The organism is Streptococcus sp. SGI.013, from assembly GCF_050315295.1.
In the GTDB taxonomy this organism is placed as follows: Bacteria; Bacillota; Bacilli; order Lactobacillales; family Streptococcaceae; genus Streptococcus; species Streptococcus porcorum.
Map to the genome: position 1 here is coordinate 1 of NZ_JBNPOS010000010.1, position 57,671 is coordinate 57,671.

Here is a 57,671-nt window from a genome sequence, read left to right on the forward strand (position 1 = left end):
TATTTTTTTAAGTTTCTAACACTCTCTCTTTTTTTCAATGTAAAAGGAACAATAACCTTTTCATTTTCATCTTTACTCACATCTAGTTTATCTAATAGACGTGCTAAACTCGCCTTACCCAGTTGAGGAATATTGATATCAAAAGTGGTTAAGTAAGGATGAATAATTTTTGCATAAGATGAATTGTTAAAAGAAACAATCGACACGTCATGTGGGACGTTAATATCATAAAAAGATAAAAATTGAATCACACGGACAGACAACATATCATCGACAACCACCAAAGCAGTTGCCTCAGTCTTATCTAATAGAGACTTAAAGGCATCTAAGCTAAGAGCATCTTCCTTATCAAATAAGATTGGATATTCTGCTACCAGTCCTCTTTTAGTCATTTCAATCTGATAACCTAAATAACGCTCTGAAAAGACTTGACCATTTAAATCATCTGTGACAAATAAAATCTTATCATGTCCGTTTTCTATCAAAACATCAACAGCTGTTCTCCCCATTAACTGGTTATCATTATCAATATATGTGATTTCATTTCCCAGCTCTTCTGGCTCACCCACCACAACAAACGGAATATTCTGCGCTGTCAGATACTCGCGAACAGGATCATCTTTTTGAGAGTATAAAACAATGAAGCCATCAACACGTCGTTGCTTGTACATTAACTCAACATGCTCAGTTAATTCTTCCACTGTGCTGGCAGTGGCAATAGAAACAGTAAAGGAGCGTTTTTTAGCTTCATTATTGATGACCGTTAAAATCTCCATGAAAAAAGGCTGAGCAACACGGTCTTTTGTTAGAGGAGGCAAAATCACACCAACAGAGCGCGTCAAGCCTGATGCTAACATCTTTGCGGCTACATTTGGAACATAGCCAAGTTCATCCATGGCTTTTTTCACTCTATCTTTGGTTTTTTGAGAGATGGCAGAGCTATCCTTTAAAGCACGACTGACAGTCGAGGGGTTCACTCCTGCTCTTTCTGCTACATCTTTTATCGTAACCATTTCTATCCTCCTTTCATTTTACCTCATTATATTTTGACATATCAAGTTAAGAAGTTCAAGGATAAACTCTATTAAAAATCATTAATAAGACTTTCCAACTCTTTATTAACCTCAATATAATTTTCAAGAAGCTTGAAGGCTAACTTAATGCCTACTTTAGTAGAATTGGCAAAAATCTCATCCACCACAGCAGCTTCTGCAGGAAAATGCTTTTCAAATCGACGAGCAGGATTTGCCCAGTCAATGGACTCTTTATGCAGACTTTCTTGACTAAGGGTAATCCCTGTCATGATATCATCTACAGCATGATCCAAGTAATAGTGAGCTGAAATCACCTCACCACGAAGAACACGCATTTTGGCAACATATAAATTGGTAATTGCTTCGTTAAAATACCAGTCAGGATTAGTTCGCACAGGGTCATGCTTACCTTTTAAACTAATCTCTTCTCGACTCCATAAGACCTTATCACAAGCCAGAGGAACCTCCTGATACTCTTTTTCAGTAAAAACAGCAAACTCAACATAGATGCCATCTGAATAAAGAACTTTATAGCCATCTGGCGTATTTTTAAATGAAAAAACCAAGCTAGCCGTTGGGGTCTCCAACCAATCCAGCTGATCTAACAAGTCTGGTTTTTCATCTTTCTCAGCTATGACAAAAAAATCAAGATCGGAATAATCATCCATTCTCTCTCTATCACTGCCTGTGGTTCCAATTCCAATAAGGGCTTGTGCACCCTTGATAGATTTGATATTTGCTATAATTTCGTCTAATCTCTCCAATTGTTCCATAACTCACCTCTTTATTTTTTCATATTTGATAAACAGCATAAAAATATGCTGGTAATGACAGGCTTTTTTTAAGCTCCAGCCCCTCTTTTTCAGACGACAATACTAGTCGCCAATTTTTATCTCTTATCACTTTAGGCATAGAAATTGAGACTTTCTCAGCTGTTAAATTCACTAAGATTAAACACGATTCTGTTTGACTTTGCCGCTGATAGACAAATACAGCCTCATGTCCTACTGAGATACGCTGATAGTTTCCGACTGCTATTGCCTGAGAATGATGACGTAGGTTGATCAAATTCTTATAGAGATAAAATACAGATTGCTCATCCTTTTGGGCTAAAGCGATATTTTTTTCTCTATATTGACTATTCACTCTTAGCCACGGTTTTACTGTAGAAAAACCAGCATAGCAACTAGCATCCCATTGCATCGGTGTTCTAGCATTGTCCTTACTCCAAGCTTTAGCCCGCTCAAAAGCCTCTTTATCTGCTAAAAGTTGACGATAACTTTCATAACGTCGCTTCATTTTAGGTTCATTGAACTCTTCTAAGCTTTTAAAATCACCATTTGTCATACCAATTTCTTGTCCTTGGTAGATAAAAGGTGTCCCCCTTAAACAAAAGTAAGCTACCGCAAAGGCTTTTGCAGAATCCTCACTCCCGTCACCAAAGGTATCAATAATTCTAGGAAGGTCATGATTTTCTAAGTATAAGCCCAACCACCCCTGCTCTTGCATATCTACTTGCCAACGGTCTAAAATCTCAATAAATTTGACAACATCTCCTTTACCTGTTTCAAAACGGTAATTATGCTCCCATTCAAACAGCATGCTCATATAACCATTAGGACCAGTCCATTTAGGAGCCTCTTGACTGGAGACACCACTTGCCTCACCAACTGTCAAGACATCATACTCTTCATAAATCGCCTTCATATCAGAGAGATAGGCTTCAATCCCTGAAACATTCATAAAGGGTTGATAAGCTCCATCTCCCTTTGAATCTTGAAGTTTTACATCCCAATCTGCCTTTTGAATATGGCTAATAGCATCTATTCTAAAGCCATCAATCCCTAACTCCAACCAAAATCGTATCATATTATAAATCGCTTGTCTTAGTTTCGGATTTTTCCAATTCAAATCAGGTTGCTTCTGATCAAATAAATGAAAATAATATTCATCAGTTAACGCATCGTAGGTCCAAGTCGATAAACCTGAAAATCCTATCCAATCATTAGGAGGACGATTATCTTTTCCCTTTTTCCAATGGTAAAAATCTCGGTAAGGACTGGTTTTTGAGGATTTAGCATCCCGAAACCAAGGATGTTGATCTGATGTATGATTGACCACTAAATCAAACAATACCTTTATCCCCATTTCATGAGCTTGTTGAATCAAGTCCTTGACATCTTCTAAAGTTCCATACTCAGGATTGATAGCATAGTAATCCGAGATATCATAACCATTATCGACATTGGGGGAGGCATACATCGGTGTTATCCATATAAAATCAATCCCTAGATCTTTTAAGTAAGCTAGCTTTGAAATGATACCCTTGATATCACCGATTCCATCACCATTACTATCACAAAAACTTCTTGGATAAATTTCATATCCAACTGCTGATTGGTACCAATCCTGTTTCATCTACTCTACCTCTACACAAAAAGCATCCCAAGGTTCTAAATCAACTTTTTTTAAGGTTTTAGGGTAAGGTCTATTAGCAATCACCTCTGACACCATATCATATCTAGATGAGAAGCTTTGGCTTTCATCTGATAGATTGACCACAACCAAATAAGTCTTCTCCTCATTTTTTCTTAAATAAGCAAAAACTTTATCTGCTGTTGTCAGAATCTCATAATCTGCTTCTACCAACCAATCTTGTGTTTTTCTCAAATTAACCAAAGCTTTATAGGTATAAAAAATAGATGATTTATCCGCTAGAGCTTTGGCGACATTGATAGTTTTATAATTAGGGTTAACGGCTAACCAAGGTTTTCCATTTGAAAAACCAGCATTCTCAGTATTATCCCACTGCATCGGGGTCCTTGCATTGTCTCGCCCTACAACTCGAATAGCATCCAAAATAGCTTCTTGGCTAACTCCCTTTGTGCTCGCTTCCTTGGCAAAATGAAGAGATTCTAAATCATTTATTTGATCTAAGTTTTCAAAGGGATAATTGGTCATCCCTATTTCTTCTCCTTGATAAATATAAGGCGTCCCTCTCATCAAGTGTAACAAGATAGCCAAGGCTTTCGCAGACTTTTCTCGGTAAACGCCACTATTGCCCCAAATAGACAACACCCTAGGCAAATCATGGTTATTCCAAAAAAGTGAATTCCAACCCTCTGTCACACCTAAATCCGTCTGCCACTTGCTTAAAATAGATTTTAGACGAGGAACATCAAGATCTGTGTACGACCACTTGTCTTTGCCTTCTTCATGTTGTAAGCCAATATGTTCAAATTGAAATACCATTGACAACTCATGATTTTCTTGTCTAGAATATTGTTTTGCGATATCAGGTGTCGCTCCCCAGGTTTCACCAACAGTTAACAAATCTTTCCCACAAAGCGTCTGTGAATGCATCTCCTTTAGGTAATCATGAAGTTTTGGACCATTATTAGCTATCAAGCGGTCAGGGATTTTACCGATCATATCAATCACATCCATCCGAAAACCTGCAATTCCCTTATCAATCCAAAAATTCATCATATCATATATTTTTTGACGAAGAACTGGATTTTCCCAATTTAAATCAGGCTGTTTTTTACCAAAAAAATGAAGATAGTATTGGCCCGAAGCATCATCATATTCCCAAGCAGAGCCTCCAAAGATAGAATCCAAAGCATTAGGCTCATCTCTCCAAATATAATATTCTCTTTCTGAACTAGACGGATTGGCCTTAGCTTCTATAAACCAAGCGTGCTCATCTGAGGTATGGTTGACCACTAAATCCATAATAATACGAATACCGCGACGTCTTGCTTCTGTTAGTAGCATCTCCATGTCGGCCATAGAACCAAATTCGTGTGCAATAGCTTCATAGTCAGAAATATCATAGCCGTTATCATCCATTGGACTCTGATAAACTGGGGATAACCAGATAGCAGTAATCCCTAAATAGTCCAAATAATCTAACTTACTAATAATCCCTTGAAGATCTCCGATACCATCGCCATTGGTATCTCTAAAACTCTTAGGATAGATTTGATAAATTACAGCTTGATGCCACCATTTCTTTTGCATAAATATCTCCTTTATTCTTTCAATTCATTTTTCATTCTACACCTTTTTTATAAAAAATCAATAATTTTATGCAAACGCTTGTTCTTTGTTTGCATACTATGTAAGACATTTTAGTGGTGAATTAACCCTATTTTTAAAAAAAATAAAAAAATATTGCAAAAGTACTTGACTTTTTTTGCAAACGATTGCATAATAGTCTTGTAAATAATTTATATCCCATTTTGGAGGAGAAAAGTATGAAATCTTGGAAAAAAGTGCTTATAAGCACAGCTGTTCTTTCACTTGCTGCTGGTGCAGCTCTTGTTGCCAATGCTCCTAAAGCTGAAGCTGCAGATACGACTACTATCAAACTTTGGGTTCCAACTGGAGCTAAAAAATCTTATCAAGATACTGTTAAGCAGTTTGAAAAAGAAAATAAAGGAATCAAAGTTAAGATTATCGAATCAAATGATTCCAAAGCACAAGAAAATGTGAAAAAAGATCCTTCTAAAGCTGCTGATGTTTTCTCACTACCACACGATCAACTTGGACAACTCGTTGAATCTGGTGTTATCCAAGAAATCCCAGAACAATACGCTGCAGCTATCGAGAAAAATGATACAGAACAAGCCCTTCTTGGTGCTCAATACAAAGGAAAAACTTATGCGTTCCCATTTGGTGTTGAATCACAAGTTCTCTTCTACAACAAAACAAAACTTTCTGAAGAAGATGTGAAGTCATACGAAACCATTACATCTAAAGCGACATTTGGTGCAACCTTTAAACAAATGAATGCCTATGTCACAGGCCCACTCTTCATGTCTGTAGGCGATACTCTATTTGGTGAATCTGGTGAAGATCCAAAAGGAACAAACTGGGGTAATGAAGCAGGTGTTTCTGTTCTCAAATGGATTGCTGCTCAAAAAGATAATTCTGGTTTTGTTAACCTTGATGCTAACAACGTGATGTCTAAATTTGGCGATGGATCTGTTGCTGCTATCGAATCAGGTCCATGGGATTATGATGCTGCTGTCAAAGCCGTTGGTGCTGAAAACCTCGGTGTTGCTGTTTATCCAAAAATTACTATCGGTGATAAAGAAGTCCAACAAAAAGCCTTCCTTGGTGTGAAACTATACGCTGTTAACCAAGCACCTGCTGGAACAGACACAAAACGTATCGCAGCTAGCTATAAACTTGCCGCAGCCTTAACAAGTGCAGAAAGCCAAAAAAATCAGTTTGAAACACGTAACATTGTCCCTTCAAACAAAGAAGTACAAGAATCAAGTGATGTTCAAAACAATATCCTAGCTCAAGCTGTGACACAAATGGCATCATCTTCAGACTACACAGTTGTTATGCCTAAACTTAGTCAAATGTCAACATTCTGGACAGAAAGTGCAGCTATCCTAAGCGATACTTACAATGGTAAAATTAAAGAAAGCAACTACCTCGATAAACTTAAACAATTCGATGAAGATATTGCTAATACAAAATAATCTTGTAAGTTGGTGAGGGGAGTGATCTCCTCACCGATTTTATTTATTAGTTAGTAGCCAATGTCTTCTAAGGTTCTCACTATTTGATGATTTTAGAAGACATTAACTACTAATTATCATTTGGAGGCATAAATGAATAATAATTATCTATTTGATTCTGTTTCTGTCAAAGAAGCCTTTCAAAAAGGTGGACTAGAAACCAAGTTATCTTTTCTTGTGATGGGATTTGCTAACTTTGCTAATAAGCAAATTGTGAAAGGAAGTTTATTCTTATCTACCCAAATCTTGTTTCTTATCGCTTTCTTTAGCCAAATTATTCCAAGTATCAAAGGTCTGATCACCCTTGGTACAAAATCTCAAGGAATGGTCACAAAAGAAATCGATGGGATTAAAATGCAAGTTGCCGTAGAAGGTGACAACTCCATGCTCCTTCTCATTTTTGGGCTGGCATCACTCATCTTTTGTGCAATATTTGCTTACATTTACTGGTGTAACTTAAAGAGTGCGCGTAATCTCTATGTCTTAAAACGCGAAGGAGAGCCTGCACCAAGCTTCAAAGAGGATTTTAAAACGTTAGCCAATGGACGTTTCCATATGACCTTAATGGCTATTCCTCTTTTAGGGGTCTTGCTCTTTACCATCCTCCCTCTTATTTATATGGTCACTCTTGCCTTTACCAATTATGACCACAATCACCTCCCACCTAAATCACTTTTTGATTGGGTCGGATTAACCAATTTCGGAAATATCTTTACTGGTCGTATGGCTGGAACCTTCTTCCCAGTTTTATCTTGGACTTTAATTTGGGCAGTATTTGCTACCGTTACTAACTTCTTTTTTGGTATCGTTTTAGCTCTTCTTATTAACACCAAAGGGCTAAAAGGGAAAAAAGTATGGCGAACCATTTTTGTCATCACCATGGCAGTGCCCCAATTCATCTCACTATTAATCATGCGTAACCTTCTTAACGATGAAGGACCACTTAATGCACTATTGATGAATATGGGCTTGATTAAACACGCGCTTCCGTTTCTCTCAGACCCAATCTGGGCTAAATTCTCTATCATTTTTGTCAATATGTGGGTCGGAATCCCAGTCACTATGTTAGTTGCTACGGGGATCATCATGAACCTTCCTAGCGAACAAATTGAAGCTGCTGAAATTGATGGGGCAAGCAAATTCCAAATCTTTAAATCCATCACTTTCCCTCAAATTCTGTTGATCATGACACCAACCCTTATCCAACAATTTATCGGAAACATCAACAACTTCAACGTCATCTACCTTCTTACACAAGGTGGACCAACTAACTCTGAATACTACCAAGCAGGTTCAACTGATCTTTTGGTAACTTGGTTGTATAACCTGACCGTCACTGCTGCTGATTACAACATCGCCTCAGTTGTCGGAATCCTCATCTTTGTTCTATCTGCTATCTTCAGTCTTTTAGCTTATACTAGAACAGCATCTTACAAAGAAGGAGTAGCCAAATAATGCAAAATAAAAAACGATTAAATTTAGCTTTTGTTTATACACTTCTAACAGTCTTATCCATCATTTGGCTTTTTCCGATTGTATGGGTAGTTTTGACCAGTTTTCGTGGTGAAGGAACAGCCTATGTCCCTTACTTCATCCCTAAAACCTTTACTTTAGATAATTACGTTCAACTCTTTACAAATAGCTCTTTTCCTTTTGGACGTTGGTTCTTAAATACCTTTATCGTTGCCTTAGCTAGTTGTGTTATTTCAACATTTATTACTGTTGCTATGGCCTACTCTCTTAGCCGAATCAAATTTAAACACAGAAATGGCTTTTTAAAGCTAGCTCTTGTACTTAATATGTTCCCTGGCTTTATGAGTATGATTGCTGTTTATTATATTTTAAAAGCTCTTAACCTTGACCAAACTTTAACAGCCTTAGTTCTTGTTTACTCTTCAGGAGCAGCTTTAGGCTTCTATATTGCAAAAGGTTTCTTTGACACCATCCCCTACTCACTGGATGAGTCAGCAATGATCGATGGGGCAACACGTCTTGACATTTTCTTCAAGATTACACTGCCACTCTCAAAACCAATTATTGTTTACACTGCTTTGATGGCCTTTATCGCACCTTGGATGGACTTCATTTTTGCTAAAGTTATTCTTGGTGACGCCACTAATAAATACACCGTTGCTATTGGACTCTTCTCTATGTTGCAACAAGATACCATCAATGACTGGTTTATGTCCTTTACTGCAGGATCTGTTCTTATCGCTATTCCAATCACCTTGCTATTTATGTTCATGCAAAAATACTACGTTGAAGGCATTACAGGCGGTTCTGTTAAATAAAATCATAAGGCTTGGAATTTTCCAAGCCTTTATCCTATTAAGATATAGAAAAAGTCCCAGAGCTAGCTCTGGGACTTTTTCTATATCTTAATAAAGTAGGTCATAAATTTCCATAGCAATTAAATCAATGCTATCAAATGTGTAAGATTCACGCGCTTCCATATCACGAAGGGTAAACACTGGTCCATTTTCTGGATCATTGTTAAATGCAACCTCTGCGACAACAACACCATCACGCTCAAAATTGCGTTTCAAGTTTCCGCCATCTGTCGCCATTAATTCAAGGCGGTTAATAATTCTCACTAAATGTGATTCCATCTTATCTTTTCTCCTCTAATCGTTTTATAGACAACTCTATTTTATCATAAAACTAGGGATTCTAACAAGCAAAGCCCTTATTTTTAGCTATTTTTTAGTGTCTCATGCATAATAGCCTTAATTGAGTGCATGCGATTTTCTGCTTCTTGGAAGATATATGGACTGTAAGTTTTAAAAACGTCATCCGTTATCTCTAAAGCCTCATAGCCATATTTGTCATAAAGTTCTTGACCGATCTGCGTCTTAGTATCATGAAAAGCTGGTAAACAATGTAAAACAATGGCGTCTTTATTCTCTACTTTTTCTAAAAGCTCCGCGTTGATCTGGTAAGGCATCAGCAAATCAATACGCTCCTTAAAGTCCACCTCTTCTCCCATGGATACCCAGACATCAGTATAGAGAATATCAGCTCCCTTAACCGCTTCAACATCATCTGTAACCGTGATCTGTCCCCCTGTTTGGTGTTGTTTGGCAATAGCGAGAACTTCCTTATCAGGCTGCAGACTCTTAGGGGCAATGATAGAAATATCTAGACCTAGCTTGGCTGCAGTGACCAAAAGCGAATTAGCCATATTATTACGTCCATCTCCCAAATAAGCCAAATGCAAACCTTCCAAATGCCCAAAGACTTCTTTAATGGTTAAAAAATCAGCAATCATCTGTGTAGGATGCCACTCATCTGTCAGACCATTCCAAACAGGTACACCTGAGTATTGAGCCAGCGTTTCAACATCCTCTTGTTTAAACCCACGATATTCAATCCCATCAAACATAGACCCTAAAACCTTAGCCGTATCTTCAACAGACTCCTTTTGCCCCAATTGAATCTCCCCTGCTCCTAAATAAGTGACAGCCATTCCCAAATCCTGACCTGCCACCGTAAAGGCAGAGCGTGTACGGGTTGAAGCCTTTTCAAAAATCAAAGCAATGTTCAAGCCCTCATGGTAACGATGAGGAACCTTATTTTTTTTGAGTTGTTTAAATTCCTCAGACTTTTTGATGAAATGCAATAATTCTTCTTTTGTAAAATCAATCTCTTTTAAAAATGATTGTGCCATTGGTTTACCTCTTTTTTGTATTTTTATACTATTTTAGTATATTTATTCATAAATGTAAACTTTATTTTTATAATTTTATAAAATCATGCTCAAAAATTGTCTTTTAACAGCTTTAGTGCTATAATGAACTTATATTTGACCAAGTTTGACCAAAAAAGTCATCTGGTCTGAAATCTAGATAGAAATCGAGGAAAAGATATGCTGTGTCAAAATTGCAAAATGAATGATTCTACCATTCACCTCTATACAAATATTAACGGACAACAAAAACAAATTGACCTCTGTCAAAATTGTTATCAAATTATGAAGACTGATCCTAGCCAAACGATTTTAGGCGGACTAAATGGACAAACAACCCAAGATAGTATGGATCCATTTTTTGATGATTTCTTTGGAGATTTAAATAATTTTAGAGCCTTTAATACTCCTAATCGCCCTAAAACTCCCGACACACAAGCTGGTCAAAGAGGACCTGGTGGTGGGAATGGCGGTTTTACCAATGGTCCCCGTCCTAACTCACAACCTCAAGAAAAAGGCCTGCTAGACGAATTTGGAATTGATGTCACAGAGATTGCTCGTAAAGGTAATATTGATCCTGTTATCGGACGTGACGAGGAGATTATTCGTGTCATTGAAATTTTAAACCGTCGGACTAAAAATAACCCCGTTCTCATTGGAGAACCTGGTGTTGGGAAGACGGCTGTTGTTGAAGGATTAGCTCAAAAGATTATCGATGGTGATGTTCCTCAAAAACTTCAAGCTAAAAAAGTGATTCGTTTGGATGTCGTTAGTTTAGTTCAAGGAACAGGTATTCGTGGACAATTTGAAGAGCGCATGCAAAAATTAATGGATGAGATTCGTCGCCGTCAAGATGTTATCCTCTTTATTGATGAAATCCATGAAATTGTTGGAGCAGGGGGTACAAGCGAAGGTAATATGGATGCCGGTAACATTTTAAAACCTGCTTTAGCTCGTGGTGAGCTTCAAATGGTGGGAGCAACTACTCTCAATGAATACCGCATCATTGAAAAAGACGCTGCACTGGAACGACGTATGCAGCCTGTAAAAGTAGATGAACCAAGTGTTGAAGAAACTATTACAATTTTAAAAGGCATTCAAAAAAAATACGAAGATTATCACCATGTTAAGTACACTAACGAGGCTATTCAAGCTGCTGCTATCCTTTCAAATCGCTATATTCAAGACCGCTTCTTACCAGATAAAGCCATCGACCTATTAGATGAAGCTGGCTCAAAATTAAACTTGACCCTTAATTTTGTGGACCCTAAAGAAATCGATCAACGTTTAATTGAAGCTGAAAATCTCAAAGCTCAAGCAACACGTGATGAAGATTATGAGCGCGCAGCTTACTTCCGTGATCAAATTGTCAAGTATAAAGAACTACAAAATGCTAAAATTGACGAACAAGATGTTCCTATTATTACAGAAAAAACTATCGAAGCCATTGTAGAGCAAAAAACGAATATCCCTGTTGGTGATCTTAAAGAAAAAGAACAAACCCAGTTGGTCAATCTGGCAGAAGATTTAAAAGCTCACGTCATCGGTCAAGATACCGCCGTTGATAAAATTGCAAAAGCCATCCGTCGTAATCGTGTTGGACTAGGTTCTCCGAATCGTCCTATTGGTAGTTTCCTTTTTGTAGGACCAACTGGAGTTGGAAAAACTGAGCTTTCCAAACAGCTCGCAATTGAGCTATTTGGTTCTGCTGATAGCATGATTCGTTTTGACATGAGTGAATATATGGAAAAACATGCCGTTGCCAAACTGGTTGGAGCTCCTCCTGGTTATGTTGGATATGATGAGGCAGGACAATTAACTGAAAAAGTTCGCCGCAATCCATACTCTCTCATCCTACTTGACGAGGTTGAAAAAGCACATCCTGATGTGATGCACATGTTTTTACAAGTCTTGGATGATGGCCGTTTAACAGACGGTCAAGGACGAACAGTAAGTTTCAAGGATACCATTATTATTATGACCTCAAACGCTGGAACAGGCAAAGTTGAAGCATCTGTTGGCTTTGGAGCTGCACGCGAAGGACGAACTAGCTCTGTGATGAACCAACTCGGTGATTTCTTTAGTCCAGAATTTATGAACCGCTTTGATGGGATTATTGAATTCCAACCTCTCAGCAAAGACAATTTACTGCAAATTGTTGATCTTATGCTAGCTAATGTCAATGAGCGCTTATCAGCTAACGATATTCATCTTGAGGTGACCGATAAAGTAAAAGAAAAGCTAGTTGATCTCGGCTATGATCCTAAAATGGGAGCAAGACCACTCCGTCGTACCATTCAGGATCACATTGAAGATGCTATCACTGACTTCTACCTTGAAAATCCGAGTGAAAGACAACTTAAAGCCGTGATGACCAGCAATGGGCATATTATGATTAAATCTTCTAAAAAATCCGAAGATAACTAAAAAGAGTAAGAAAAATCTTACTCTTTTTTCAATTTTCAAACAATTTCATTAGGCAAGCGCTAACTTTTATAGTATAATACTGTGAAAGGAGAATTATCATGAATCCAACTTTCGGTGAAAAAATTGAGCAGGTCAGTTATCATAACCGCTATGGTGTTTATGCGGTCATTCCCAACCTAACTAAAGATCAGATTATTTTAGTTCAAGCTCCTAACGGTGCCTGGTTTCTACCTGGAGGCGAAATCGAAGAAAATGAAGATCATTTTTCAGCCCTTGAACGTGAATTACTTGAAGAACTTGGTTTTTCAGCAACTCTTGGACAATATTATGGACAAGCTGATGAGTATTTTTACTCTAGCCATCGTGATAAATATTTTTACAATCCTGCATACATCTATGAGGTCACTTCTTTTAAAGAAATTAGTCAACCACTTGAGGATTTTAACCATATTGCTTGGTTTCCAGTTGATACGGCTATTGAAAAACTCAAGCGAGGAAGTCATAAATGGGGTATCGAAATGTGGAAAAAATCACAGCAAGACTAGTCTCACTCCTAGTTTAGTGCTATAATAGACCTATAAGAAATTGAGGAGGAAAATTATGAAATTAATCAATACAACTCGTAGCCACTCAGCTTTGGTTCGTAGTCAACTGGAAAATACTGATGCTACACTAGTGGAAACTTACTCTGCTGGTAACACAGATGTCATTTTTACACAAGCTCCTAAACACTATGAGTTAGTGATCACCAACAAGCACCGCGCCATTAAAGAAAATGAACTTGAAACAATTCGTGAATTTTTCCTCAAGCGTAAAATCGACAAAACTAGCATTCTGCAAGAACAAATCAAAACAATCCACACTTCTAATTTAATTGAAATTTCCATCCCTATTATTTAAAAGCTGGTTTATCCAGTTTTTTTACAATAAAAGACTACTGACTTGATTCTTTTTACAAATATACTTCGATCTAAATAGAGCTAGATAAGTTCCCTAAAAGGACATACCTTATCTTTTAATATAAAAAACGAGATTGCGTTTTACACTCAATCTCATTTTTTTATACTTATTTTTCTTCAAATCCTTCAGCTACTGCTTGAGGGAAATTTTCTTCTACTACTGTAGCACAGTGATCACAGATAAGAGCTTTATAAGGACGTTCAGTCACACTGGTATCAATACGACGGCAACGTTCACAAACTTCACCAGCTGCTCTTTCAACAGTAAAGGCAAGGTCTTCAATCACTGTTGCTTCTGCTGGAGCCTTATCTTCTAAGACTGTTAGATCAGAAACAATCAATAATTGTGCGATATCTGCTTCTAGTGAATCTAATAGAGCTTTTGTTTCTGCGTTCACATAGACAGTCAAATGCGCTTCCAGTGACTTACCAATAACTTTTTCGTTACGTGCTTCTTCCAAAGCTTTTTGCGTTTGCGTACGGAAGTTCATGAAAGCTTCCCATTTTTCAAGTAAGTCTGCCTCATTTGCAAAAGCTTCCACTTCTGGAATTTCGGCTAATTGGACAAACTCCTCTTCTTCATACTCAAGATAAGACCAGATTTCCTCTGATGTATGTGGAAGGATTGGGGTCAATAGTTTTGTGATTTTCACAAGGATGTCATAAAATACTGTTTGCATTTGACGACGTGCCACAGCATTTGCCCCTTCAATGTAAACAACATCTTTTGCAAAATCAAGATAAAAAGCTGATAAATCAAGAGTCACAAAGTTTACAACGGCCTTATAGATAGCCATAAAGTCATAGTTTTCATAGGCTTTTCGAATTTGTCCCACTAATTTGTTAAACTTAACCATTGTGAATTGATCAACTGATCGAAGATTCTCATAAGCCACTTTATCCGTTGCTGGATTAAAATCAGAGGTATTGGCAATCAAGAAACGTAAAGTATTACGGATTTTACGATAAGTTTCTGATACTTGTGATAAGATCTCCATTGATACACGAACGTCATTTGAGGTATCTACAGAAGTCACCCATAAACGTAAGATTTCTGCTCCAAATTGCTTTTCAACATCACTTGGTAAAATGGTATTACCTAGTGATTTAGACATTTTAAGCCCTTTACCATCAAGAACAAAACCTTGAGATAACACAGCCTTATATGGTGCATGCCCATTAACAGCAACAGAAGTAATCAGAGAAGAATTAAACCAACCACGATATTGATCTGACCCTTCAAGATAAAGATCAGCTGGATAAGAAAGATGATCACGAGCATTCATCACACCATTCCATGAGCTACCTGAATCAAACCAAACATCCATAATATCTGTTTCTTTGGTGAATTCTCCATTAGGAGAACCTGGATGAGTAAAGCCTTCAGGAAGAAGTTCTTTAGCATCACGTTGCCACCAAACAATTGAACCATGCTCTTCAAAAAGATTAGCGATATGATCGGTTACTTCTTTAGTTAGAATAGCTGTCCCATCCTCAGCATAGAAAATTGGCAGGGGGACACCCCAAGCACGTTGACGTGAAATAACCCAATCACCACGATCACGAATCATATTATAAAGACGTGTTTTTCCCCATCCTGGATAAAAGTTTGTTGCCTCAATTTCATCTAGGATCTCTTGACGGAATTGAGAGACTGAAGCAAACCATTGTGGAACAGCACGCCAAATAATTGGCTTTTTAGTACGCCAATCAAATGGATAAGAGTGGTTAATGACCTCACTGGCAAGAAGTAAATCTCCCAACTTCTCCTTAACAGTAGGAACAACCTTATCATAAAATTGCCCTGCCAAATCTGGACCTGCGTTTTCCATCATGATCCCACGACTATCAACTGTAACTGCAACTTCTAAATTATACTTGATACCAACATTATAGTCATCCTCACCAAAACCTGGGGCTGTATGAACAATACCTGTACCAGAATCTGTGGTGACATGATCACCTAAGATAACTAATTCTTCAACTTCTGTATCCCAAGGGTGTTCTGTTACAATGTATTCTAATTCAGACCCCTTATAAGTAGCAATGATTTCAAATTGTTCCCAACCAAATTTAGTGGCTAGTTGATCTACCAAAGCTTCTGCTACCACATACTGACGATCTTGTCCATTTGGTTTCACAGAAACATAAGTCATATCAGGTCCGACTGTCAAACCACGAGAGGCGGTGATGGTAAATGGTGTCGTCGTCCATACCACGATATAAGTCCCCTGATCAAGAACCCCTTTACCGTCTTTAACTTTGTTCGCATAATAAAGTGATGTTGAATCAATATCATGGTATTCAATCTCAGCTTCTGCAAGAGCCGATTCAGATGACCATGACCAATAAACTGGCTTAGCCCCACGATAAATATAGCCTTTATCTGCCATACTACCAAACACACGAATTTGAGCCGCCTCATAATCTTTTGTTAAGGTAATATAAGGATTTTCCCAGTCCCCAAGGACACCTAAGCGTTTGAAATCTGTACGCTGTTTATCAACTTGGCTTAGGGCATAATCCTTACACATTTCAAGATAAGCCACTAAATCCATCTCTTTACGCTTAACACCTTGTTTAGCTAAGACCTGTTCAATCGGAAGACCGTGAGTATCCCATCCTGGAACATAAGGAGCACGGAATCCCATCATTGATTTAGAACGGATAATAATATCTTTAGAAATTTTATTCAAGGCATGACCAACATGAATATTACCATTCGCATATGGGGGGCCGTCATGTAAATGAAAGGCTGGTTTTCCTTCATTAAGTTCTTGACGACGGGCATAAATATTTGCTTCATCCCAAGCCGCTTGCCATTGTGGCTCTTTATTGGGTAAGCCAGCTCGCATTGGAAAAGCCGTTTTTCCAAGATTCAGTGTTTCTTTTAATTTCATATCTACCTCTCAATATATAAAAAGAGCTTTCATCAAAAAGGACGAAAGCTCGTGGTACCACCTTAGTTTGGACTCCTACTACGAAAAGTCCCTCTTATGCTCTTAAGGCGAGCTCACCTTTTATCCTACTGTCCTTCAGATAAAATACTAACAAAGCGATGATAACAGATACAGGGATTGCAGGGCTCACACCATCTCCTACTCGCTAAAAATATGTATCTGATACCGTATTTTTGTTATTAGTCTTGATTAAAATTGATTTTAAAAGTTTGTGTATCCCCTAAATTAGGTTCTGTTGGCTCCACATCATCAAAGGTAATAAATGACTCAGAAGGAATTTCAGTCACAACTTGTTCTGATACTTCCTCTTGGATAGCCTGTGACTCTAATTCAGCATGTGCTTCTTCTTTTAAAGCCATTTCAACTTTTTGATTGCTTTCTGCAACACGACGTTGAAGTTCTTCCATCTCTTCTGCTGTAAACTGACGAGTAGCATCGAAGGATTCAAAATCAGAAGTTTCATCTAAAACATGCTCATCTAAAACTTTTTCTACTACTTCTCTAAATGCAGCATCTGAATTTTGTAAATAGACAGCTGTTGGCTTCAATAACTCTGCCCACTCTGGAGCGTTGATCAAGCCAAGCTGACCTTCTACTGAAGCAAGCAAACGTTGATGGAAAACACGACTTTGACGCTTCAAATCCTCAGTTTCTACAGCAATGCGTTTTGCCTCATCTGTAGCATCACGTAAAATTTCATTAGCTTTGAGTTTTGCTTCATCAACCAAGCGTGTTGATTCATAATTTGCTTTATTCAACATATTTTCAGACTCTGTTAAAGCTGATGACTTCACTTTCTCTGCTGTTTCTTGAGCTAGAATAACTGACTGGCTCAATGATTCTTTCATATCATCAAAATAAAGAATCTTTTCTTCTAAACTTTTAATACGATCAGCTTGTTCACGATTTTTGCGAACCAATTCCTCAAAATCATCAACTAAAATATCTAAAAATTCATCAACTTCTTCAACATTATAACCACGAAATTTGGTCGTAAAAGTCTTATCTTTAATATCTACTGCTGTAATTGCCATGCTTTTCTCCTTATTATTTTAGGTCTTTTCTATTCTAATTTTATATTTGCCGCTTTTTGTCAATCCCAAATCAGACGTTAAATAAAATCGTCCAAAACCTCTAACGCTAATCAAATCACCAATGCTCAACATGACAGAAGGTTTTGTCATAACACGATAATTTAGTTTCACTTTTTCAGTTGTAATCAATTTTAAGGCCTGACTACGTGATAATTTTAATACGCTTGATAAGACTTTGTCAAGTCTTAAACTGGATAAAATCAGATCTTTAGTGTCTCTTTCTTCATAGGATACAATAGACTGACTGTAATCAACTTCATTTAATTGAACAGATACTCTAGAGATCTTAGTAATTTCAGAGACAAAATGGCTAGATAATCTTTGATCCACAAACACTTGTGCCCTGCCATCTTCGACTAAAATATCACCAAAAACTGTTCGTTTCACGCCCATCTGATGTAATAAAGCTCCTAGAATTTGACGATGTTCCAATTGATTAAATTTATTTGCATATTTAATCTCCAGCAGAGCGATTTCAAAATCTTTTTCCTCTAAAATATAGTAGTCAGGTGCAATAATGACACGAGCATATTCTCGTGTCATATATTGATTTGATGAAAAACATTTTAATCCTGATCTGTTAGCAAGTGCTTGATAAATTTCGACCTGTCTAGGATTGATAAAAGGTGTCAATAACAAACTGTAGCGCGTTTCAACAAAACGAATATCATTTTCTACTTTTTCAACGAAAGCTAGCTCATCTTTACTAAAATGTTGGGTCAGTGAGTGTTCCATTTTATCTATATCAACACCATAATCAAGAGTCGTCCTAGAAAATTCAACAAAAATAGTGCTACTAAAATTGTAAAATCTAAACCAGCAAACTGCAAATTCAATCTCCTAAGAGGTGTTATAACAGGAGAGACTATATTTTCTAACCATCTTCCTATACCAGAAGAAGATGCTCCTGGGAACCAAGATAATAAAGCATAGGCAATGAGTAAAAATGAGTAAACATCTAGCAAACGTAATAATACATATATTAAGTATCCAAACATATTTTTATCGACGCTTCATATCATAATCAAAATTATAGTCTTGAGTATTTGAAGATAAGCTAATGTCTTCAGCCTCAACAACAACATTAATTGGGGTCAACAAGTACATTGATGAACCAACCTTTTGTAAGGTTCCGCCTAAAACATGACTAGCTCCATCAATAAAATCTAGACATCGTCTGGCTTGTGCATCTAACATATATTGAAAATCAATCAAGACACACTCTTGAGAAGCTAACAGATCTACAATTTCTGTAGCATCTTCATATTTTTTAGGATATTTTATTGCAATCGTAATCATTTCTTTTTGTGTCAAATAGTTGTCCGGTCCTTGTTTCGGATAGTTAGGGGTTTGTGATTCTCTTGTTCGATAAGAACTTGTTTGTTCATTAGAAGTAAGTTGACGAGCAGTAGCCGCAATTGATTGAGGTCTCTCTGCTGATCTTTGCCTCTGAGTTTCCGTCTTGACTGGTTGCTCTCTCTTTGGAGGCAATTCCTGTCTAACTTCTGGTATAGAAGACTCCTCTTCCACTCTTAGAGAACCTGATAAAGCAGTATCAGATGATTCTTCTAATTCATTTTCTTCATCTGTTTCAAAGTAAGAAACAATTCTATTTAGTCCATTTTTAAACATCATGATCTCTCCATTATTCAAAAAATGCTGTCCCTACTCTAACAAAAGTTGCACCATTTTTAATAGCAATGGGGTAATCTCGTGTCATCCCCATACTCAATTCTGTCAAAGGCATATTAGGAAGTTTTAATGAAGCCAATTGGCAACGTAAAGATTCTGTCTTTGAAAAAATCTCTTGTAATTGCTTATCGTCTGCATCAAATGGCGCCATGGTCATCAAACCAACTAGCTCAATATGTTTTAACTCTTGTAATTCTTCTAAAACAGAAGTAACCTCTGTCGTAGAAAAGCCATGCTTACTTTCTTCACCAGATACATTGACTTGCAAGAAACACTTTATTGTATGTTCGGCACGCTTATCAATTTCTCTTGCCAGCTTGACGGAATCTAGAGCATGAAAATAATCTACCAAATTGATAACATCTTTAACTTTTCTGCGTTGGAGAGTCCCGATAAAATGCCATACCACGCCATCATCATTTAGAACTTGATATTTCTCTAGAAATTTATCGGCACGATTTTCACCAATATGTCGAATACCTGTAGATAAAACTTGACGCGTGGCAGCAATATCAACATATTTTGTCACTGCAATAACCTTTACAGATTCTGGAGAGCGTTTCGCCTCCAAACACGCAGCTGCAACAGCATTTTCTATATTTTTTTTATTTTGATTTAGATCCATTATTAACGATTTTTAAAGAAAGGCGGTGTTTCTAATTCGTCATCTACTTCTGGCTTGCTTGAGAACGTTGAAACTTTTAGCTGACTATCTAACTCTCCCTCAGTTGGGCGTTTGATGTTATCACGTCTTAAATCCCAATTACCAAATGATGATGGCTGTGATGGATTATTAAAATCTTGATAAGCTGAACCTTGAGTTGGTGCTTCTACACCACTTGACAGGTCAAAATCATAATTTGGACGACGATTAAAACCTGTTTGAGGCTGGGAATCAGAAGACTCTGATTGTGTTTGACGTACAGGACGAACACCTACTGCACCAGCTGCTTTTTCTTGGCCAACTCCAGTTGCCACAACAGTAACACGGATTTCATCTTTCATACTGTCATCAATCGAAGTTCCTAACCAAATGTTAACACCATGTCCAGCTGCCTGACTAACAATTTCTGAAGCTTCTTCTGCCTCAATCAATGTCATATCAAGACCACCTGTCACGTTAACGATAACATCTTCGGCACCATCAATAGTTGTTTCAAGTAATGGAGAATAAATTGCCTTACGCGCAGCTTCTACCACACGCTCCTCACCTGAACCAATCCCGATTCCCATAAGTGCATTACCTTTACTTGCCATAACAGTTTTCACATCAGCAAAGTCAAGGTTGATCAACCCTGGACTAGTAATCAAATCGGTAATCCCTTGAACACCTTGTCTAAGAACGTTATCAGCTTCACTCAAAGCTTCAAGAAGTGGTGTCTTTTTATCAACAATTTCAAGGAGATTATTATTTGAAATAATCAATAAAGTATCAACTTGTTCACGCAGCTCAGAAATCCCTTCAACTGCAAAGTTACCACGTTTATTCCCTTCAAAACCAAATGGTCGTGTCACAACAGCAACTGTTAAGGCCCCTAGACTTTTAGCAATACGAGCAATTACTGGAGCAGCTCCTGTACCTGATCCGCCCCCCATGCCTGCTGTGATGAAGACCATATCTGCACCAGTTAATGCTTCAGTCAATGCCTCTTCACTTTCCTCAGCTGCTTTACGACCAACTTCAGGTTGACCTCCAGCACCTAAACCACGAGTTAATTTAGGACCTAACTGAATGACTGTCTCTGCTTTTGAACTACTTAAGGCTTGAATATCTGTGTTAGCTGCAATAAATTCTACACCTGCTACACCTTCTTCAATCATGCGGTTGATAGCGTTTCCTCCGCCACCTCCTACACCGATAACTTTAATAACTGCACCTTGTACTGATGCCGCATCGAATGAAAATGCCATTTTTTATCCTCTCTAATCAAACATACTTCCAAAAATTCCACGTACACGATCTGAAAATTTCGTTTTTGGTTCCGTTGAGTTTACCTCTTGTTGTTGAAGGCGTGTTGTCGGTTCTGCTGGTGGAACTTGATATCCCGTCTCAACTGAAGCTTTTGGCGTTTGATAACGCTCATAATCTCCTACTGGATAAGATTGTTGAGTAGGTTGTTTCACTGGTTGAGTTGGAGCAGAACGATAAATATCAATAGGTTGTTGACGTAACATCGCATCACCGTAAATGGCTCTTTGCGAAATTTCATCAACCTCTGTTAAAGTACCTACATATTCCACCATACCAATCACATTGGCAAAAATAGGATTACGAATTCCAACTTGGTTTGGAACATATAGCTTCACTTGAGTTCCTAAAACTTGCTCAGCTAACTCAACAATACCTGGAAGAATAGCACCCCCACCAACTAAAATAACACCACCTGGTAAATCTAATAAGCGTCCACGCTCTAAATCTTGTCGAACCTGATCTAAGATGTGTTTAAGGCGAGCAGAGATAATCTCAGCTAGATACCGTTCTGTTATTTCAACCGGCTCACGTGCACCTACAACCTCAACTTGGACTGTTTCAGTATCGCTAGCTTGCTCGACATTGGCTTCTCCAAAATTAAATTTCAAAGATTCTGCTGTCTGAAGGGAAGTTTTCAGTACTTTAGAAATGTCTTTAGTAATATAGTCTCCACCTTCAATATAGACATTAGTATATTCTAACTCTTGAGCACGCATAGCTGCAACTGTTGTCTGTCCACCGCCTAAATCAATAACGATGCCTCCAAACTCACGCTCACCTTCATTTAAGATGGAACGTGTCAGAGAAAGAGGGGTAATGATAATATGCTCTGCTTTGATACCAGCTCGCTCTACTGTACGACGTAAGTTGTGGATAATAGTGCTTGGTCCTGTATAAATCAATGCACGCATTTCTAAGCGCGTTCCCATCATTCCTCTTGGATCACGTATACCTGCGAAAGTATCTACAACAAACTCTTTAGGAATAATAGAAATAACCTCTCTGTCTGGAACAATACTCTTTGTCAAGGCAGATTGGATAACACTCTCTACATCTTCATCCTTGATTTCTTTTGTATCACTAATGATAGGGACCATTCCTTGAGTAGGTTCAATTTGCAAAAGATTTGCAGGTAAGCCTACATTGACTGTTTCAATGGTCATACCTGACTTTTCTTCTGCTTGTTCAATCGCAGTTCTAATAGTTGCAGCTGCCGCCTCAATGTCTACAATGATGCCATCCTTAACACCTGAACTCTTGATGTTACTCACACCGATGACATTCATTTCTCCAGCAATATACTCTGCAACAAGAACTTTAATCGAGCTTGTACCAATATCTAATCCTGTAAAAAAGCCATTTCTAGCCATTCACTCGACCTCTCTATCTCTTCTTACTATTGATTTCTAATACTTCATTTACTGATAAACAATACTGCTTTTTGCAGAATTATTCAGGAAATATTATATCATAAAAAAAAGTAAAATGTTATCATTTTACCTTCTTTGTCATATAAAATTAATTTTTATTCCAACTAAATCAGACTTTCTCTGATTATTATTGACTTGCCTCAGTTGCAATAGTCTCTTGACTAGAGGAAGATGCCGTCGAAGTTTCACTTGTCGTGATATTAGTATCACTATTTTCCTCCGAAGTTGTATAGATACCAACCTCCATATCCACAACAACTGGAGACATCAAACTACTTTGAATTTTTTGATAATAGGGTAACTTTTCAGCTAGCTCAGATAAAGGGATTTTAAGCGTGTTACCATCTCTTAAAAGAATAGTTAATAAATCAGAGGTAGCCTTTGTTGGCGTTAAGCTAATTGATTGAAATTGTTGAAGATGTTCTTTTGATAATTTTTTTAACTGCTTCGCTAAAGTACTTACTTGTGATTGACTTAAACCATCAACCAGAGCCAAAGTAGAATCAATCTGATCACTAGCCAATTGTTCAGAAAGCTCCCCACTGCTTAAGATAGCTTGATAGTTGCCATCTTTGACCTGATAAGCAACTACTGGATATTCCTCAACCGTTAAAAGAAAATGATTAAACGGTTGATAAGTTAAACGAGCATCTTTCACCCAAACAGAATTTTTCTTTACATTTTCCTCTATTTGTTTACTATTTAAAATGGTCGTAAAAATATAATCACTCGTTTTAATCTCTGTCGCTTTAAGTAAAGCATTTGAATCGGCTTCTTGTTGCCCTGTAACATCAATTACCTTTTGTGTTGCAAATGGTGTAATCAAAAAAATTGACCAAAGTAAGATTAAGCTTGAAAGAGTTATAACCGTTATCACACCAAAACGTTGTGAGGCAGGCATACGTCTTGCCTTTTTTTGTGCTTTTTGTTGTGATTTTATCCGCTTTTGATCTTGTTTTTTCTTTCTTTTTTCACGTTTCAGTATCGCTCTTTTTTCTGAGGGTGTTAGCGCTGCCTCTATCTCCTCTTGCTCTCTTGCTAAGCGCTTAGCCAATTCTTCCTTTCTTTGTTTTTCGCGTTCTTTTTTTTCGCGCTCTTTTTTTTCAATAAACTCTAGATTGCGTTGTTGCCACTCGGTTAACTCTGCTTGAGTCCCCACCTCTACTTGTTCTTTATCTTCTGATTTTGACATAATCCTCTACTTTCTCTTAAGCTTCTCGTTGATATCTTCTAAGAGAAGTTGGTAGAAGTCTTCTTGTGATTTTAAATCTTGTGTTTTTTCCATTGCTTGATAAAAATCCGACCGACTCTCCCAAATCTTATCTAAGGACGTTTTTAAATGAGGGTAATCAAAGTCTTGTTCATATAATGTCAGAGCATAACCTCTTTTTTCAAAATAATCTGCATTTTCTAGTTGATCGCCTCGACTAGCTTCTTTCCCCAAAGGAACAATAAGATGTAGCTTTTTCATAGCAACCAATTCAAAAATTGTGTTGGAGCCACCACGAGTCACAACAATGTCTGCTAGATTCATCAAGGGTTGATATAAATCCGTAACATAGTCCACACGATATAAGTTTTTAGAAAGCGTATTAAGACTAGAATCTCCGGAGATATTAATAACATTGTAGTCTTTTGTTAAATCTGAAGTATTAGTAATCAACTCATTAAAAACCCGTGCTCCCCCAGAGCCTCCAATAAATAAGAGCGTCTGACGGTCTGAATCAAAGTGAGCGATGATTTCATCTAATGCTGGCGTTTTGACATCAACATTTGTTCCTACTTTAGTAATCGCACCGACATGTTTTGACTTGACTTGTTGCTCGCCTTGCTCAAAAGTCGTGTACATGGTTGTCGCAAAACGATAAGCAATCTTATTAGCTAATCCCATTGATAAATCTGACTCATGTATAAAAACAGGAATTCCTAATGTTTTAGCGGCAATAACGGGAGGTACAGATACAAAGCCTCCTTTTGAAAAAAGGGCTTGTGGACGAATTTTTGCTAGAATAACCATAGCTTGCAGAATACCAAAACCAACTTTAAACACATCAAGCATGTTTTGCCAGCTAAAGTAGCGACGTAATTTTCCTGTTGCAATTCCATGAAAGGTGATGTCAAAGCCTGATTTTTGAATTTCTTTGTATTCAACACCTTTTTTATCGCCTATATAATGAACTTCCCAGCCATCTTTGATAAATTTGGGAATCAATATCAAATTCAAAGTAACATGCCCTACTGTTCCACCACCCGTGAAAACGATCTTTTTAGCCATCTTACTCTCCTTTATTTAGACGTGAAAAGGTATCTAAAAAGACCTCTCCACGAACCTCAAAATTAGGATACATATCCCAGCTTGCATTAGCAGGACTTAATAAGACAATATCGCCCTCGCTAGCTGACTGATAAGCGAGACGAGTAGCCTCTTCTATATCTGTAGCTTCTAGATACGATACTTCTGCTTGTTGAGCTGCACGAATCACACGTGGAGCAGACTCGCCCAAAATAATCATTTTCTTTAATCCAGAAATATCAGGCACTAAATCATCAAATTCATTGCCACGGTCCAGACCCCCTGCTATCAAAACAACCTTAGCATTGTCAAAACCTGAGAGCGCTTTTTGAGTAGCTAAAATATTGGTAGATTTACTATCATTATAGAAGGTCACGCCTTGAAGACTACCCACCTTCTGTAAACGATGCTTGACTCCACCAAATTGACTCAGTGTTTCTTTAATAACAGTGTTTTCAACACCTGATAATTTAGCAACAGCAATAGTAGCCAAGGCATTCTCAATATTATGACTGCCTGGAACTCCTAGCTCCGATGCTGACATCACACACTCATCTTTAAAATAAAGTTGACCATCTAAAAGATAAGCACCATCTACCTTTTCCTGTGTTGAAAACGGAAGAACTTGAGCTCTTGTTTTTTGTGCTAAATCTTTAGCCAAGTCCTGATTAAAGTTCAGTACAATAATATCATCAGCAGTCATCTTGTCTTGTATATGCCATTTAGCAGCAACATAATCATCAAAGCTACCATGATAGTCTAAATGAGTTGGCATCAAATTTGTAATGACAGCAATATGTGGCTTAAAGGTTGTCACACCCATCAACTGAAAGCTAGACAACTCCATCACTAAAGTATCTTGAGCTGTCGCGTGACTTGCTACCTCAGAAGCTGGAAAACCAATATTACCCGATAAAAGTGCTGACTGACCAGCTTGATTTAGAACATCCGCAATCATGGTTGTCGTAGTAGTTTTACCGTTTGAGCCAGTAATACCAATAATCTTCGCCTCCGAAATACGTGCGGCAAGCTCTACCTCTGTGATAACAGGAATACCTTTAGAGATAGCTTTTTCTACCATAGGATTGGTATAGGGTATTCCAGGATTTTTTATTAAATAAGCAAAATCCTCATCTAACAATTCTAGAGGATGACTACCACAAATAACCTTAATCCCCTCTTCAAGAAGAGATTGAGCTGAAGGATTATCTTCAAATGGTTTTCCATCATTAACAGTGACAATAGCTCCTAGTTTCGCCAAAAGTCTTGCTGCAGCTTCACCAGAACGTGCTAATCCTAAAACCAACACCTTCTTATTTTCAAAATCAGTAATCTGTTTCATATCCTTCTCAATTCTTACAATATATGTTCCCTAATATTTTACCCTTAATTGATAAGTTTTTCAAGATTTTGAAAGGATTGCTACTATCTCACCTGCCATACAAAAAAGCTAGGCATCTATAGCCTAGCTTTTCATTTTGTCATCCCAAGAAGACCAATACTCTCTAAAATAGAATCAAGAAACTTGTTGGTAGTGACACGTTTACCTTCTGTTAGATTTATCTCGTTTCGGCAATTTTGAAATATCTAAAATGACAAAATAAGCTAAAATAGTCATGGCAAAGCCAATAAAGATCTCTGGTGGAGACTGGACTAGCTTGACAAGACTCAAACCTCCCAAAACCAATAAAGACGCACATAGTCCAACAAAGGCGATAACATTCATGGTTGATTTAACAGTCTTTGGAGCAGCAAAGACATAATAAACCACAATCAACAAGGCAAGAATTAAATAAGACATTTTTGCCCCCTCATCAGCTTATTCTGCTGATTTTTTCTTTTTAGCTGCCTTATCACGAGCTGCTTTATTTAGAATTTGTTTACGTAAACGAATAGATTCTGGTGTCACTTCCATGTATTCATCATCGTTTAAGAACTCAAGAGACTCTTCTAGAGTCAAAATACGAGGTGTTTTAATGACAGATGTTTGATCTTTTGTTGCTGAACGAACGTTAGTCATTTGCTTAGCAGTGGTGATGTTAACTGTCAAATCATTATCACGTGAGTTTTCACCAATGATCATCCCTTCATAGACTTCTGTCCCTGGGTTAACAAAGATTGTTCCACGCTCTTCAATACGCATAATAGAGTATGTTGTTGCTTTACCAGCATCAATAGAAACCAATGCACCACGATGACGTCCACCGATTTCCCCAGCTACAACTGGAAGGTATTGATCAAAAGTATGGTTCATAATCCCATAACCACGAGTCATTGATAAGAACTCTGTTGAGTAGCCAATCAAACCACGCGCTGGAACCAAGAAAACCAAACGTGTTTGACCATTTCCTGTTGCTTGCATATCAAGCATGTCCCCTTTACGCTCAGAAAGAGATTGAATCACCGCACCTTGATATTCTTCTGGTGTATCAATTTGAACGCGCTCGAATGGCTCCATTTTCACACCATCAATTTCCTTGATGATCACTTCTGGACGTGATACTTGAAGTTCATATCCTTCACGACGCATCGTTTCAATTAAGATAGACAAGTGCAGTTCCCCACGACCTGAAACGGTCCACTTATCTGGTGAATCAGTTGGGTCAACACGAAGTGATACGTCTGTTTGTAACTCTGCTAAAAGACGCTCTTCAACCTTACGAGAGGTTACCCATTTCCCTTCACGACCAGCAAACGGTGAGTTGTTAACCAAGAAAGTCATTTGAAGAGTTGGCTCATCGATACGAAGGACTGGAAGTGGCTCAACTACATCTGTCGGAGTTACTGTCTCACCAACGAAGATATCTTCCATACCAGAAACAGCAATCAAATCACCGGCTTTTGCTTCTTGGATTTCCTTACGCTCAAGACCGAAGAATCCAAAGAGTTTGGTAACGCGGAAGTTTTTCGTTGTACCGTCTAACTTAGACAAGGTAACTTGGTCACCAACCTTAACCGTCCCACGAAAGACGCGACCGATACCAATACGACCTACGAAATCATTGTAGTCAAGAAGAGAAACTTGGAATTGTAAGGGCTCATCTGAGTTATCCACTGGAGCTGGAATATGCTCAATAATCGTGTCAAAGATCGGTGCCATAGTAGCCTCTTGATCTGCTGGGTCATCCGAAAGTGATGATGTTCCGTTAATCGCTGAAGCATAAACTACTGGGAACTCTAGCTGATCATCATCTGCACCAAGTTCAATGAAAAGCTCAAGAACCTCATCCACAACCTCTTCTGGACGGGCAGATGGTTTATCAATCTTGTTAACCACAACGATCGGTGTCAAGTTTTGCTCGAGTGCTTTTTTCAATACAAAACGAGTCTGTGGCATTGTACCTTCGTAGGCATCAACTACCAAAACAACCCCATCAACCATTTTCATGATACGCTCAACTTCACCACCGAAGTCCGCGTGTCCTGGAGTGTCCATAATGTTAATACGTGTTCCATTGTAAGCAACGGCTGTATTTTTAGCAAGAATGGTAATTCCGCGCTCTTTTTCAAGATCATTAGAGTCCATTGCGCGCTCATCAAGATTAGTACGCTCATCAAGCGTTTGTGATTGCTTTAACAACTCATCAACTAAGGTTGTTTTTCCGTGGTCAACGTGGGCAATAATGGCAACGTTACGAATATCTTCTCTAAATTTTGTCATATTTTCCTCTGTAATAATAATAGTAATAATTTATTTCAACTAGAGGATTATAGCATAATTTATTAAAAAAATCATGCCATATGAGGCTGTAAACGTTTTTAGAATGCTATTTTATCAAATAATGAATCTTGTCCTTTCATTTTCTAGCAGTCTTTTCCAACAAAAAAGTTACTGGAAACCTGTCCAGTAACTTTTTATTTCACTTTGCCATCCCAGTACTCAAAACCATCTCTTAAAACATAGATATCTTGATAGCCTGCTTTTTTTAAGATTAAAACAGCACGAGCAACAGCTTGTCCACGACGACTATCATATAAAAGGACTGGTTTATCTTTTCTCAATGCCGATAAACTTTCTTTAAATTGAGCTAAAGCAAAATTTCTAGCACCCAAAATATGTTTTCGACCAAACTCGGCTGGGCTTCTTAAATCAATTAACTGACCTTGTCTTAAAAGGTTCTTGAATTCCGTATTTTCAACAAATTGCGCAGCCTTTCTCACTCGGAAATAATTCCAAATTGTCCAAATCAGAAATCCTATAGCAAAAGCAATGATTAAATAACTAATAATATCCATACGGTACTACCTATTTTGCAAACTGACGTGCTAAGCTTGCTGCACCAATAATACCGGCGTCGTTTCCAAGTTGTGCCATCTTAATTTTTGTTGTTTTACGAACTTGTGGAAATGCGTACTTGTTAAAATAAGTTTCGACACGGCTACGAAGAAACTCTCCAGCAGCTGAAACGCCTCCCCCGATAACCACAGAATCAGGATTCAAGATATTTGAAATATTAGCTGTAGCTAGTCCGAGATAGAAAGAAACTTTTTCAACAACAGAGTTAGCAAATTTATCTCCGTTCGCTGCTGCCACAAAAATATCCTTACTCGTCACACTATCACCATTATCAATAGCAACTTTAATACTAGAATCTCCCTCATAGCTTTCTGCCAGATGACGCGCAACACGTACCACACCTGTGGCAGAAGCTACTGTTTCCAAGCACCCTAGATTGCCGCAAGTACAAGCAAAGCCAGTCTCAGGCTCAACAATGATATGCCCGATTTCTCCACCAGCACCACCGACACCGTGAATCAGATTGCCATCAGCGATAATCCCTCCGCCAACTCCTGTTCCAAGAGTGACAAAAACCACATCGGGATTATTTTCACCTGCACCAACCCAACGCTCACCAAGAGCGGCTACATTAGCATCATTATCAATGGCAAAAGGAATCCCTAAAGTACTCTCAATAGCTTGCCCAACAGCCTGTGTCTCTGCCCAATTAAGATTATAAGCACCAGTTACGGTTTTATTAACAATATCTACTGATCCTGGCGATCCCATACCGATACCCGCAAAGTCCTCGGAAGTTAAGCCATATAAGTCTAAACGGTGTTTGATTGCTTCAATAATTTCTGGAACAATGTGTTGCCCATCCTCTAAAATATTAGTGTCAATCGCCCACTTTTCCTGAACTTCACCCTCTAAAGTCAAGATACCAAATTTTACAGTTGTTCCACCTAAATCAATTCCTAGAAGTTTCTTTGCCATATTCTTTTTCCTTTTCTAAGCGGTGTTCACGACGCAGTATTAGCTCTGCAGTTAAGTAATCTTGCTTATCTAACAAGCCATTATCATAGAGACGAGAAAGTTCTAACTTCATCATCTCGATATCATATAGTCGTTTTCCTAGATAAACAAAAATGCCAAAACGCTTCAGCAACTGCTGAACATCATATAGTGTTTTCATATTACATTCATTTTAACAAAATTTTGTTGTCCTTTCAACAGAATTATGCAATCGTTTGCTTTGTTGGCAAAATTTTTAAAAATATGTCTGCTTTTTACTAGACAAAAGAAAAAAGCTGGGCATCGCCAGCTTCATCTCTTGTTAACGAATCCCTGGTGCTTGACCACGCTCTGCTTGAAGCATCCAGATGGTTTTTTCTGCGTCAGCTTGTGCATCAGAGAAAAGACCATTAGTAGGATCATCACCTTCTTCATCTGAAACATCTAAACCAACTTGGTATAGACTTGAAAGATACTGATAAACCTCTACAAGACGTGCCAAATGCTCGTCTATAGATTTATCAAATGATCCTGGAATTTCATCAAGTTTTGAATGTTCATCAAACTCTTTCAGTGTTGAATAAGGCGCACCACCAATCGTAATCAAACGTTCACTTAGCTCATCTAGGTGAGCATTTAGCCCATCCATCAATTCATCCATTTTGGGATGAAGATGGAAAAATCCTGCTCCACGCATATACCAGTGAACCTGATGAACGATAGAGGCAGCTTTTGATAAGTCTGCTACTGCTTGATTTAAAACAGCTTTTGTCTTTTCATTTGAAGTTGTACTGGATTCTTTTTTCTGAACCTGATGCACGATCGAAGCATAAATTTTTTCTACAATTGTATCTGACATGATTTTTCCTCCTCAACTTTATATCTCTATTTTAGAATGGTTATTATTAAAAAGCAAATTATTTGATTATATTTATCGAATAATATAAGTATGAAGATGATTGATTTTAACAGTATTAGCCATATCATTCTGATTTTTATGGGGACAAACCTTTCCTTACATGATAAAAAATGGCTTTCTTTTCCACTTTTAAACTGGCTTATTCCCACTTTATTCCTCTTTTATCTCAATCCCATTAATACTCTTGTGATGAGCCTAGCTTTACTTGGAATAATAGCCGAGATAAAAGATCTTAAAATGGGGTCAGGTGATTTCTTTTTTCTAGCCAGTCTAGCCTTTGTCCTAAAGCTACAAGAATTACTTTGGGTTATCCAACTTTCTAGTCTAGCTGGTATCCTCACTTTTCTCTACCACAAAAATCCAACAAAAAGACTTCCTTTTATCCCTTATCTTTTCTTATCTTATTTAATTGTCCTCATTTATCAAAAAGGAGTTGGATAACATATTAGTTATCCAACTCCTTTTGACGATTTCTTAGTTTTCGACTTGAGAAAAAGTTGCCTTTTATTTTTCTGGCAACGTAATGCCGAGCTCTTTAGCTACCTCTTCATTATAAACAGGGGTTCCTTCATCAAAAACATTAACAGGTAGCGTCGAAACGTCCTCACCTTTAAGGACTTTAGCCGCCATTTTTCCTGTTTCAACACCTAGTTGATACTGATCAATCACTACTGAGGCTAGTCCGCCTTCTTCTACCATCGTATCCACACTTGGGTAAATAGGTTTTTTAGCTTCTTTAGCAACTTGAACTAAAGTTGAAAAGGCTGAGGCAATCGTGTTATCAAGTGGCACCCAAACAGCATCCACTTGTGACAACAAGACTTCTGAGGTGGTCTTGATTTCATTTGTGGATGGAACAGATTTCACCACAACTTCAAGTCCTGCTTTTTCAGCCAAGTTTTTAAATTCTTCAACTTGAGATTTTGAGTTATCTTCGCTACTAGAGTAAATAACTCCCACCGTTTTAACATTTGGCGTCAATTCTTTGATTAAATCAACCTGTGCTTTAATAGGAGTTTTATCAGAAACACCTGTGACATTTCCACCTGGTTGATCAAGACTTTTAACCAATTTTGCTCCAACAGGATCTGTTACAGCCCCCATAATAATAGGGATTTCTTTAGTGGCAGAGGCTAAACCTTGAGCTGCTGGGGTTGCAATACCAATTAAAACGTCATTTTGATTGGCAACCAACTTCTGACTCATGGTTTGGACCTTACTTTGATCCCCTTCAGCATTTAAAAAATCAATTTTTAGTTTATCTCCTGAATACCCCTCTTCTTCTAGCCCTGCCTTGATACCACGATAGATTTCATCCAAAGCTTCATGGGTTACAAATTGTAGAACCCCTACTTTAACTGTCGTAGCTGAAGTGGTTTTTGTCTCTTTTTTGGTCACTGTTTGATACCCCAAACCAGCTATAATGACAAGGGCAAGGCCTATTAATACCCCTATTAAACGTTTATTTTTCATCTCTTCTCCTTTAAATCTTTTTACCTAATTATGACATAGACTTGGTGAAATCTCAACCGCCTCTTTGATGAAGTTTCCGATGGATTGGTCTTTGTCATGGAAGGCTTTGACAATTTTAGAGCCTACAATAACACCATTAGACACACGGTTAAAACGTGTCACATCCTCAAGACTGGAGACACCAAAGCCTGTTAAAACAGGGATAGAGGAAACCTCTGTTAAAGCTTTTAAGTGTTGATCGAGGTCGTCACGGTAATCATTTGATTTTCCAGTGACCCCATTGATAGCCACGGCATAGACAAAGCCTTCTGCTTCTTGAACTAAGGTCTTTTGACGCTCAATCCCTGTGGTCAAACTCACTAAAGAAATCAAAGCAATATCACTCTCTTTTAGATAAGGTTTGACAAAATCCTCGTGTTCATAAGGCAGGTCTGGAATAATCAAGCCTTTCACAGAAGTGTCCTTCAGATCGGTGATTAATTGCTCAACACCATACTGGTAAACAGGATTAAAGTAAGTCATCAACACCAGTGGGGTCTTGACTTGCTTTTCTTGCAATTTTTTAACCAATGCTGTGAGACTCGTCCCTTTTTCTAGACTGCGTTGTCCTGCTGCTTCAATCACTGGACCATCTGCTACAGGATCTGAAAAAGGTACTCCGACCTCAATAGCTGAAACGCCCTGCTTTTCTAAAAACGCAATCGTCTCAAATAAGCCTTCTAAGCCCTTATCATGATCTCCAGCCATAATATAAGGCACAAACAATCCCTTATCCTGTGATATGATCTGTTCTAAATGTTTGGTTAGCGTTTTTGTCATCTATGCCTTCCTCCCCTCTAGCATTTCCTTAACTTGCATCACATCTTTATCACCACGCCCTGATAGGCAAACCACAATGGATTTATCGGGTCCTAGTTCTTTTGCTAACGTTGGAAGATAAGCAATGGCGTGACTAGACTCCAAGGCTGGAATAATACCTTCTAGACGTGACAAAAGTTTAAATCCTTCCAGAGCCTCATCATCTGTCACACTGACATAGGTTGCTCGCTTGATATCGTTAAAATGGCAATGCTCTGGGCCAATCCCAGGGTAGTCAAGACCCGCAGAAATCGAGAAAGCTTCTAAAATTTGACCATTTTCATCTTGCAAGACATCCATCAAGGTCCCATGTAAAACACCTGGACGACCTTTGGCAAAGGTCGCTGCATGCTGGTCTGTATCTAAACCACGACCAGCTGCCTCTACACCGTACATAGCAACAGAGCTATCATCAACAAAAGGATAAAAAAGTCCCATTGCATTTGACCCACCACCAATGCAGGCAAGAACAGCATCAGGAAGCTTGCCACCTGAAAGCTCCTGAAATTGACGTTTGGCTTCGTGACCAATGACTGCTTGAAAGTCACGAACAATCTCTGGGAAAGGCGCAGGACCTAAAACAGATCCCATGACATAGTGCGTATCCTCGACTTCTGCAACCCAAGCGCGAAGAGCAGCATTAACTGCATCTTTTAGAACGCGTGAGCCATCTGTTACCGCATGAACCTTAGCCCCTAACAACTCCATCCGAAAGACATTCAAAGCCTGTCTTTTAACATCTTCTTCTCCCATGTAAATCGTACATTCCATGTCAAAAAGAGCCGCGGCTGTTGCGGTTGCAACACCGTGCTGTCCAGCACCGGTTTCTGCGATAATTTTATGTTTCCCCATCCGCTTAGCTAAAAGCACTTGCCCTAGGGCATTATTGATTTTATGAGCACCCGTGTGGTTGAGATCCTCACGTTTAAGGTAAATCTTTGCCCCTCCACAATACTCTGTGAGACGTTTTGCAAAATAGAGCGGATTTTCTCTGCCGACATATTGTTTAAGAAGGTCTTGAAATTCTTTTTGGAAGGCTGGATCTTGTTTACTCTCGCGATAGGCTTGATCGAGCTCTAAAACAGCTGTCATCAAAGTTTCTGGAACAAAGCGTCCACCAAAATTTCCAAAAAAGCCATTCTGGTCTGGTTGATTATAAGTCATAAGTTACCCTTTCTATAAATGCTTTTATCTTGTTGACATCTTTCTTGCCATCTGTTTCTACACCACTAGAGACATCTAGTGCATAGGCTGAAAAGTGTTTTTTGACAGCCTCCACATTCTCAACAGTGAGACCACCTGCTATAAAATAAGGTTGGGGCACGTGCTGTTTTTTTAGCCGTTCCCAGTCAAATGTCTGACCGCTTCCTGCTACAGGCGCATCAAATAAGATGTAGTCTGCCTTTGTGGTATAAGTAACGCTTTCTTTGGTTACTTGAATAGCACGGATGCTAGGAACCGATAGTTCTTCAAACCAATCCTCATCAACATCGCCGTGAATTTGGACTAGGTCAAGCGGAACTGCTGTAATTGCTTCTTGTAATTGCGCTAAGCTTGGACTGACAAAGACACCTACAACCTTAGTTTTGCCAGAGACATATTGGCGTAAGTCCCTTGCCTGCTCGAAACTAACTTGTCGCTTACTCTTTGCAAAAACAAAGCCAATATAATTTGCACCTGTCTGACAGGCCGCTTCAACCGCTTCCTTAGTTGATAAGCCACAAATTTTAACCTTTGTCATAGGCTAGCTCTCTCATCTTTTCTTCTAAGTTATCTGCTTGCATAAGCGCTGTTCCGACTAGAATGGCGTTAAAATAAGGGGCAAGCAAAGCCACATCCTCAGCTGTAAAAATCCCAGATTCAGACACATAAACACAGTGGTCTTTAAACTGAGTCGATAAATGCAGACTGGTATTGAGATCAATCTCAAATGTTATTAAATTACGATTGTTAACACCGATAATTTCAGCACCTATCTCATGGGCTATGGCTAATTCGTCACTATTATGTGTCTCTACCAAAACCTCTAAGCCTAGTCCTGTCGCAAAATCATAAAGTTCTTTCAAGCGTAATTTTGATAAAGCTGCTACAATCAACAAAATCACTGTCGCACCAGCATTTCTAGCACGAACAATCTGTTTTTCATCAATGATAAAGTCTTTGTTTAAGGTTGGAATAGCTACTGCTTGCGAAATGTGACGAAGATAATCCAAGTGCCCTTTAAAGAAAATCTCATCCGTCAAGACAGAAATCATCGCGGCACCACCTGTTTCGTAGGCTTTAGCCTGTTCCACAATATCGACATCTAGATTGATGTCTCCCATACTAGGGCTGGCTTTCTTCACCTCAGCAATAACCTGTACCTTATCCTTATGGGCCTTTAAAAAATCATAGAGACGATAGGTCTGACGTAACGGAAGCAAGTCCTCTAGCGCCATCTTTGACACTTCTTTTTCCTTTTGTTTTAAAATCTCTGGTAAAAATTGCTTTTTAGTCAATTTGTGCCTCCTGTAATGCTTTTAACTTGGCAAGTGCCTTTCCTGAAGCGATTAACTCACGCGCTAGAGCTACACCCTCTTTGATAGATGTCACCTTACCATTGGCGTAGAAGCCTAACCCTGCATTTAAAACAGTCGTTTCAAGATAAGGACTGGCTTGATTTTCCAAAACACTTACTAAAATCGCTGCATTTTCTTTAGCAGAACCTCCCCTAATGGCTGCTAGGGGAACCTCATCCATTCCCAAATCTTTATAAGTAAACTGGCCGCTAGCGATCTGGCCATTATCTAACAGTGTATAGGTATTTGTCCCATAAAGCGCTGCTTCATCCATATTATCAGGACCTGTAATAATCAAGGCGCGACGTCTGCCCAAAGCTTTTAAAACTTGAATCAATTCAGCTTGCTTATCCGCACGATAAAGCCCCATCAACTGACTATCCAATGCCATGGGATGGCTAAGAGGTCCAATAAGATTCATAATAGTTGGAATGCCCAAAGCCTGACGCGCTGGGGAAATATAGCGCATAGCAGGGTGCATTTTTTGAGCAAAGAGAAAGGCAATTCCTGTTTGATCTAAGACCTGACCTAAGTTTTCTTCTGGGAGATCCACAGCAATCCCTAGTTCCTCTAAGACATCTGCGGATCCTGATTTTGAGGAAATCGAGCGATTGCCATGCTTTGCTACCGTTATCCCACCAGCAGCCAGAACAAAACTAGCCGTCGTTGAGATATTGAAACTAAAAGACTGATCACCACCTGTCCCACAATTATCCATCACTCCTGTCGCTTGGCTAGGGATTTGAGTGGCATACTCCTTAACCACCTTGACGAGACCTAAAATTTCATCAACAGTCTCTCCCTTCATCTTTAAACCTAAGAGAAAGGCTGCGATTTGACTTTCAGACAGCTCACCATTTAAGATGCGATGAAAAACAGCTTCCATTTCCTCTTGACTGAGGTTTTCTTGTCGTGATAATTGATTAAAAATCGCCTTCATCCTCTATCCTCCACTTGTTTGACAAAGTTTTCCACCATCTTCAATCCTTCTGGACTACCGATGCTTTCTGGATGGTATTGCAAGCCATAAATCGGAAGTTCCTTGTGTTGAATGGCCATGATTTCATGGTCATCCACTGTCCTTGCTAACACCTCAAACTCTTCTGGCAAGTCATCAACGACAATGGAATGATAACGCATAATGAGAATGTCTTTTTCAATGCCTTCAAAGATAGGGGACTGCCCTGTGATCTTAATCAGACTTTGCTTCCCGTGCATGACATTTTTAGCTAGTCCTAGCCGACCTCCAAAGGTCTCAGCAATGGCTTGGTGCCCCAAACAAATGCCCAAGATTGGTTTTTTCCCAGCAAAATCCTGAATCATCTGCTCCATCAGTCCAGCATCTTTTGGCCAACCAGGACCTGGAGAGAAGACCAGACCATCTGCCTGCTCAGCTTTTTCATAAAGATCATCAGCATCATTACGGACAACAAGGACATCGGTAAAGGTTCCAATATACTGCGCTAAATTGTAAGTAAAAGAATCATAATTATCAATCAACAAAATCATAAACGCTCTCCAATTCTTGTCATGGCCTTAGCCTTATTGATGGTTTCGTAAAATTCATTTTTGGCCACACTATCATAAACCACACCAGCTCCTGCTTGAACATAAGCTTTCTGATTTTTGATGACCATGGTCCGAATAGCAATCGCAAAATCCATATCTCCAGTTGCCGATAAGTAGCCGATAGCACCAGCGTAAATACCACGCTTTTCTTTTTCCAGCTCATAAATGCGTTGCATGGCACGAATCTTCGGTGCACCAGATACTGTTCCTGCTGGCAAGGTGGATTTCAAGGCTTCCATAGGATTACTAGGATCCTTTAGAACACCTTTCACAACACTGGTTAAGTGCATGACATAGCGAAAATACTCTACTTCCATGTATTTACTGACCTGTACGCTACCTGTTTGGGCAATTTTTCCGATATCATTACGTCCAAGGTCCACCAACATTCGATGCTCAGCAGTTTCTTTTTTATCGGCTAAAAGCTCCGCTGCTAAGACAACATCCTCTTCTTCTGTTTGACCACGATGACGTGTCCCTGCAATGGGATTAGTTGTCACCACGCCTTTTTTGACGGACACCAGACTCTCTGGACTAGCCCCTATAATCTGATAATCGCCAAAATCATAGAAGTAAAGGTAGTTTGACGGATTAGTAATACGCATATTGCGGTAATAATCAAACGGCTGTCCTAGCATCTCTGCTGAAAAACGTTGACTCAGCACACATTGGAACATATCTCCTTGACGAATCAAGTCCTTGGCCCGATTGACCATAGCCTCAAACTCTGCCTGTTCTAGATGATGGTGAAAGCTCAGCTTTTCTAAAGAAAGTGGTGAAAACTCTTCTTTAGTTGGGGTTTGTAGGTCAGTAAGAACTCTCTCCAAAGCCTCTGCCATCTCCGTCTCAGGACGCTTGCTATAGTCATTTGTCTCAACCACATGAATACACTCTTTTTTATGATCAAAAATCAGAAAAGACTCATAGACAAAGAAGTGCATATCAGGCGTCCCAATTGTATCTGTAGGAATCTGACCAATATTTTCATAGATTCCAATCATGTCATAGCCAAGATAACCAATGGCACCTCCTGCAAACGGAAGCTCACTTGTTTTTGCAGGTACTATGCTCAATTGACTCAGATAATCCAGCGGATCTTGGTCAATCACTTGACCGTTCTCTCTTAGCTGACCATTGTCAAAGGTCACTTCAAAAACAGGATTATAAGCTAGGATAGAAAAACGCGCATTTTCCTTCTCTCTTGGAATAGACTCTAAAATCATCTTATGTTCTCCTTTAATGCGCATATAAGCAAGAATCGGAGTTAAAATATCTGCTGATAAAACTTTTTCCATAAGAACCTCTTTTCTAACAGGGCTAAGACAAACAATTACCTATTCTCTGGTCAATCTGACGATGCAAAAAGCCCTCGCACAGAAAAAACTCTGTACGAGGGCGTCAATATAGCGCGGTGCCACCTCATTTTAGGGAATTTGGGTATAAGGTCTCCCTAATCTCTATCTCCTCTAACAAGGAGTTGCACGATAAGGTGTGCCAACCGAATTTACATTGTTTAAAATTCTCCAGTTACCTCAGCCCATTTCCACAAAAACTGTTATTGGCTCACAACAACCGCCAACTTTCTGAAAACTTATCTTAGTGTACTTCTTCTGATTGCTTATTATTATACCTTAAAAATTTTTTCTGTCAACAAAAAACACAAAATTTTCTAAACATTCTGATAAACTTTTACGTTTATAACTTGCCATTGATGTCTTTGATAGACCGAGACATTTGTTTATAGTTGATTAAAAATAGCAAAATATAGACTAGAATGAAAAGTCCCCAGAAAAAAGTCAGTGATCCTAAATTGATTGGAAACCAACCTGCTAAAATCCCTAGCGGTGTAAACCCTAAAGCTGTGATGCCAAAATGCGTTGCCGTCATTCGTAGAAGACTCCAATCCTGCTGATAAATCTTATCTGCTAACTGAAATAAGATACCAATACTTGCCCAAATCAACACACAAATCAGCATAACAGTTGTTTGAGTAAAATGAGCCAGATAATAAGCCCCCATGGTTGAAAAGGGATTGAGCGGAAGATAGATGCCTTGTCCAAATATGCTAGAGGTGATGATGGAAATGATAGTTCCGAGAGTAACACCTAAGCTGGCTGATAAGATGTATTTTTTCATAGTCCTAACCTTTCTTTGATAACCTTGAGATAGCGACGGGATGAGTAGGTGACCGTGCCATTTTTCATGACCAATTTAACCAGACCGTTGGCAGTCAATTTGAGGTGATCCAGTTGCTTAATCTGAATAATTTCTGATTGAGAAATCTGTAAAAAGTTTACTGGTAATAATTCTTTAACTTGATACAAACGTAAGTGAGAGGTAAAAGAATCATCTAGCACTTCCACCTGTAAAACTTTATCTTCCAAGTAAAGTCTGACAATCTCATCATAATCTAAAAGATAAACTTGATCTCCTTTTTTGACCATCAGTCTAGAAACCTGCTTGTCTAGGTTTTGGGCATAAGTCACTAACTGGGCAATCTTCTCAGACATCGTTTTAGCTTCAATAGTCACCAAGTCTTCCAAGATGTCTGGTGAAATATCTAGTTTTACTTTCATAGCCTTTCTCCTTCTATCCCTATTAAACACCAATCTGTACAAGGCTTCAAGGGCTTTTAGCTATTCGGTTGATTTCCACACCTAAACGGCAAAAAGCCAGAACCGAGTTCTGACTTTCTATTTCTTCATAAATGTTAGACCAGTTAATATCTGCCAAACGGTAATAGGGTAAACTGTCAGGCGTTCATAGATAGCCATAACGGCTACTTGATTTTCTGCGATTGCCGTCTGCAAAAATCCTGCCGAAACAAAACCACATAAGCCGAGAAGGATGCTAATAGTACGATAAGCCGTTTTTTGCTCAGGCAGGAAAAGCCCTGTCAAAAGCAAGCTACTATTGCCCATTATAAAAGACAACCGAGCTCCAAGCCCATGCAGACCATCTTGACCAGGCACACCCCCTTGAAAAAGACCAACTAAAAGACTGCCGAAACCAAAGAGAGTGACGATTAACAAGAAAATGATAGCTAAAATCGGATATTTTCGTCTTACTTTAGGAAAAATCAGCAGAGCATAGGAGAGGACAAAGCCAATTGCAGTCAGAATAAAACCACTATTCATGACAATCGCCCAATTCGAAAAGTTTTCTGGTACACCAGCTACCTGTTGGCCATTATACACCCCAAGAGCCGAAATAAACTGCCGACTATAGACGTAACCAAGTGGGTAGCCAGTACCAATAGCAGCCAGCAATTCTGTCCCAAGGTAAATACTGGCATTGATTAGGAAACCAACAGCTCCAAGTTTCTGTAAATTGGTTGTTCGCATCTTGCTCCCTTCTATGCCAGAGCCTGCTTAAGAGCTCCAAGTAAACCATTGGTCGTTGCAGGGAAAGCAAAAATCATACGATTTAGATCTTTTGCTGTTAGCTTTTGGTTAATAATCAAGGTCAGCAAGTTAATCATCTCTCCTGCTTCATGTCCCAACAAAGCTGCCCCCTTCAAGGTCTTGTCACTTCCTACAATCAGCGTAAAGTGAGCTTCTGTTTCTAGCTTAGTTTGAAATTTCAATTGTTTTCCAAAGGGGATGTCAACAATCTTGTACTGTTCAGGATTTGCCTCAGCCTCTGCAATCGTAACACCAACTTGAGCCAGACGTGGCAGCGTGAACACAACATTTGGGACAACTGGATAGTTAATTGGAGCTGGATTTCCCAAAATATGCTCTGCAATGTAGCTAGACTCAAAGCTAGCAGTTGGTGTCAAGCGTGGAATAGTTTTAGAAACCACATCACCAGATGCGTAGATATTGGATAGAGAGGTCTGCATAAACTCATTTACCTTGATACCTGTACGGTCAAAATCCACTCCAACATTTTCCAAGCCAAGACCTTCCACATTTGAGACACGACCTGTCGCATCAATAATCGTATCTGTCTCAATTTCCAATCCCTGAGCTGTTTTGACAAGAAGCCCACCTGTAGTTTTTTCAGCAGAAGAAACAGCTTGATTAAAATGGAAGCTAACACCATCAGCTGTCATTTTTTCAACCACACTAGCTACCATTTTTTCAGGATAAGCTGTTAAAGCACGATCTGCAAACTCGATGATGTGAACTTCTGAGCCCAGTAGTGAAGCCATTGTCGCAAACTCCAGCGAGATAATTCCCGCACCGATAAAGATAATTCTCTCTGGCATGTGATCCATGTCAAGAAAGGCACGGCTGTCTTGGAACCATTCATTACCAGGGACATTAAGACGAGCTGGACGTTGACCTGTTCCAATGACGATATAGTCTGTGGTAATTTCCTTTTCATCAACCAAGACGGTATGAGCATCTTTTAACTGTCCATGACCTTTTAAAACATCAATCGAAAGATGAGCAAACATACCTTCTAGCATAGGAGAGTAGGTTGGGATTTCCTCTTTTTTGTAAGACATGAGTTTCTCCCATGAGATCTCACCTGTTTTAGCAATCCCTGCTTTTTCATACCGTGCCAAACCATCCATAAATTCAAATGGACTTTCTAGTAAAAACTTGGCATTACAACCATAGTTTGTGCAGGTCCCAGCTATAATATCTTTTTCGACAATAGCAACTTTTTTACCTGCTTTTGCTAAATCAACTGCAGCATGCCAGTTGGCATGTCCTGAACCAATAAAAGTGACATCGTATTGATACATTATTTTTCTCCCTCAATTGCTACCTTAAAAACAACAGATTGGCTTATAACACAATCAGATTGGCCATTTTGACCTACCTGATAGGCCTATTCACCATACTATGATATTTGTTAAGACAATCACTGTTTTTTCATCTATTTCTTCTTTAAATTTTAATCGCGCACGATTATTTTTGACATGTGTCTAGTCTATTCTTATTCGTCTGATTTGTCAAGGAAAAATAATTTTGATATGATACTTTTATCGCAAACGATTAGAAAGATGAGAACCATGTCCGATTACCATTATTCAAAACAACTCTGCCATTCCTTCTACCAAGTCAACAAACTTTTCAATCAATTTTATATGAAAAATCTCACAGAATTTGACTTGACCTATACCCAGTATCTCGTACTCCTTGTTCTCTGGGAAAAAGCTCCGCTGACACTTAAAGAGCTAGGTGAAAAACTAGATTTAGCTAGTAACACTTTGACACCACTCCTCAAGCGACTTGAGGAAAAAGGCTACATCCAACGCCTAGTCCCTAAGCAGGATAAACGTCAGCTCATCGTACAATTAACAGAAAAAGGGCAGGGCTTGCAAGCTATTTTAGAAGAAAAACTCCTCTCCAATTTCCAACAATTAAATGGACTAACGCAAGAAAAAAAACAAGCCTACGTCAAACACAATCAGGAATTGATTGCCAGCTTACAAGATTATTTGAAATAAATAAAAAGCACAGATGCTATCAGCCGATGTTACCAAACTCAGCCTAGCTATCTGTGTTTTTATATTGCCTTAGGCAGCATCAACTCACCTAATCCAATAACCCTCTTAGAAGAGCCAGTATTATTTTTATGAAAATAGTGTCTATCATTTATTTAAGTTCTTTCCGACTAAAAATACAGTAACTTAGATATAAGTAGCAAAGACTAGCCATAAAGCTAACACCCATGGATAGTCTTGAAATATGTTCCCCTTGTTGAAGCGAAAGAAATAGAAAATAATCTGTTGGTAATTTCATATGGAGTAGGTTACTAGTAATGAGGTTGGAGATATTGTCAAAAAGAAGGCTAATTAAACTAAAGGCAAGATAGGCTTGATTGACCTTATTAGACTTGACAAATATCAGGATGGACAACAGAGAGATACAGATAAATAAAGGTGTTTGAGCAATGAAACTTTGTATTATTACTGCAAAATCAACACGATCACCTAGAAGTAAGCCAACACTGCTGCTCAATAAATAGGCTAGAAGGATATAAGCGAGATCTAGTACAAGGGTTGCTAAGACTTTATAGAAAAACACCCTTTTTCTTGTTTGTTGCTTGATAATAATATTATTGATGGTACGGTAAGTAAAATCTTCTCCAAAGAATAGGTTGGCTGGAACGATAAAAAATAGTGTGATAAATTGAGAAAGCAATTGAATAAGAGAGCTAGTGAAGTCTTCGTTGCCATGTAGCAAAAAAGCGGATAAAAAGGACAGTAAAGCCAATATTCCCAATGAAATCGTTAATCTCTGTTCTTTTTGAATCTTAAATAAATCAGCTTTAAAGTAATGTATCATGCTCTTCTCCTTCTCCTTCTTGAAGCAATGTCAGGTAATAATCTTCAAAGGACATTTGTTGTTTAAAAATTTCTTTGACCTCAATCTCATGGTTTATCAAGAGATGAATGAGGCTCATAACATTCGTATCTGATGACAGACTGATATAATCCTTATCTATTTTGTAAGCGATGCCCTGCTCTTCAAGGATAGTAAAGGTCTTAGGATGGTTGTTCGTTTGTAGATAGAGCTGTTCTTCTAGGGTTTGTTCAAGCTCTTGCTTTGAGAATTCTTTGACGATAAGGCCCTTATGCATAATAATGTATCGATCAACCACCATCTCAAGCTCTGATAGGATATGACTGGAGATAAGGATGGTCATCCCATATTGATTTCGAAGATTTAAAATAATGCTTCTCATCTCTTTGATTCCAACAGGGTCAAGACCATTAATCGGTTCGTCTAGGATTAAAAAATCAGGGTCATCTAGGATAGCTAAGGCAATGGCTAAACGTTGACGCATTCCCAGTGAAAAATCTTTGGATTTTTTCTTAGGATCAACCTCCTCTAAACCGACAATTGCTAATGTCTCTAAGATTTTTTCGTCCGCTTGCTTGAGATTTAATTGCAGAGCCATGTAACGAAGATTATCGATCGCAGATAAATTAGGTTGTAGAGCAGGGGATTCAATTAAAGCTCCAATACGACAATATTTTGAGCTAGTAATGGTACCTGAAGTTTGGGAAATGAGACCCGATAACATTCTGAGAAGCGTTGTCTTCCCAGCACCGTTTTCACCGACTAAACCACAGATTTCTCCTTTATTAATCGTTAAAGAAACCTGATGAACGGCCTTTTGTTTCCCATATTGCTTTGATAATTGTTGGGTATATAAGAGAGATGACATAACTACCTGCCTTTCTATAAAAAAAGATACATCTATGATATACTAGATTCAAAAACAAAGAAAAATCATTACATAAATGTAACGCGTGAGGTTCATATGGGAAGTTATGGAAAAATTTTTAAAATGATTCGAGAATCAAAAAATATGTCTCTAAAAGAAGTAGCTGGCGATTTCGTTACACCTGCTCAGTTATCACGCTTTGAAAATGGAAAGAGTAATCTTTCTGTAGATACATTTTTTCACTGTTTAAAAAATATGGACGTTTTACAAGGGGAATTTTCAACATTTTATCATTCATATTTTCAAAATGAGGATATTCGTTTATCAAAAGAACTTCGTCAAGCAGTTGAGAGTAGAAATGTCGGTTACTTTCAAAAAATGATAAAAGAATATGAGATGCGCTATTTGGAGAGTAAAAAAAAATCAGATAGGGTATTCATTGCTGTATTATATGTTATGCGTAATAGATGTAATTTGGAAGAACCAATACCTAAGGAAGAGAGACAAGTCATTTCAGATTATCTAATGTCAATTGATGAATGGTGTTTTTTTGAATTATGGATTTTTGGAAATTGTTCTAGGGTATTGAGCTCTAAAATGATAGAAATTTTAGGTAGTGAGTTACTCCATAGAACGCAATTTTATAATAGCCTTGATGAGAATAGAAAGCGTGTCTACAGAATACTATTAAATATTACTGGTCACATTTTAGATAGAAAAGAGGAGAGGGTGGCGGCTAAATTTATAAAGTATTTAGAACAAATGGACATTTTTGAAACAGATATGTTTGAGCGGCTTCAATTAAGATTTATAAAGGGACATTTTTTGTATTTACAAGGGAATGTACAAGGGTTAGAAGAGATGAAAGAGTGCCAAAAAGTTGTAGATTTTCTAGATTGTTATAATCTTTCTAAGCAAATTGAAGATACAATAGCTCTAGTTACAGATATGTAATGATTTTTAAGTCAACCAATATTTCCTGTAAGATAATACGTGTAAGTCTTACAACTACAACAAACAAAATTTATTTATCTTGGAGGAAATACTGATGAAGAAATTACTTATTTTAGGAACTCTTGTAATATTAGGGTGTGTAGCTTTTGGGATTACAGCAAATAAAGCTCAGTCAGCAAGTTCTGAAACTAAGGATAAGGTTGTCCTGTTTGGAAAAGTGGATTTTTCAGATGATGATAAGGTAGATTCATACTCTCCAACAGAAGAGGAAGCGGAAGATAGTAATGAGGGTGATTGGCTTGAAAACTTTATCGCGACGCATAAAACACCATTCACAAAAACCGTTACAAAATAGCACTTCAAGCATGAGCACTTCTTATGATGCCATTTCTCGACCAAAACCCCAAGTATTTACGGTAAAATACTTGGGGTTTTGCAATTTTCTAAACGATCGTGAGCGAACTAATGTTATCCTGCTCACTTCTACTTGATTTCGACTGAGTTGGGAGAATTGTTTTGGAGAGAGCAAAAAGGAACTATCAATTATTTGCTTTCATATTCCTTCTATCTTTATGACCTACAGTCTTTTAAGGGCTTTTAGCTATTCAGCTGATCCCCACACCTAAACGTCAAAAGAGACTGGGCAAAAAGCCCAGCGCCACTTCTTAGAGTTCGTGTCAACATCTCAGCGCAGTGGTTGATTGGGTTTAACAGTCCAGTGGACTGTTAAAGGTTGGAGATATGATTTGCGAAGCAAATCTCAGCAGTTCGTGTTTCACACTCCAAATCTGTCCGTGACGACTGTTGCGAACAAAGTTCGCTTCATCTCCAACCTCAAACTGTCTCCCAGACAGTTTGAGCTGTGGGGGAGTGGGAGTGAAACAGTCTGGGGATAGACTGTTTCAGCTCAACAACTGGAAATAAAGACTTGTTGACGAACTCTTTTTAGACCCGTCGAGTTCTTTCCCACTCCCTACTGATTTTAACCTAGATCTTATTCTCCAAAGGACGAAAAGTGGGAAAACTAATTTGTAAAAATGTTGTTGTTACTCCCATGCGATCAATGGGGTCTTGACTTTGCTCACGCCATAAATCATCTAATGAATACCAACCAATATTAGCTTTAGTATAGGGATCATAGACATAAACTTGACCATTTTGATAAGCATCTAGAAGTAATTCATGGGATCCACCATAAGGCGTAAATTTATTTTTTTCAACTGCCACCATAACAGGAAAGCCTTTTTGAAGACTCTCTATAACACTGGTCTTATCTTTTAAATTAACAGCCTCTAGTCCCCACTTCCTAACCGCAGCAAAAATCCCTTCCGTACTAGTACCTAAAAATGTTTTGTTAAAGGTATCGGTTTCATGATAAAGATAGTTAGCAACATCTGTCGGCAAGACCTCTTTATCTGTTACATTAGAAAAAATCATAGCTAAAACTGTAGGAACGCAACCTGATTTTCTAAGAGTTGAGCGACCATAACTTCGTTTCCCCCACTTAGCGTCCGCTTGGTTGTAATAAATCTCTATTTGCTTATCTAATAACCAATCATCTGACTGAGAGGCCTTAACATCACTACTTGTCAAAGAAATGAAAACTAAACTCATCACCATCATCCATTTTTTCACAGATTTTCTCCTTTCATAAAACAACATGCTCTAGGCTGAAGGAAAGAAAGATTTGCTCAATTTTTTAAAAACGATTGATCTGTCCTGCTTGCAGTTGATACATCTTGTGATACAACCCTTTTTGAGCTAAGAGTGCCTCATGTGTCCCTGACTCAACAATGCTTCCCTTATCCAAGACATAAATACAATCTGCGTCTTGAATTGTCGATAAACGATGGGCAATAGCAATCGTAGTCCGCCCTTTTCGCATCTTAGCTAAAGAATTTTGCACTAACTGTTCCGTCTCAGAGTCGATATTAGCCGTTGCTTCATCTAATATTAAAATCTTCGGCTGGCTAGCGATGGTTCGGGCAAAAGCTAGAAGCTGACGCTGCCCAGTCGAGAAGGCAGAACCACGTTCTGACACTTCCTGATGGTAGGCTTTGGGAAGCTTTTGAATGAACTGATCAGCATCTACAAATTTTGCAGCAGCCTCTACCTCTTCTTCTGTTAAATCCTGATACATCTTAATATTTGATAAAACTGTTCCATGATATAAAAAAGGTTCTTGTAGGACTAAGCCCATCTTTTGACGTAGCTCTTTGGCACTAAAATCCTGAATATCTATGCCATCAATCAAGATCTGCCCTTCAGAAAACTCGTAAAAACGCATTAAAAGATTAATAATAGACGACTTTCCTGAACCTGTTGAGCCAACAAAAGCAATCGTCTCACCTTTTTTGACACTAAAAGAAATGTGATTTAAAACAGGTTGTTTTCCATCATAACTAAAAGAGACATCTCTAAATTCAATATCCCCACGAGAGATTTTTGAATTAGCTTGTCCTTGATAAGGCTCATAAACTTTCTCATCAATCAGATCAAAGACGCGCCCAGCAGATACCATAGAGGTTTGGAGAGTCGAAAAGTTTTGTGTCACCTCAATCAATGGATCAAAAAGACGATTGACATACTGGATAAAGGCATACATGATACCAGCTGAAATGCCGACACTCTTCCAGTTTAACCCAAAATAAGTCATTAACAATGCATACGCCAGCAATTTTAAAAGTGACATAGCGGGTCTTAAAAAAAGACTATCCAAAGCCATTGATCGACTAGAATAAACCAAATGTTCTTCATTAATGGCCTCAAATTCCTCTTGTAGTCTAGCTTCTTGAGCAAAAGCCTGAATCACACGAATGCCCTCAATACTTTCTGCTAGCTTACTGTTAATATCTCCAAGTAAACTTCGAGTCTTTTCCACAACCACTACTGATTTTTTGCGGTATAAATTCACCAAAATAAAAATAAAAGGTAAAAATAAAGTCACTAGAGCAGTTAATCTTATATTTAAGACTAACATCGTATATAGGGTTGTTGAAAAAATAAATAGTGCCGAAATAAAACTTGCTAAGAGTCCTGAAAACATATCTGAAATACTTTCAGTATCATTAGTAATACGAGAGACAATAGCTCCAGAGGGAGTTTGATCAAAATAAGCCATCCCAAGACGTTCCATATTAGTGAAAGCATCTTTTCGAATATCTTTAACCACGTGATAAGAAACCCTAGCAAAAAAGAGATTCCCTAAATATTGTAAAATCGTTTGTAAAACATATAGCCCATAATAAGCTAATAGTAAAACAAGAGCACCCTGAGTCCAATCCTTAATATGATGGTCAATAAATTGACTAGCAACCAGTGGAACAATACTCTTTATCACAGTCGTCAGCAATAAAAAAGCCAGTGCCAAAAACGTTACTAACTTATAGGGACGTAAATAAGTCAGAAGACGGAGAAAAACACGCCACTGATTTTGATTATTCTTCATTTGAATCCCTCATTTCCAATTGTTGTGCTTGGTAAGTCTTATAATACCAACCTTTTTGAGCTAAGAGTTCCTCATGATTTCCACGTTCAATAATACGACCATCTTGTAAAACCAAAATCAAATCAGCATGAACAACCGCAGACAAGCGATGTGCTGTTATCAGGGTTGTTTTTCCCAAACGACTGCTCTTAAGATTTTCAATAATAGCATGCTCTGTCTTAGCATCCACAGCTGATAAGGAATCATCTAAAATTAAAATATCTGGATTTAACACGAGGGCACGACTCATCGCCAAACGTTGCTTTTGCCCACCTGATAAGGACACCCCTTTTTCTCCAATAAGAGTATTAAAGCCATCTGGCATAGCCTTGATATCTTCATAAACTTGGGCCAATTTTGTCACTTGCTCAACAGACTCTAAAGAGAGACTAGGATCACCAAAACGTACATTATCAAGAATACTCATGGCAAATAAGACCTGATCTTGTGGAACATAACCCATCAAACTTCTTAAATCAGATAAACGATAATCTTTTATATCATGGTGATTAAGAGTAATGGATCCATCTGTCACGTCATACTCTCGTAAGAGGAGCTTCAATAAGGTCGTTTTCCCAGAACCAGTTTGCCCAACCAGTCCAAGTGTCTGACCTTTTTTTATCGTAAAGTGAACATCTGACAAAACGTTTTCCTCATCGTATGCAAAATGTGTCACATGGTAGCTTAAGTCACCATTTTGAATCGTTGAAAGAGGCGTCGAACTTTCTACCACATCCGATTCTTCATCAAGTAGTTGCATAATCCGCTCATAAGAAACTGCTCCTCTTTGTGTGATATTAAAGAGAAAACCAATTGCCATCAAGGGCCAAACTAACATATCCAAGTAAGTCATAAAGGTAACCAGATTCCCTAAACTCACTTGACCCAAACGAATAAAATAAGCCCCTAATAAAAGGGTCAACGTATAAGATGTCCCTACAAATAACAAAACAATGGGGTCAAATAAAGCGTCATAAACCATTGTTCGCATATTTTTTTGATAAGCTTGTTCATTAATTTCTTGGAAAGATTGGATTTCTTCTTTCTGGTAACCAAATGATTTTGTCACCTTAATGCCTGATACAGCTTCTTGGACCTTATTGTTTAAATCAGAAAAGGCAGCTTGAGAAACTTTAAAATTTTCATGTGTCTTTCTTCCTAAAAAGCTTGTTGTTAAGGCCATAAAAGGAAGAGGAATCAAGGCGACCAAGGTCATTTGCCAAGAAATCATAAATAACATAGTTAACAAGGTTACCAAGGCCGTTACCGTCGCATCTATAAAAGACATCACACCTCCACCTGCTAAACGCGTCAAGGCATTAATATCATTAGTAGCATGCGCCATCAAATCCCCTGTTCGATAACGCTGAAAAAAAGATGGAGACATCTTGGTAAATTGCTCAAATAAACGTGAGCGCATCAATTGTCCTAAACGATAAGAAGTCGCCAAAATATACATTCTCCAAATATAACGTAAATAATACATGGCGAATGCCGATAAAAGTAAAATGATCAAGCTCCATAATAAAGTTTCACTTGATAAATTCTTATCTGTAATCCGATCAATCACCCTTCCCATCATCAAAGGAGGTAATAAATTTAAAAGACTAACTAAAATAAGAGAAAAAATCCCTATGAGATAACGGCGTTTTTCTAACTGAAAGAACCACCATAATTGACGAATAATAGACATTATCCTTCTCTTTCTATTCAAAAAAGACCATCTGATGATTTAACCTTCATCAGATGGATAATATTTTCTTTTGATTTGCTTTTGTAAAGCTAAAAAGCTGTAATAAGCAAATACTCCTCCTAAAGTATTGGTCCAAAGATCATCCACTTCAAACACCCTATTAGCATTTATTAACAAATCTAATAAAATTTGAGTTAGCTCTATGCTCAAACTCATAAAAAATGCTAACTGGATCATCTTCTTTAACTGTCGTAAACTTGTCTTTAAGCATAACATCCCAAATAACAAAGGATACAGCAAAAACATATTGACAATATTTTGCGCTAAAACCCAAAATAATTGCCGAAAATTTTCCACTTCCCCTAGATTTACCAGGGAATTAAAAGGCGTCAACAAAACGACAACACGGCCAATATGCATAATCCCTGGTGTTTCAAAACCATCAATCTGATGCTGAGGACCAAAGCAGATATAAACAATAAAAAGAAGATAGATGCCCATCACAAATTGGACAATCTGTCTTCCTCTAGTCGTTAATTCACCATCCTCCTTAAAGAGAATCAGCATTAAGCTTTCACCTCTGCTCTTTTTGCCTTATCTTTTTTCATGGTATTAGAACGCAATTGACCACAAGCGGCATCAATATCTGTTCCATGCTCTTGACGAACGACACAGTTGATACCATTTTTCTTGAGGGTATCGTAAAAAGCCATTACATTCTCTTTAGGAGAACGGCTATATTGATCATGTTCTGATACAGGATTGTAAGGAATCAAGTTAACATAGGATAGCTTTTTAATATCTTTTAACAAAGCTGCCAATTCTTTAGCTTGCTCTACTCCATCGTTAACGCCATTTAACATGATATACTCAAAGGTAACCCGACGATTAGTCGTTTCAATATAATAATGAATAGCATCAAACAGCTTTTCAATTGGAAAGGCACGATTGATTTTCATAATGCTTGAGCGTAAATCATTATTTGGCGCGTGAAGAGATACTGCCAAGTTAACTTGAACACCCTCATTAGCAAACTCTTTAATCTTATGAGCCAGACCAGATGTTGACACAGTGATATGACGTGCCCCAATAGCTAAACCATGATCATCATTAATTGTTCGTAAGAATTTAAGGACATTAGTGTAGTTATCAAAAGGCTCACCAATTCCCATGACAACGACATGACTCACACGCTCATCAAGACCACGCTCATCAAAATATTTTTGGACCAACATAATCTGAGCAGTGATTTCACCGTTATTTAAGTCGCGCTGTTTCTTAATCAGACCACTAGCACAGAAAGTACAGCCAATGTTACAACCAACCTGTGTGGTCACACAAACTGATAATCCATAATGTTGGCGCATCAACACCGTTTCAATTAACATACCATCTGGCAATTCAAATAAATATTTTACTGTACCATCTGCCGATTCTTGAACGATTCGCTGTTTTAAGGGATTCACACAAAAGTTCTCATTTAAGACAGCAATAAACTCTTTGGAGATATTGGTCATCTCTTCAAATGATTGAACACGTTTACGGTACAACCAATCCCAAATTTGAGTAGCACGAAATTTCTTTTCTCCATGCTCAACTGCCCAATCAATCAATTCATCACGAGTTAAACTATAAATAGATGGTTTCATATTAGTTTTTCTTCCTTATTACAAAATGTTGTGTCGCATCACGAATCTCTCGCTTATGCTCTTGTTTTTTTACTTTTTCGCGCCTAGCTTTTTCTTCTTGGACGCGAATTTTTTTGCTAAATTGTTTCCTTTTTTTATCTCGCTTATCCTTTGTTTTTTTACTTTTTGATAAACGTTCTTCTTCAAACACAATCTCCACTGGTTCTGGATTTTCCAAAACAAAGTAAGCACAGCCAAAATTACAATACTCCATGATATAGTCCTCTAAACGACTAATTTTCGATTGTCTTTTGACCTTCTCTTTATTATCTTTATAAAATCCCTTCAAGCGAAGTTGTTCATTTCCCCAGTCACCCACAATATAATCATACTTTAAAAGAATTTCAGAAAAGCGCTGACTAAAGCTTTCTGCTTGAAAAGCATCCTTGATATTCTCTATTAAAATAAAGTGGTGATTGTCACTTTTAACCTGATTTTCAAAAGCAACAAAGCTAGGACCAGGAAACTTATTATAGTTATACATCTCAGGAGAAATTTCTTTTCTCATAAGTCCCCTTTCCCTTCAAGCTTTTTTCATATCGAAAAATAAACTATCCTTATAACCTTTTTATTATACACCATTTTTCTTTTTTTAGTAAGTCAGAGAGTTGAAAAAGTCATTTTATAATTTTCTTCTAAAATAAGACTTTTCTAAAATTTACAATCAAATCATTTGTTGTTACCTTATAAAAATGATATAGTCAGATTGAAAAATAGAAAGGAGTATTCTCATGAATACCAACATCAACGATTTGCTCTACCCTCTGATGAGTTATCTTCCGTCATTTTTAGGAATGATTCTTCTCATTATTATCGCTTTTGTTTTAGCCTCTATTTCACGAAAAGTAACCGTTAAAGGCTTAGAAAAAATTGACTTTAATAAACACTTAAAAAAATTAGGTGTGATTAAAGAAGAAGAAAGTAGCAAGGGGATTATTAAAAATATCGGTCAACTCGTCTACTTCCTTGTCATCCTCTTTTTCCTTCCGTCAATTTTATCTGGTTTAAATATTAGCAGCAGTATTGACCCTATCTCAAGCATGTTTGCAAAATTCTTTGCCTTCATTCCAAACTTAATTGCGGCTGGATTGATTATCTTTGTTGGAACCTATTTCTGTAACTTTATTAAAATTCTAGTTAAAGGGTTGCTTGAGCGCCTAAATATTGATAGCTGGTATAAAAAAGTAACAGGTCAAGAAAGTGTAGCTTTTGACAGCAAACAGATCATTAATGTCTTAGCATCTGTCGTTTATGTTCTAATTTTTATTCCAATTTTAACATTGGCTCTTGAAACACTTGGCATTACGAGTATATCCCAACCTATTGTTGGTATACTGAACCAAGTATTTGGTATTATTCCAAGTATCCTTGTTGCCGTTATGTTGTTACTCATCGGTAGTTTTGTTGCAAAACTCGTAAGTAACTTACTTGAAGGGATTTTAAAAACATCTGGTCTTGACCAGTACTCTAGTTACCTCACTTCCAATCAAGAAAGCAAATACAAAATTTCATTTGTCGTAGCACAAGCTATCCGTGCTATTTTAATCACTTTCTTCTTTGTCCAAGCTCTTGCTGTTTTAAAACTGGATGTTTTAAATCAAGTAGGTAATGCTATTATTGCTTATCTTCCATCTCTCATTAGTTCCATTTTAATTATTATCTTGGCTGTTATTGGTGGTAATATCTTAGCAAGTTTCTTAACAAAAGTAACAGATAATAAGGTCCTAGCTTCTACTATTCGCTACGGTATTCTAGTTCTTGCTATCTTTATGGCACTTGATCAATTAAAATTTGCACAAAACATTGTCACTACTAGCTTCACTATTATCCTTGGCGCCCTTGCTGTTGCTTTTGCCTTAGCTTTTGGCTTAGGAGGACGTGACTTCGCTGCCAAGCAACTTGATAAACTTGATAAGAAAATCGATAAAAATAAAGAGTAAAAAATAAGTTGGAAAATTTTCCAACTTATTTTTTTACTTTTCAAGATAGTCAATCGCATCTTGAGCAGTCTTGACAGGAACAATCTTCATATCTGTCCCAATCTCTTTAGCTGCTTTTTTAGCCTCTTCATAATTGGTTAAAGCATCAGGATCTTCCTTTTTAACCGCTTCATCAACTGGATTATTCGGAACAAAGAAGATTTCTGCTCCACTGTTTGCGGCAGAGACAACTTTTTTATCTACTCCTCCAACATCACCAACAGTTCCATCTTCTTCAATGGTTCCTGTACCAGCAATCACGCGCCCTTGTCGCAAATCTTTATTAGTAATCTGGGTATAGATATCAAGAGTAAACATGAGACCCGCACTCGGTCCTCCCACACCATCTGTTTCAAACTCGATTGGAATATCACTTTTTACTTCTGTATGGTCAACTAAGCCAATACCAATGCCATTTTTACCATTATCTAACTTAATAATTTTTCCAGTAGCTGTCTTTTCTTCTCCTAAAGAGGTGTACTGCACACTGACCTTGTCACCGATTTTCAAACCAGCTACATAATCAATCAATTCTGTCGAACTCTTAAAAGTTTTTCCATTAACACCTGTGACGGTATCTGCAAGATGTAAAACATCCTTAAAAGTTGATTTTGGATTTAACTCTAGAACATAAACCCCTTTAAACTCCAATGAAGTCTCTTTTCCAGCTAGCTTCATCGCCTGATAAATCGCCATATTCTGCGATGTCTCCATATAAAATTGATTGATACGTTCATAGTCTTCACTGCTAGCTCCGCCAGTTGTTTCCTCAGCAGATGAAATATCTGTAAACGGCGTTAACCAAGCATAAAGAAGCTGGGCCGCTGTCGCTTGACTGACGGTCACCGCAACAAAATTATAAGACCCTTTTTGTTCATCCTCTTTATTATCAACCCGCAAAACCTCGCGAATATCATAAGCGCCACCAGGCATCTCAATATAATAAGGTAACGGATAAACCAAAGCAAGTACCATTCCAACAAAAGACATGAGACCTACTAACCACCATCTATATTTTTTGATTTGTTTCACGTTTTCTCTCCACTTCTAATACCACACTTTCAGGCACATAAGCACCGATATCAGCCCCAAAATAAAGTAATTCCTTAATACGACTAGAACTAATATATTGTAAACTCGGATCAGTTAATAAAAAAATCGTCTCTAACTGTGGTGACAATCCCTTATTAAAAAAAGCCATGTTAGCCTCATAAGCCAAATCCTCTGAATTTCTAACACCTCTAATCAAAACAGTCGCTTTTAAAGACTTAGCTAAATCAACAGCCAACCTATCTTCTGCTAAAACCACCTCAACAGTTGGAAAAGACCGTAAAGCATGTTCTAACATTCTCTTTCTTGTTTTGACGTCAAAAAAACCTGCTTTATGAGGGTTATAAAAAATACCCACATAAAGATGATCTACCAGTTTGGAAGCTCGCTTAATAATATCTAAATGTCCATTAGTGACAGGGTCAAAAGAGCCTGTCACTAAACCAATTCTATCTGACATAAACTGTTACCTTACTAATTCCATAAATTTTTTGCTTCCAAATGCCAAACTGACTAATCTCCTCTGGTAGCTCAACAGCCTTATCTGTCTCACAAACCAACAGCACCTCTTCAGCTAAAAGCCCCGCCTCTTCAAGTGCTGTGATATTAGCAACAATTTCCTCCTTAGCATAAGGAGGATCTAAAAAGACCAGATCAAAAGTACCGTTTAACTGCGAAATAGCACGATTGGCCTCCATTTTTAAAAGTGTAAAAGCCTTCTCATTTTTAGTCATTTTAATATTTTCTTGAATAATGGCTTGGGCACGACGATCTTTTTCAACCAAAACAGCCTCATCCATACCACGTGACACAGCTTCAATGGCTAAACTACCACTACCAGAATAAAGATCCAAAGCTCTGCCTTTTTCAAAAAAAGGACCAATCATATTAAACATAGCACCTTTGACCTTATCAGTGGTCGGTCTTGTGATTTTTCCATCTAACGTCTTAAGGGGACGTCCCCCAAATTCTCCTGCTACAACTCTCATAGATAACATTATAGCAAATTTTAATCTGTCATGGGACAAAGAAATGGACGAACTTTTCCTTTCTTCTCCCATTATTTGACACCTCAAAGTTTGTTAGAATAGACACGATGATTAGATCAAAAGGTAAAAAAGAAACTCCAAAGTCTAGACTAGCCTTTGGAGTTTTTTTTCAACACTCATTATAAAATATTTTCAAAATTGTCACGGACTTCTTCTGGCCAAACACTCGATTGAACCTCTCCGATGTGTTTTTTACGTAATAAGAACATGGCCATACGAGATTGTCCAATCCCGCCACCGATAGTAAGCGGGAAAAATCCTCGAAGCAGTGTCTTATGCCAATCATATTCTAAGCGGTCTTCATCACCTGTAATCACAACTTGGCGTTTCAACGCATCTTCGTCAACACGAATCCCCATAGATGACAATTCAAAGGCTGACCCTAGCGCTTCATTCCACACTAAAATGTCCCCGTTAAGCCCTTTATAGCCATTTTCTGATTCTGTTGTCCAGTCATCATAGTCTGGAGCACGGCCGTCATGTGGTTTCCCATCGGCAAGCTCACCACCAATCCCAATTAAAAAGACAGCTCCAAACTCTTTACAGATGGCATTTTCACGTTCTTTTGGTGTCAAATCAGGATAACGCTCTACAAGCTCCTCTGTGTGTACAAAAGTGATTTGCTTAGGTAAGACAGATTCAATATCAAAACGTGCTTCCACTGCAAGCTCTGTTAAGCGGATAGCCTTATAGATCTTTTCAACCGTTTCTTTTAGGTAAGCAAGATTACGTCGTCCGTCTGGAATCACTTTTTCCCAATCCCACTGATCCACATAAACAGAGTGAGTCGGATCAAGCGAGTCTTCATCTGGACGAAGGGCTTTCATATGAACAAAAAGTCCTTCTCCTTCATTAAAACCAAAACGTGCCAGCGTATGACGTTTCCATTTTGCCAGAGAATGCACAACTTCATAGGTTGCATCTGGAATCAATTTGACATGGAC

At 38.1% G+C, this 57,671-nt stretch carries 58 protein-coding genes and 2 other annotated features (1 of these 60 running past the window's edge); of the genes, 11 read left to right on the forward strand and 47 right to left on the reverse strand.

All coding sequences use genetic code 11. The features are described 5' to 3' along the window. From ACQRDX_RS03995 to ACQRDX_RS04010, 4 genes are all read right to left on the reverse strand, one after another. Positions 1-1,013 (reverse strand): LacI family DNA-binding transcriptional regulator (locus ACQRDX_RS03995; protein WP_427896483.1); only part of this gene is annotated, 1,013 nt, incomplete at its 3' end. A 71-nt stretch (positions 1,014-1,084) separates the two neighbouring features. Further along, positions 1,085-1,807 carry a hypothetical protein gene (locus ACQRDX_RS04000; RefSeq protein ID WP_427896485.1) on the reverse strand — a complete coding sequence of 241 codons (723 nt, stop codon included), beginning with the start codon at positions 1,805-1,807 and terminating at the stop codon, positions 1,085-1,087. Positions 1,808-1,826: 19 nt separating this feature from the next. Next, the gene (locus ACQRDX_RS04005) at positions 1,827-3,452 is read right to left on the reverse strand and encodes a glycoside hydrolase family 13 protein (protein WP_427896487.1); all 1,626 of its coding nucleotides are present in this window, start codon (positions 3,450-3,452) and stop codon (positions 1,827-1,829) included. Further along, positions 3,453-5,057, reverse strand: coding sequence for a glycoside hydrolase family 13 protein (locus ACQRDX_RS04010; protein ID WP_427896489.1), 1,605 nt, complete (start codon positions 5,055-5,057; stop codon positions 3,453-3,455). A gap of 236 nt (positions 5,058-5,293) precedes the next feature. Between ACQRDX_RS04010 and ACQRDX_RS04015 the strand changes: the two genes are divergently transcribed. The 3 genes from ACQRDX_RS04015 to ACQRDX_RS04025 all read left to right on the forward strand — a co-directional run bounded on the left by ACQRDX_RS04015 (position 5,294) and on the right by ACQRDX_RS04025 (position 8,862). Next, positions 5,294-6,532 (forward strand): extracellular solute-binding protein, encoded by a 1,239-nt coding sequence (locus ACQRDX_RS04015; protein ID WP_427896491.1) that lies wholly within the window; start codon positions 5,294-5,296, stop codon positions 6,530-6,532. Between the two features lie 132 nt (positions 6,533-6,664). Continuing rightward, the gene (locus ACQRDX_RS04020; protein WP_427896493.1) at positions 6,665-8,026 is read left to right on the forward strand and encodes a carbohydrate ABC transporter permease; all 1,362 of its coding nucleotides are present in this window, start codon (positions 6,665-6,667) and stop codon (positions 8,024-8,026) included. Continuing rightward, the gene (locus ACQRDX_RS04025) at positions 8,026-8,862 is read left to right on the forward strand and encodes a sugar ABC transporter permease (protein WP_354367469.1); all 837 of its coding nucleotides are present in this window, start codon (positions 8,026-8,028) and stop codon (positions 8,860-8,862) included. Before ACQRDX_RS04020 ends, ACQRDX_RS04025 begins: the two co-directional genes overlap by 1 nt. An 87-nt stretch (positions 8,863-8,949) precedes the next feature. Here the strand turns inward: ACQRDX_RS04025 and ACQRDX_RS04030 are convergent, their stop codons facing one another. Together ACQRDX_RS04030 and argF are read right to left on the reverse strand one after the other, a co-directional pair. Beyond that, a complete protein-coding gene (locus tag ACQRDX_RS04030; protein WP_354367471.1) occupies positions 8,950-9,180 on the reverse strand; it encodes a DUF1797 family protein in 231 nt (76 codons plus the stop codon). An 83-nt stretch (positions 9,181-9,263) separates the two neighbouring features. After that, positions 9,264-10,238: an ornithine carbamoyltransferase gene (argF, locus tag ACQRDX_RS04035; RefSeq protein WP_354367473.1), complete on the reverse strand. Its 975-nt coding sequence runs from the start codon at positions 10,236-10,238 to the stop codon at positions 9,264-9,266. A 198-nt stretch (positions 10,239-10,436) separates the two neighbouring features. Between argF and ACQRDX_RS04040 the strand changes: the two genes are divergently transcribed. From ACQRDX_RS04040 to ACQRDX_RS04050, 3 genes are all read left to right on the forward strand, one after another. Then, on the forward strand, positions 10,437-12,683 hold the full coding sequence (locus ACQRDX_RS04040; RefSeq protein ID WP_427894741.1) for an AAA family ATPase: 2,247 nt from the start codon (positions 10,437-10,439) through the stop codon (positions 12,681-12,683). A gap of 98 nt (positions 12,684-12,781) precedes the next feature. Further along, positions 12,782-13,228 carry an NUDIX domain-containing protein gene (locus ACQRDX_RS04045; RefSeq protein ID WP_427894744.1) on the forward strand — a complete coding sequence of 149 codons (447 nt, stop codon included), beginning with the start codon at positions 12,782-12,784 and terminating at the stop codon, positions 13,226-13,228. Positions 13,229-13,283: 55 nt separating this feature from the next. After that, on the forward strand, positions 13,284-13,583 hold the full coding sequence (locus ACQRDX_RS04050) for a DUF1827 family protein (RefSeq protein ID WP_354369851.1): 300 nt from the start codon (positions 13,284-13,286) through the stop codon (positions 13,581-13,583). 166 nt (positions 13,584-13,749) lie between these two features. Here ACQRDX_RS04050 and ileS read toward each other — a convergent pair whose 3' ends face one another. The 17 genes from ileS to ACQRDX_RS04135 all read right to left on the reverse strand — a co-directional run bounded on the left by ileS (position 13,750) and on the right by ACQRDX_RS04135 (position 31,175). Beyond that, on the reverse strand, positions 13,750-16,542 hold the full coding sequence (gene ileS, locus ACQRDX_RS04055; RefSeq protein ID WP_427894747.1) for an isoleucine--tRNA ligase: 2,793 nt from the start codon (positions 16,540-16,542) through the stop codon (positions 13,750-13,752). A gap of 34 nt (positions 16,543-16,576) precedes the next feature. Beyond that, positions 16,577-16,792 (reverse strand) — a binding site (T-box leader). After that, positions 16,782-17,636 carry a DivIVA domain-containing protein gene (locus ACQRDX_RS04060; RefSeq protein ID WP_354369849.1) on the reverse strand — a complete coding sequence of 285 codons (855 nt, stop codon included), beginning with the start codon at positions 17,634-17,636 and terminating at the stop codon, positions 16,782-16,784. (Overlaps the previous feature by 11 nt.) An 18-nt stretch (positions 17,637-17,654) precedes the next feature. After that, the gene (locus ACQRDX_RS04065) at positions 17,655-18,431 is read right to left on the reverse strand and encodes an RNA-binding protein (RefSeq protein ID WP_427894749.1); all 777 of its coding nucleotides are present in this window, start codon (positions 18,429-18,431) and stop codon (positions 17,655-17,657) included. A 5-nt stretch (positions 18,432-18,436) separates the two neighbouring features. Then, a complete protein-coding gene (locus ACQRDX_RS04070) occupies positions 18,437-18,694 on the reverse strand; it encodes a YggT family protein (RefSeq protein ID WP_354369847.1) in 258 nt (85 codons plus the stop codon). A 4-nt stretch (positions 18,695-18,698) separates the two neighbouring features. Continuing rightward, positions 18,699-19,331 (reverse strand): cell division protein SepF, encoded by a 633-nt coding sequence (locus ACQRDX_RS04075; protein WP_427894752.1) that lies wholly within the window; start codon positions 19,329-19,331, stop codon positions 18,699-18,701. Between the two features lie 10 nt (positions 19,332-19,341). After that, on the reverse strand, positions 19,342-20,013 hold the full coding sequence (locus tag ACQRDX_RS04080; protein ID WP_427894754.1) for a YggS family pyridoxal phosphate-dependent enzyme: 672 nt from the start codon (positions 20,011-20,013) through the stop codon (positions 19,342-19,344). Between the two features lie 2 nt (positions 20,014-20,015). Further along, complete coding sequence (gene ftsZ / locus ACQRDX_RS04085) at positions 20,016-21,299, reverse strand: cell division protein FtsZ (RefSeq protein ID WP_427894756.1); 1,284 nt, start codon at positions 21,297-21,299, stop codon at positions 20,016-20,018. A gap of 12 nt (positions 21,300-21,311) precedes the next feature. Continuing rightward, positions 21,312-22,730, reverse strand: coding sequence for a cell division protein FtsA (gene ftsA / locus ACQRDX_RS04090; protein WP_427894758.1), 1,419 nt, complete (start codon positions 22,728-22,730; stop codon positions 21,312-21,314). A 187-nt stretch (positions 22,731-22,917) separates the two neighbouring features. Then, entirely contained in the window at positions 22,918-23,982 is a 1,065-nt protein-coding gene (locus ACQRDX_RS04095) for a cell division protein FtsQ/DivIB (protein ID WP_427894760.1), read from the reverse strand. Between the two features lie 6 nt (positions 23,983-23,988). Beyond that, positions 23,989-25,065: a UDP-N-acetylglucosamine--N-acetylmuramyl-(pentapeptide) pyrophosphoryl-undecaprenol N-acetylglucosamine transferase gene (locus ACQRDX_RS04100; RefSeq protein WP_427894762.1), complete on the reverse strand. Its 1,077-nt coding sequence runs from the start codon at positions 25,063-25,065 to the stop codon at positions 23,989-23,991. A 1-nt stretch (position 25,066) separates the two neighbouring features. Continuing rightward, positions 25,067-26,425, reverse strand: a complete 1,359-nt coding sequence (gene murD / locus ACQRDX_RS04105) for a UDP-N-acetylmuramoyl-L-alanine--D-glutamate ligase (RefSeq protein ID WP_427894764.1) — start codon at positions 26,423-26,425, stop codon at positions 25,067-25,069. 201 nt (positions 26,426-26,626) lie between these two features. Then, positions 26,627-26,884, reverse strand: coding sequence for a DUF3165 family protein (locus ACQRDX_RS04110; protein WP_354368097.1), 258 nt, complete (start codon positions 26,882-26,884; stop codon positions 26,627-26,629). A gap of 18 nt (positions 26,885-26,902) precedes the next feature. Then, positions 26,903-28,744, reverse strand: a complete 1,842-nt coding sequence (gene typA / locus ACQRDX_RS04115) for a translational GTPase TypA (RefSeq protein ID WP_427894767.1) — start codon at positions 28,742-28,744, stop codon at positions 26,903-26,905. Positions 28,745-28,938: 194 nt separating this feature from the next. Further along, entirely contained in the window at positions 28,939-29,319 is a 381-nt protein-coding gene (locus ACQRDX_RS04120) for a rhodanese-like domain-containing protein (RefSeq protein WP_354368101.1), read from the reverse strand. A gap of 10 nt (positions 29,320-29,329) precedes the next feature. Further along, positions 29,330-30,298, reverse strand: coding sequence for an ROK family glucokinase (locus ACQRDX_RS04125; protein WP_427894769.1), 969 nt, complete (start codon positions 30,296-30,298; stop codon positions 29,330-29,332). After that, entirely contained in the window at positions 30,273-30,497 is a 225-nt protein-coding gene (locus ACQRDX_RS04130; RefSeq protein WP_354368105.1) for a YqgQ family protein, read from the reverse strand. The genes ACQRDX_RS04125 and ACQRDX_RS04130 overlap by 26 nt, the downstream gene beginning before the upstream one ends. Before the next feature lie 141 nt (positions 30,498-30,638). Further along, positions 30,639-31,175, reverse strand: coding sequence for a Dps family protein (locus ACQRDX_RS04135; RefSeq protein ID WP_427894772.1), 537 nt, complete (start codon positions 31,173-31,175; stop codon positions 30,639-30,641). 96 nt (positions 31,176-31,271) lie between these two features. Between ACQRDX_RS04135 and ACQRDX_RS04140 the strand changes: the two genes are divergently transcribed. After that, positions 31,272-31,676 (forward strand): prepilin peptidase, encoded by a 405-nt coding sequence (locus ACQRDX_RS04140; RefSeq protein WP_427894774.1) that lies wholly within the window; start codon positions 31,272-31,274, stop codon positions 31,674-31,676. A gap of 63 nt (positions 31,677-31,739) precedes the next feature. Here the strand turns inward: ACQRDX_RS04140 and trpX are convergent, their stop codons facing one another. From trpX to ACQRDX_RS04200, 12 genes are all read right to left on the reverse strand, one after another. Further along, the gene (gene trpX, locus ACQRDX_RS04145) at positions 31,740-32,708 is read right to left on the reverse strand and encodes a tryptophan ABC transporter substrate-binding protein (RefSeq protein WP_427894775.1); all 969 of its coding nucleotides are present in this window, start codon (positions 32,706-32,708) and stop codon (positions 31,740-31,742) included. A gap of 24 nt (positions 32,709-32,732) precedes the next feature. Further along, entirely contained in the window at positions 32,733-33,527 is a 795-nt protein-coding gene (gene trpA, locus ACQRDX_RS04150) for a tryptophan synthase subunit alpha (protein WP_427894777.1), read from the reverse strand. Beyond that, positions 33,528-34,730 (reverse strand): tryptophan synthase subunit beta, encoded by a 1,203-nt coding sequence (gene trpB, locus ACQRDX_RS04155; RefSeq protein ID WP_427894779.1) that lies wholly within the window; start codon positions 34,728-34,730, stop codon positions 33,528-33,530. Further along, positions 34,720-35,307 carry a phosphoribosylanthranilate isomerase gene (locus ACQRDX_RS04160; protein WP_427894781.1) on the reverse strand — a complete coding sequence of 196 codons (588 nt, stop codon included), beginning with the start codon at positions 35,305-35,307 and terminating at the stop codon, positions 34,720-34,722. The genes trpB and ACQRDX_RS04160 overlap by 11 nt, the downstream gene beginning before the upstream one ends. Next, the gene (trpC, locus tag ACQRDX_RS04165) at positions 35,294-36,064 is read right to left on the reverse strand and encodes an indole-3-glycerol phosphate synthase TrpC (RefSeq protein ID WP_427894783.1); all 771 of its coding nucleotides are present in this window, start codon (positions 36,062-36,064) and stop codon (positions 35,294-35,296) included. The genes ACQRDX_RS04160 and trpC overlap by 14 nt, the downstream gene beginning before the upstream one ends. Further along, positions 36,057-37,064, reverse strand: coding sequence for an anthranilate phosphoribosyltransferase (gene trpD, locus ACQRDX_RS04170; RefSeq protein ID WP_427894785.1), 1,008 nt, complete (start codon positions 37,062-37,064; stop codon positions 36,057-36,059). The genes trpC and trpD overlap by 8 nt, the downstream gene beginning before the upstream one ends. Further along, positions 37,061-37,633 (reverse strand): aminodeoxychorismate/anthranilate synthase component II, encoded by a 573-nt coding sequence (locus tag ACQRDX_RS04175; protein WP_427894787.1) that lies wholly within the window; start codon positions 37,631-37,633, stop codon positions 37,061-37,063. The genes trpD and ACQRDX_RS04175 overlap by 4 nt, the downstream gene beginning before the upstream one ends. Next, the gene (trpE, locus tag ACQRDX_RS04180; protein ID WP_427894789.1) at positions 37,630-38,988 is read right to left on the reverse strand and encodes an anthranilate synthase component I; all 1,359 of its coding nucleotides are present in this window, start codon (positions 38,986-38,988) and stop codon (positions 37,630-37,632) included. The genes ACQRDX_RS04175 and trpE overlap by 4 nt, the downstream gene beginning before the upstream one ends. A 93-nt stretch (positions 38,989-39,081) precedes the next feature. Further along, positions 39,082-39,321 (reverse strand) — a binding site (T-box leader). 67 nt (positions 39,322-39,388) lie between these two features. Further along, positions 39,389-39,829 (reverse strand): DUF3021 domain-containing protein, encoded by a 441-nt coding sequence (locus tag ACQRDX_RS04185; protein WP_427894791.1) that lies wholly within the window; start codon positions 39,827-39,829, stop codon positions 39,389-39,391. Beyond that, on the reverse strand, positions 39,826-40,269 hold the full coding sequence (locus tag ACQRDX_RS04190) for a LytTR family DNA-binding domain-containing protein (protein ID WP_427894793.1): 444 nt from the start codon (positions 40,267-40,269) through the stop codon (positions 39,826-39,828). Before ACQRDX_RS04190 ends, ACQRDX_RS04185 begins: the two co-directional genes overlap by 4 nt. 117 nt (positions 40,270-40,386) lie before the next feature. Beyond that, complete coding sequence (locus ACQRDX_RS04195) at positions 40,387-41,037, reverse strand: DUF998 domain-containing protein (protein WP_354368127.1); 651 nt, start codon at positions 41,035-41,037, stop codon at positions 40,387-40,389. Between the two features lie 11 nt (positions 41,038-41,048). Next, on the reverse strand, positions 41,049-42,392 hold the full coding sequence (locus tag ACQRDX_RS04200) for a dihydrolipoyl dehydrogenase family protein (protein ID WP_427894796.1): 1,344 nt from the start codon (positions 42,390-42,392) through the stop codon (positions 41,049-41,051). A gap of 231 nt (positions 42,393-42,623) precedes the next feature. Here ACQRDX_RS04200 and ACQRDX_RS04205 point away from each other — a divergent pair, with 231 nt between their 5' ends. Beyond that, a complete protein-coding gene (locus ACQRDX_RS04205) occupies positions 42,624-43,100 on the forward strand; it encodes a MarR family winged helix-turn-helix transcriptional regulator (protein ID WP_427894798.1) in 477 nt (158 codons plus the stop codon). A gap of 148 nt (positions 43,101-43,248) precedes the next feature. Here ACQRDX_RS04205 and ACQRDX_RS04210 read toward each other — a convergent pair whose 3' ends face one another. Continuing rightward, a complete protein-coding gene (locus ACQRDX_RS04210) occupies positions 43,249-43,941 on the reverse strand; it encodes an ABC transporter permease (RefSeq protein ID WP_427894800.1) in 693 nt (230 codons plus the stop codon). Next, complete coding sequence (locus tag ACQRDX_RS04215; RefSeq protein WP_427894802.1) at positions 43,925-44,827, reverse strand: ATP-binding cassette domain-containing protein; 903 nt, start codon at positions 44,825-44,827, stop codon at positions 43,925-43,927. The genes ACQRDX_RS04210 and ACQRDX_RS04215 overlap by 17 nt, the downstream gene beginning before the upstream one ends. Positions 44,828-44,923: 96 nt before the next feature. Here ACQRDX_RS04215 and ACQRDX_RS04220 point away from each other — a divergent pair, with 96 nt between their 5' ends. Both ACQRDX_RS04220 and ACQRDX_RS04225 read left to right on the forward strand, forming a co-directional pair. Then, positions 44,924-45,781 (forward strand): helix-turn-helix domain-containing protein, encoded by an 858-nt coding sequence (locus ACQRDX_RS04220; protein WP_427894803.1) that lies wholly within the window; start codon positions 44,924-44,926, stop codon positions 45,779-45,781. A 94-nt stretch (positions 45,782-45,875) separates the two neighbouring features. Beyond that, complete coding sequence (locus ACQRDX_RS04225; RefSeq protein ID WP_354368139.1) at positions 45,876-46,136, forward strand: hypothetical protein; 261 nt, start codon at positions 45,876-45,878, stop codon at positions 46,134-46,136. A 632-nt stretch (positions 46,137-46,768) separates the two neighbouring features. Here ACQRDX_RS04225 and ACQRDX_RS04230 read toward each other — a convergent pair. The 6 genes from ACQRDX_RS04230 to ACQRDX_RS04255 all read right to left on the reverse strand — a co-directional run bounded on the left by ACQRDX_RS04230 (position 46,769) and on the right by ACQRDX_RS04255 (position 53,157). Further along, positions 46,769-47,416 carry a C39 family peptidase gene (locus ACQRDX_RS04230; protein WP_427894806.1) on the reverse strand — a complete coding sequence of 216 codons (648 nt, stop codon included), beginning with the start codon at positions 47,414-47,416 and terminating at the stop codon, positions 46,769-46,771. Positions 47,417-47,480: 64 nt separating this feature from the next. After that, complete coding sequence (locus ACQRDX_RS04235) at positions 47,481-49,229, reverse strand: ABC transporter ATP-binding protein (protein WP_427894808.1); 1,749 nt, start codon at positions 49,227-49,229, stop codon at positions 47,481-47,483. Beyond that, on the reverse strand, positions 49,219-50,961 hold the full coding sequence (locus ACQRDX_RS04240) for an ABC transporter ATP-binding protein (protein ID WP_427894810.1): 1,743 nt from the start codon (positions 50,959-50,961) through the stop codon (positions 49,219-49,221). Before ACQRDX_RS04240 ends, ACQRDX_RS04235 begins: the two co-directional genes overlap by 11 nt. A gap of 39 nt (positions 50,962-51,000) precedes the next feature. Beyond that, the gene (locus ACQRDX_RS04245; RefSeq protein ID WP_427894812.1) at positions 51,001-51,528 is read right to left on the reverse strand and encodes a VanZ family protein; all 528 of its coding nucleotides are present in this window, start codon (positions 51,526-51,528) and stop codon (positions 51,001-51,003) included. Next, on the reverse strand, positions 51,528-52,610 hold the full coding sequence (gene rlmN, locus ACQRDX_RS04250; protein WP_354368149.1) for a 23S rRNA (adenine(2503)-C(2))-methyltransferase RlmN: 1,083 nt from the start codon (positions 52,608-52,610) through the stop codon (positions 51,528-51,530). The genes ACQRDX_RS04245 and rlmN overlap by 1 nt, the downstream gene beginning before the upstream one ends. A 1-nt stretch (position 52,611) precedes the next feature. Continuing rightward, positions 52,612-53,157 carry a YutD family protein gene (locus tag ACQRDX_RS04255; protein WP_354368151.1) on the reverse strand — a complete coding sequence of 182 codons (546 nt, stop codon included), beginning with the start codon at positions 53,155-53,157 and terminating at the stop codon, positions 52,612-52,614. A 223-nt stretch (positions 53,158-53,380) separates the two neighbouring features. On the opposite strand from ACQRDX_RS04255, the gene ACQRDX_RS04260 reads away from it, so the two are divergent. Then, complete coding sequence (locus tag ACQRDX_RS04260) at positions 53,381-54,589, forward strand: mechanosensitive ion channel (RefSeq protein ID WP_427894815.1); 1,209 nt, start codon at positions 53,381-53,383, stop codon at positions 54,587-54,589. Positions 54,590-54,622: 33 nt separating this feature from the next. Here the strand turns inward: ACQRDX_RS04260 and ACQRDX_RS04265 are convergent, their stop codons facing one another. From ACQRDX_RS04265 to asnA, 4 genes are all read right to left on the reverse strand, one after another. Further along, a complete protein-coding gene (locus ACQRDX_RS04265) occupies positions 54,623-55,660 on the reverse strand; it encodes a SepM family pheromone-processing serine protease (protein WP_427894817.1) in 1,038 nt (345 codons plus the stop codon). Beyond that, on the reverse strand, positions 55,638-56,138 hold the full coding sequence (gene coaD / locus ACQRDX_RS04270; RefSeq protein ID WP_427894819.1) for a pantetheine-phosphate adenylyltransferase: 501 nt from the start codon (positions 56,136-56,138) through the stop codon (positions 55,638-55,640). Before coaD ends, ACQRDX_RS04265 begins: the two co-directional genes overlap by 23 nt. Further along, entirely contained in the window at positions 56,128-56,667 is a 540-nt protein-coding gene (rsmD, locus tag ACQRDX_RS04275; RefSeq protein WP_427894829.1) for a 16S rRNA (guanine(966)-N(2))-methyltransferase RsmD, read from the reverse strand. The genes coaD and rsmD overlap by 11 nt, the downstream gene beginning before the upstream one ends. A gap of 179 nt (positions 56,668-56,846) precedes the next feature. After that, positions 56,847-57,671, reverse strand: the 3' portion of a protein-coding gene (gene asnA / locus ACQRDX_RS04280; protein WP_354368159.1) for an aspartate--ammonia ligase. Its footprint extends 168 nt past the window's final position; 825 of the gene's 993 nt are visible here — the last part of the coding sequence; the start codon falls outside the window, past its right edge; its stop codon occupies positions 56,847-56,849.

Coding starts and splice junctions, on each gene's coding strand:
- ACQRDX_RS04000 (WP_427896485.1), bottom strand. CDS start 1,807: ATGGAACAATTGGAGAGATTAGACGAAATTATAGCAAATATCAAATCT.
- ACQRDX_RS04005 (WP_427896487.1), bottom strand. CDS start 3,452: ATGAAACAGGATTGGTACCAATCAGCAGTTGGATATGAAATTTATCCA.
- ACQRDX_RS04010 (WP_427896489.1), bottom strand. CDS start 5,057: ATGCAAAAGAAATGGTGGCATCAAGCTGTAATTTATCAAATCTATCCT.
- ACQRDX_RS04015 (WP_427896491.1), top strand. CDS start 5,294: ATGAAATCTTGGAAAAAAGTGCTTATAAGCACAGCTGTTCTTTCACTT.
- ACQRDX_RS04020 (WP_427896493.1), top strand. CDS start 6,665: ATGAATAATAATTATCTATTTGATTCTGTTTCTGTCAAAGAAGCCTTT.
- ACQRDX_RS04025 (WP_354367469.1), top strand. CDS start 8,026: ATGCAAAATAAAAAACGATTAAATTTAGCTTTTGTTTATACACTTCTA.
- ACQRDX_RS04030 (WP_354367471.1), bottom strand. CDS start 9,180: ATGGAATCACATTTAGTGAGAATTATTAACCGCCTTGAATTAATGGCG.
- argF (WP_354367473.1), bottom strand. CDS start 10,238: ATGGCACAATCATTTTTAAAAGAGATTGATTTTACAAAAGAAGAATTA.
- ACQRDX_RS04040 (WP_427894741.1), top strand. CDS start 10,437: ATGCTGTGTCAAAATTGCAAAATGAATGATTCTACCATTCACCTCTAT.
- ACQRDX_RS04045 (WP_427894744.1), top strand. CDS start 12,782: ATGAATCCAACTTTCGGTGAAAAAATTGAGCAGGTCAGTTATCATAAC.
- ACQRDX_RS04050 (WP_354369851.1), top strand. CDS start 13,284: ATGAAATTAATCAATACAACTCGTAGCCACTCAGCTTTGGTTCGTAGT.
- ileS (WP_427894747.1), bottom strand. CDS start 16,542: ATGAAATTAAAAGAAACACTGAATCTTGGAAAAACGGCTTTTCCAATG.
- ACQRDX_RS04060 (WP_354369849.1), bottom strand. CDS start 17,636: ATGGCAATTACAGCAGTAGATATTAAAGATAAGACTTTTACGACCAAA.
- ACQRDX_RS04065 (WP_427894749.1), bottom strand. CDS start 18,431: ATGGAACACTCACTGACCCAACATTTTAGTAAAGATGAGCTAGCTTTC.
- ACQRDX_RS04070 (WP_354369847.1), bottom strand. CDS start 18,694: ATGTTTGGATACTTAATATATGTATTATTACGTTTGCTAGATGTTTAC.
- ACQRDX_RS04075 (WP_427894752.1), bottom strand. CDS start 19,331: ATGATGTTTAAAAATGGACTAAATAGAATTGTTTCTTACTTTGAAACA.
- ACQRDX_RS04080 (WP_427894754.1), bottom strand. CDS start 20,013: ATGGATCTAAATCAAAATAAAAAAAATATAGAAAATGCTGTTGCAGCT.
- ftsZ (WP_427894756.1), bottom strand. CDS start 21,299: ATGGCATTTTCATTCGATGCGGCATCAGTACAAGGTGCAGTTATTAAA.
- ftsA (WP_427894758.1), bottom strand. CDS start 22,730: ATGGCTAGAAATGGCTTTTTTACAGGATTAGATATTGGTACAAGCTCG.
- ACQRDX_RS04095 (WP_427894760.1), bottom strand. CDS start 23,982: ATGTCAAAATCAGAAGATAAAGAACAAGTAGAGGTGGGGACTCAAGCA.
- ACQRDX_RS04100 (WP_427894762.1), bottom strand. CDS start 25,065: ATGGCTAAAAAGATCGTTTTCACGGGTGGTGGAACAGTAGGGCATGTT.
- murD (WP_427894764.1), bottom strand. CDS start 26,425: ATGAAACAGATTACTGATTTTGAAAATAAGAAGGTGTTGGTTTTAGGA.
- ACQRDX_RS04110 (WP_354368097.1), bottom strand. CDS start 26,884: ATGTCTTATTTAATTCTTGCCTTGTTGATTGTGGTTTATTATGTCTTT.
- typA (WP_427894767.1), bottom strand. CDS start 28,744: ATGACAAAATTTAGAGAAGATATTCGTAACGTTGCCATTATTGCCCAC.
- ACQRDX_RS04120 (WP_354368101.1), bottom strand. CDS start 29,319: ATGGATATTATTAGTTATTTAATCATTGCTTTTGCTATAGGATTTCTG.
- ACQRDX_RS04125 (WP_427894769.1), bottom strand. CDS start 30,298: ATGGCAAAGAAACTTCTAGGAATTGATTTAGGTGGAACAACTGTAAAA.
- ACQRDX_RS04130 (WP_354368105.1), bottom strand. CDS start 30,497: ATGAAAACACTATATGATGTTCAGCAGTTGCTGAAGCGTTTTGGCATT.
- ACQRDX_RS04135 (WP_427894772.1), bottom strand. CDS start 31,175: ATGTCAGATACAATTGTAGAAAAAATTTATGCTTCGATCGTGCATCAG.
- ACQRDX_RS04140 (WP_427894774.1), top strand. CDS start 31,272: ATGATTGATTTTAACAGTATTAGCCATATCATTCTGATTTTTATGGGG.
- trpX (WP_427894775.1), bottom strand. CDS start 32,708: ATGAAAAATAAACGTTTAATAGGGGTATTAATAGGCCTTGCCCTTGTC.
- trpA (WP_427894777.1), bottom strand. CDS start 33,527: ATGACAAAAACGCTAACCAAACATTTAGAACAGATCATATCACAGGAT.
- trpB (WP_427894779.1), bottom strand. CDS start 34,730: ATGACTTATAATCAACCAGACCAGAATGGCTTTTTTGGAAATTTTGGT.
- ACQRDX_RS04160 (WP_427894781.1), bottom strand. CDS start 35,307: ATGACAAAGGTTAAAATTTGTGGCTTATCAACTAAGGAAGCGGTTGAA.
- trpD (WP_427894785.1), bottom strand. CDS start 37,064: ATGAAGGCGATTTTTAATCAATTATCACGACAAGAAAACCTCAGTCAA.
- ACQRDX_RS04175 (WP_427894787.1), bottom strand. CDS start 37,633: ATGATTTTGTTGATTGATAATTATGATTCTTTTACTTACAATTTAGCG.
- trpE (WP_427894789.1), bottom strand. CDS start 38,988: ATGGAAAAAGTTTTATCAGCAGATATTTTAACTCCGATTCTTGCTTAT.
- ACQRDX_RS04185 (WP_427894791.1), bottom strand. CDS start 39,829: ATGAAAAAATACATCTTATCAGCCAGCTTAGGTGTTACTCTCGGAACT.
- ACQRDX_RS04190 (WP_427894793.1), bottom strand. CDS start 40,269: ATGAAAGTAAAACTAGATATTTCACCAGACATCTTGGAAGACTTGGTG.
- ACQRDX_RS04195 (WP_354368127.1), bottom strand. CDS start 41,037: ATGCGAACAACCAATTTACAGAAACTTGGAGCTGTTGGTTTCCTAATC.
- ACQRDX_RS04200 (WP_427894796.1), bottom strand. CDS start 42,392: ATGTATCAATACGATGTCACTTTTATTGGTTCAGGACATGCCAACTGG.
- ACQRDX_RS04205 (WP_427894798.1), top strand. CDS start 42,624: ATGATACTTTTATCGCAAACGATTAGAAAGATGAGAACCATGTCCGAT.
- ACQRDX_RS04210 (WP_427894800.1), bottom strand. CDS start 43,941: ATGATACATTACTTTAAAGCTGATTTATTTAAGATTCAAAAAGAACAG.
- ACQRDX_RS04215 (WP_427894802.1), bottom strand. CDS start 44,827: ATGTCATCTCTCTTATATACCCAACAATTATCAAAGCAATATGGGAAA.
- ACQRDX_RS04220 (WP_427894803.1), top strand. CDS start 44,924: ATGGGAAGTTATGGAAAAATTTTTAAAATGATTCGAGAATCAAAAAAT.
- ACQRDX_RS04225 (WP_354368139.1), top strand. CDS start 45,876: ATGAAGAAATTACTTATTTTAGGAACTCTTGTAATATTAGGGTGTGTA.
- ACQRDX_RS04235 (WP_427894808.1), bottom strand. CDS start 49,229: ATGAAGAATAATCAAAATCAGTGGCGTGTTTTTCTCCGTCTTCTGACT.
- ACQRDX_RS04240 (WP_427894810.1), bottom strand. CDS start 50,961: ATGTCTATTATTCGTCAATTATGGTGGTTCTTTCAGTTAGAAAAACGC.
- ACQRDX_RS04245 (WP_427894812.1), bottom strand. CDS start 51,528: ATGCTGATTCTCTTTAAGGAGGATGGTGAATTAACGACTAGAGGAAGA.
- rlmN (WP_354368149.1), bottom strand. CDS start 52,610: ATGAAACCATCTATTTATAGTTTAACTCGTGATGAATTGATTGATTGG.
- ACQRDX_RS04255 (WP_354368151.1), bottom strand. CDS start 53,157: ATGAGAAAAGAAATTTCTCCTGAGATGTATAACTATAATAAGTTTCCT.
- ACQRDX_RS04260 (WP_427894815.1), top strand. CDS start 53,381: ATGAATACCAACATCAACGATTTGCTCTACCCTCTGATGAGTTATCTT.
- coaD (WP_427894819.1), bottom strand. CDS start 56,138: ATGTCAGATAGAATTGGTTTAGTGACAGGCTCTTTTGACCCTGTCACT.
- rsmD (WP_427894829.1), bottom strand. CDS start 56,667: ATGAGAGTTGTAGCAGGAGAATTTGGGGGACGTCCCCTTAAGACGTTA.